Here is a 56,377-nt window from a genome sequence, read left to right as displayed (position 1 = left end):
TAGAAGGCCTTGGCTCGGTCGACGTCGGCCACCGGCACGACCACGACCTCCAACGTCCAGTTCATGTGCACTCCTCGATCCGCTCCTCCGGAGTCATGCCGGCACAGACCTGTCGCCGTACGACAACTCATCGGTGCGCTCGTCATGCACCTCGGTGCTGTCCGCACGACGAACCCGCTACGGCGACGTTCGGACGAGCCGGGCGTTGGTCACCGGGTCCCGTAGGGGATCCTCCGAGCGACATCGACGGCTGGCTGCTCCGGCCCCTTGAACGTCGCCGAAGCGGCTTCGTTCTTCGGGTCGACCCGCTGCGCAGCGGCTCGTCGACGGCCGTCTGCGACGGGAAGGCGGTCAATCGCTGCAGTCGTGGCGCAGCCCCGTCCTTGTCGGCAGGCCGTGGCATTGGTGATCAGATTGCAGCCCGGCTGTCGGCTGTGGCGTGTCGCCGAATACGGCGGAGCGTCACGGTTGACGGCTTCACCCTCGTCGTGGTGCAGGCTGCCGGGGCAGCCACCCGCGTCGGGAGAACGGAGATCGTCGTGACGGGACCTGTGCACCAGCGGTCGAAGGCGGCGCTGGACGCCGACATCCGCGCCCGGCGCCGCACAGCGCTGGTCGTCAACGTCCGGTCCCGCCGGGGACGCCGTTCCTTCGCGGCGGTGCACCAACGGCTGCAGGCCACCATGGAGCTGGTCGACGTGCGCCCGGTCGCCGACCCGCGGGGCCTGCCCGAGGCGCTCGCCGCCGCGGCCGACAGCGGCGCTGACCTCGTGGTGGTGGGCGGTGGCGACGGCACGCTGAGCGAGGCCGCGCACCAGCTCGCCCACCGCGACGTCTGCCTCGGCGTCCTTCCGCTCGGCACGACCAACAACTTCGCCCGCGGCCTGGGCCTGCCGCTGCGCCTGCCGGCCGCCCTGCGTGTGCTCACCGACGGCAAGGTCGCCGACGTCGACCTCGGCCACGTGGCCGGGCGACACTTCGCCAACCTGACCAGCCTGGGGCTCTCGGTGCAGGTCGCCGAGCACGTTCCGCACCGGCTGAAGCGGGTGCTGGGCCGCGCTGCCTATCCGCTGACCGCGCTCGCGCTGTTGCCCGGCCACCAGCCTTTCACCGCGCGGCTGCGCATCGACGGCGAGGTGCACGAACTGGCGACCCACCAGCTCAACATCGCCAACGGCAGTCACCACGCCGGCCGGGCGATCGCCTCCGACACCGGCCTGGATGACCGCGAGCTGGTGGTGTACCGGCTCGGCGACGCCAACCGGCTCCGGCTGAGCCTGGCGACCGTTCGCCAGACGGTCATCGGGCCGCGCCGGCCGCTGGACCGCACCCGGTTCCTCACGACCGGCGAGGTGTGGTTGGAGACCGACCCGCCCCTCGCGCTCGACGTCGACGGCGAGATCCGCGGACGCACGCCCGTGCGGATCGCGCTCGAGGCCAACGCGCTGCGGGTGATGGTCGGCACGGACTTCCCGGACCGCTGATCTCCACTCTCCTCGCGGTCATGGGCCTCTCCTGAGACGAGGAGCGCCAGCTCCCTCCGCGACGGGGCAGGGTGACTCGTGCCTCCAGCCTCCTGAGTTCGCCGCCGTGGGCAGCTTCGAGCGCCACGGCCTGACGCGGGGCGTCGCACAACGGCGCCAGGACGCGTCTTCCGCGTCACTCCCGCCGTCCGCGACCGCGCCGCTGAGATTGCCGCACGCGAGGGCACGACCATCCCCCCTCGCCCGTGAAGCACTCGAGGCGCGGCTCGCAACGGAGCTACAGCCGCCTGACGCAGATCGCCAAGCGGTCCACTGCCCGGGCTGTAGACCGGAGACGCTCGTGGCGTTCCGCAGCATCCAGGACCGGTGGTTGGTCACCGAGTTGGCGACCAGTCAGGGAGTGCCGAGCGCCCGGCACGGGGAGGGGATGGGCTACCGCGCGCGCTGCAGGGACGCCGCCGGCAAGGAGATCACCCGCGCGTTCGCCGATGAGGGTAAGGGCCAAGGCGCAACGGTGGCTGGACGAGGTCACGACCAGTCAGGTGACCGGGACCTACGTCGATCCGGACACCGCCGGACGACGGTCACCGAGGGGTGCGGGACCTGGTTGGCGGGCTGTGCCACCCGGCGCCCGAGCACCGTGCGACGGGCGCAGGTCCACCTCGCCCAGGTCGAGGCCGCGTTCGGCCCGATGCCGCTCTCGGCCGTGCGGCCGTGCGGCCGTCGACGATCCGCTCGTGGACGGTGGAGCTCGAGGCCGACGGCCTCGCCGACAGCTACGTCCACGCCCTGCACTCCCGGCCCTCGCAGGTCATGAGCGACGCCGTGCACGACGGGTCGTTGGCCCGCAACCCGTGCTCGCGCCGCACCTCACCAGGAGCCGGTGGCCAGCGCCCGTACGTCGCCACGACCGAGCAGGTCTGGGCGCTGCACGACACGGTCGCCGAGCACCTGCGCCCGGCGATCCTGCTCGGTGCGTTCGTCGGGCTGCGGACCGCCGAGGTGGTGGCGCTGCAGGTCGGGGACGTCGACTTCGTGCGCGGCGTCGTCCGGCCGGTGCAGCAGGGCAACGGGAAGCCGCTGAAGAGCGAGACGTCCTGTACGGCGCTGCCCATCCTTCAGGAGCTGGCCGCGGTGTCGTCGGCTGCGGTGGCCCGGTGGGGCGGCGACCACGTCGTCACTGACGGCACGGGCCGGCAGACCTCGACGTGGGCCGTCGAGCGGTCGATCCGCTCGGCTCGGCCGGAGGTCGCCGGGTTGCCCGCTGCGTTCCGCTCCCACGACCTGAGGCACTACCCGGCCGGCCCGCTCATCGGCAGCGGCCTCGACGTCGAGGTCGTGCAGCGCCGCCTCCGGCACGGCTCGGCCACGACGATGCTCGACACCTACGGGCACCTGTGGCCCGACAGCAACGGGTCCCCACGAGCTGCCGCGGGTGCAGTGCGAGCAGCTCGTGGGGACCCGTCGTGGACCGAGCGGGCTGACCTGCAGTCACAACCGCAGGTCAGCCCGCAAGCTGACATCAGATGTCGTAGTACATGGCGAACTCGTGCGGGTGCGGGCGAAGGCGGATCGGGTCGATCTCGAACTCCCGCTTGTACTCGATCCACGTCTCGATCAGGTCGGGGGTGAACACCCCGCCGTCGATCAGGTACTCGTGGTCGACCTCGAGCCGGTCGAGGACGGCGTCCAGCGAGGCCGGGACCTTCTCGATGCCCAGGGCCTCCTCCGGCGGCAGCTCGTAGAGGTCCTTGTCCACCGGCGCCGGCGGCTCGATCTTGTTCTTGATGCCGTCGAGGCCGGCCATGAGCATCGCCGAGAAGGCGAGGTAGGGGTTGGCCGACGGGTCGGGCACGCGGAACTCGATGCGCTTGGCCTTGGGGCTGTCACCGGAGATCGGGATGCGGCAGCAGGCCGAGCGGTTGCGGGCCGAGTAGACGAGGTTGATCGGGGCCTCGTAGCCGGGCACCAGGCGGTGGAAGCTGTTGACCGTCGGGTTGGTGAAGGCCAGCAGCGACGGGGCGTGGGCCAGCAGGCCGCCGATGTAGTGGCGGGCGGTGTCGGACAGGCCCGCGTAGCCGGTCTCGGCGTGGAACAGCGGCTCGCCGTCGCGCCAGAGGCTCTGGTGGCAGTGCATGCCCGAGCCGTTGTCGCCGAACAGCGGCTTGGGCATGAAGGTCGCCGTCTTGCCGTGCGCCCAGGCGGTGTTCTTGATGACGTACTTGAACAGCATCAGGCTGTCGGCCGACCGCAGCAGCGTGTCGAACTTGTAGTTGATCTCGGCCTGGCCGCCGGTGCCCACCTCGTGGTGGCCGCGCTCCAGCTGGAGCCCGACCCCGATGAGGTTCTTCATCATGTCGGCGCGCAGGTCGCTCTGCTGGTCGTAGGGCTCGACCGGGAAGTAGCCGCCCTTCATCCGGGCCTTGTAGCCGCGGTTGGGGCCGAGCCCGTTCTCGCCGGTGGGGGAGCCGGAGTTCCAGGAGCCCTCGACCGAGTCGATGTGGTAGTAGCCCTCGTTGATGCTGGTGTCGTACCGGATGGAGTCGAAGACGTAGAACTCCGCCTCGGGGCCGAAGTAGGCGGTGTCGGCGATGCCGCTGCTGGCCAGGTAGGCCTCGGCCTTCTTCGCCACGTTCCGCGGGTCGCGGCTGTAGGCCTCCCGCGTGATCGGGTCGTGGATGAAGAAGTTCACGTTGAGCGTCTTGTGCTTGCGGAACGGGTCCACGAAGGCGCTGTTCGCGTCGGGCAGCAGCAGCATGTCCGACTCGTTGATGGCCTGGAAGCCGCGGATCGACGAGCCGTCGAAGCCCAGGCCGTCGGAGAACGTGTCCTCGCCGAACGTCGACGCGGGGATCGTGAAGTGCTGCATGACGCCGGGCAGGTCGCAGAAGCGCACGTCGACGAACTCGACGTCGTTGTCGCGGATGTAGGCGGCGACCTCGTCGGGACTGGTGAACATCGATCCTCCGGGAGTGGGCGGACAGCCACCGGCCAAGCTACGAGCGAGGAGTTGCCCTGCCGTGTCCCGTCTGTTTCGGGGCGGTAACAACGCCGTCCGGCGTGTCGGCGCCGGTCGGCGTCTCCTCGGCCCGGCGGTTCGGCTGCCGGTGGGTCCTACGCTGGTGCACGTGGTCGGGGACGCGCAGCAACCCTCTCAGGAGCGCCGACGGGGCGCCTCCCTGGGTCTGCCGTCCGACGGGCCCGGCTCGCTGGCGCCCTTCGGCACCCGGGTCCTGGCCTTCGTCGTCGACGCGTTCCTCTCGGCGGTCGTCGCCGGGCTGTTCACCGCACCGAGCCTGCCGGGCAACTGGAGCCTGCTGTCCTTCGCCGCGGTGTACGTCCTCTTCCTGGTCGCCGCCGGGCAGACGCCGGGCATGCGCCTGCTCGGCCTGCGGCTGGCCCACCCGCGCCCGGCCCAGCGGCTGGCGCTGTGGCGTGCCGTCGTCCGCACCGGGCTGCTCATGCTGCTGGTGCCGGCGCTGGTGGTCGACGCCGACGGCCGCGGCCTGCACGACCGGGTCACCGACACCGCCGTCGTCCGCGACAGGTGATCGTCCGCCGCGAGCACCCGGGCGACCACGCGGCCGTGCGGGAGCTGCACGAGGCGGCGTTCCCCACGGACGTCGAGGCCCGGCTGCTCGACGAGCTGCGCGAGGACGCCGGCTTCCTGCCGCACCTGTCCCTCGTGGCCGCGGACGAGGAGGTCGTCGTCGGGCACGTGATCGCGACCCGCGGGTGGATCGAGCCACTGGGCGCCGCGGCGTTGGGGCTCGGCCCGCTCGGCGTCCGGCCGGGGTCCCAGGGCCGGGGTGTGGGCACCGTGCTCGTGCACGCGCTGCTCGCGGTGGCCGAGGCGGCCGGCGAGTGCCTCGTCGCACTGCTCGGAGCGCCCGGCTACTACGGGCGGTTCGGCTTCGTGCGGTCCACCGACCTCGGCGTCGCCCCGCCCGACCCGGCGTGGGGCGCGCACTTCCAGGCCCGCCGGCTGGCCGGCCGCGAGCAGCGCGGCACCTTCCGCTACGCCGAACCCTTCACCCGCCTCTGACGGCCGCGCTGCAGGGGCCCGCCGCGAGCGTGCGAGCGGTGGGGGGCAAGGTGGTCCTTCCTCAGGGGCCGATCTGCAGGCCGGACCGGATCGCGAACACCACCAGCTGCGCGCGGTCCCGGGCGTGCAGCTTGAGCATCGCCCGGCTGACGTGGGTGCGCACCGTCGCCGGGCTCACCACCAGCTCCTCGGCGATCTCGTCGTTGGACCGGCCGGTGGCCACCCAGGCGACGATCTCCCGCTCCCGCTCGGTCAGCTCGGCGATCCCCGGGTGCGGCGCCGAGCGGGCCGCCGGCGCCGCGGCGAACTGCTCGATCACCCGGCGGGTGACCGCGGGCGACAGCAGCGAGCCGCCGTCGGCAACCACCCGCACCGCGCGCAGCAGCTCGTCGGGGTCGCCGTCCTTGAGGACGAAGCCGCTCGCGCCGGCGGCCAGCGCCTCGAACACGTACTCGTCCAGGCCGAACGTGGTGAGGACGACGACGCGGACGGCGGCCAGCGCCGGGTCGGCGGTGATCCGGCGCAGCGCGGTCAGCCCGTCGACACCGGGCATCCGGACGTCCATCAGGACCACGTCGGGCACCGTGGCCCGCGCCAGGTCGAGCCCGGCCGCGCCGTCGGCGGCCTCACCGACGACCTCGGTGTCCGGCTCGCTGTCGAGCAGCACCCGCAGGCCCATGCGCACCAGCGCCTGGTCGTCGACCACGGCCACCCGGATCACGGCCGGACCTCCGGGACGGCGACCGCCGTCCGGGGAGCCGCGGCGGCCAGCGGCAGCTCGGCCCGGACGGCGAACCCGCCCCCGGGCACCGGGCCCGCCGTCAGCGAGCCGCCCACCGACGCCGCGCGCCGGCGCATCCCCTCGATCCCGCTGCCCGTCGCCGGCACCGGGACGGCGACGCCGGTGCCGCGATCGCCCACCTCGACGGTCAGCGCCGCCCCACTGCAGGCGACCCGGACGTGCGCCGGCGCGCCGCCCGCGTGCCGCAGCACGTTGGTCAGCGACTCCTGCACGACCCGGTAGGTGACCGCGCCGACCTCCTCCGGGACCCCCTCGCAGGGCCCGACGTCGGCGGTGAGCACCAGGCCGCCGGCGCGCATCCGGTCGAGCAGGTGCGGCAGGTCGGCCAGCCCCGGCACCGGCCGGCGGCTGCCGGCATCCTCCGAGCGCCACCGGTCGAGGTCGGCCCGCAGCCCGTCGAGCGCCTCGCGGCTGGTCGCCTGGATGCTGGTGAGCAGCTCCCGGGCCCGCTCCGGGTCGCGGTCGAGGACGTGCTTGGCCACCCCGGCGTGCAGGGCGACGACCGCCAGCGCGTGGCCGACGCCGTCGTGTACGTCCTGCGCCATGTGCAGGCGCTCCTCGGAGACGGCGCGCCGGGCCTGCTCGGCGCGCACCCCCTCCTCCGAGCGACGGCGCACCTGCAGCGCGGCGCCGACGGCGGCCACCCCGCCGACCACGGCGGCCCACCCGGTGCTCCAGGCGAGGTGGGCCAGCCAGCCGCCCCGGCCCCCGTAGAACGCCGGGGCCGCCGCCACGGCGGGGACGAGGGCCAGCCCGCTGACCCAGGCCAGCGCCTCCCGCCAGGACAGCCGGGTCGCCACCGCCCAGGCCGCCACGGGCCCGGTCAGCAGGACCGGCCCGAACGCGAAGCCCCGGGCGAGGTAGGCCGAGACGGCCAGCCCGCAGACCACGAGACCCAGCCGCGGCGCGCGCCGGCGCAGCAGCAGCGCCAGCGCCGCCACGGCCACGTAGACGTGGGCCTCCGCGTCCGGCACCCGCAGCCACGGCTGGTCCTCCGCGGCCTCCCCGGACGCGGCCAGCCCGAGCACCAGCAGCGGCAGGGCGGGCACGAGGTCGTGCCACCCCGGGCGGAGTGCGGGCGCGGTGGGCACGCGGCGACGATAGGTCGGCGTCGGCCGGCGCGTCGTCCCCCGCGGCACGGCGCCCGCGTACGCAGATCTGCGTACGCGGGAGAGCCGCTCCCTGGCCGACGCGCGCGAGCCGGCCGGTCGCCACGCTGGCGGGCATGGACGACACCGTGGTGGTCACCGACCGCCTGACCAAGCGCTACGGGGCGCGGACCGCCGTCGACTCCGTGAGCCTGACCGTGCGGCGGGGCGAGGTGTACGGCTTCCTCGGCCCCAACGGCGCGGGCAAGACGACGACGCTGCGCATGCTGCTCGGCCTGGTGCGGCCCAGCGGTGGACGGGCCACCGTCCTGGGCGCGGCGCCGGGCAGCCGCGCCGCCGCGTCCGGGACCGGCGCCCTCGTCGAGGGCCCGGGCTTCTACCCCTACCTCTCCGGCCGGGACAACCTGCGCGTGGTGGCCCGCTACCGGCGGCTCGGCGAGAGTGCCGTCGACGCGGCGCTGGAGCGGGTCGACCTCGCCCGCCGCGGCCGGGACCGCTTCCGCTCCTACTCGCTGGGCATGAAGCAGCGCCTCGGTGTCGCCGCGGCCCTGCTGGGCGAGCCGGAGCTGCTCGTCCTCGACGAGCCCACCAACGGTCTGGACCCGGCGGGCATGGCCGACATGCGCGCCCTGGTCGTCGACGTCGCCCGCGGCGGGCAGACCGTGGTGCTCTCCAGCCACCTGCTGACCGAGGTGCAGGAGATCTGCGACCGGGTCGGGGTCCTCGCCGACGGCCGGCTGCTGGCCGAGAGCACCGTGACCGAGCTGCGCGGGGGTGCCGCCGTCGTCCTGCGGGCCGACCCGCTGGACCGGGCCCTGGCCGTCGCGCTGCGCATGGCCGGCGACGACGCGGTCACCGTGGTCGACGACGGCCGCGCGCTGCGGCTGGACGGCGCGACGCCGGTGCCGGCACTGGTGCGGGCGCTGGTCGCCGAGGACGTCGACGTGCGGGAGGTCCGCAGCGTCGAGCGGTCCCTGGAGGAGGTCTTCCTGGAGCTGACCGGCAGCTCCGGCGTCCCCGCGACGGACCTGGAGGGAGTGCGATGAGCGGGCTGGGAGCGAGCACGCGCGCCGAGCTGCTGCGGCTGCGGCGGTGGCCGGCGATGTGGGTGCTGCTGGGGGTGTGGGTGGCCCTCAACGTGACGTTCGGCTACGTCTTCGACTGGATCGCCTACCGCAACGGCTCGGCCCCCGGGCCGGGTGCGCCCCCCGGCGCACCGGTGGGCGGTGCGCTGCTGCCCGGGCTGCTGCCGCCGGCCGCGCCGGTGACGCTGGTGCAGGGGATGCCGGTGTTCGGCGGCGCGCTGGTCCTGGTGCTGGGTGCGCTCGCGGTCGGCAGCGGCTACGGCTGGGGCACCTGGAAGACGGTGCTCACCCAGGGACCGGGCCGCGGTGCGGTGATCGGCGGCACCCTGACCGCGCTCGCCGTCGTCGTCACCGGGCTGGTGCTCGTGACCGCGGCGGTCGACCTGGGCGCGTCCGTCCTCGTCGCGACCGTGGAGGGGCAGCCGGTGGACCTGCCCTCGGTGGGGGACTGGGCGCAGGCCGTGGGCACCGGTCTGCTCGTGCTGGGCACGTGGGCCATGGCCGGGGTGCTCGTCGGCGCCCTCACCCGCAGCCCGGCGCTGGGCGTGGGGCTGGGCCTGGTCTGGGCGCTGGTGGTCGAGACCCTGCTGCGCGGCGTCGGCGGGGTGCTCGACGGGCTCACCGTGGTCACCGACCACCTGCCGGGCACGGCCGCGGGCTCGCTGGTGGGCGCGCTGAGCCGCGCCCAGGGCGGGGCCGCGCAGGGGACGCCGGGAGTGCTCGACGTGCTCAGCGGGCCGGCGTCCGTGGGCTGGCTGGCCGCCTACCTGGTCGGGTTCGCCGTCGTGACGCTGGCGGTGGTGACCCGCCGCGACGTCGCCTGACCCGGGCCCCTGGGATGCCGGCCGCCCCGCCCCTACCGCGAGCGTGCGGTGGGGGGCGGGGTGGTCCTCCCTCAGCGGCGGCGGACCTGCCGGGCGCTGACCGTCATCTGCCGGCCCCCGGGCATCGGGCCGCCGGGAACGGGCATCCGGGGCCCGCCGAGCGCGGACATGCGGCGGCCGAGGGTGTTGACCTCGGCGGCGGACAGGTTGCGCGGCAGCTTCATCACGTGGGTGCTGAGCTTGCGCAGGGGCACCTGCCCCTCCTCGTCGCCGACGACGAGGTCGTAGATCGGGGTGTCGCCGACGACGCGGGCGATCTTCCTCTTCTCCTGCGCGATCAGGTTCCGGACGCGGGTGGGGGAGCCCTCGCCGACGAGGACGACCCCGGGCCGGCCGAGCACCCGGTGGACGGCGTCGAGCTGGGTGGTGCCGGCGACGCCCGCGCTCACCCGCCAGTCGCCGCGCATGCCCTCGAGGACCCAGGCCGCCGCTCCGGGCTGGCCCTCGACCTGCCGGTAGGCCGAGCCCTGCGCCCGGCGGCCGAAGACGATCATGGCGGCCAGCACGCCCAGGACGATCGCGATCGGCAGGAACAGGAACGGGGAGCCGAGGAGGACGGCCACGAGCTCGACGACGCCGGCCACCGCCACGAAGGCGATGAGCATCAGCCAGGGGAGCTTCGGGTCGTTCTTCTGCGTCAGCGAGTAGGCCTGCTTGATCATGCGGACCTGGTTGCCGACCTTCGTGAGCCGGCCGACCTTCGGCTCGCCGTCCTTGCCGGCCCTGCCCTTGTCCCTGCCCTTGTCGGCCCGGCCCTTCCCGGAGGCGGCCGTGGCCCCGGCGGCAGCGCCCGAGGACCGGCCGCGCCCCGCAGCGGGACCGCGCCCTGCCTTGCCAGCGGGCGCGGGGGAGTCTGTGGGCTTGCTGCGTGCCATGCCCCCAGGATAGGGGCGCGTGCGGCCGGTCCCGGTGGACCGGCCGCGACGTCCTCAGTTCGAGCGGGTCAGCCCGCGGGCCTCCACGGCCTGCTGGTAGAGCCGGCCGGCCCGGTAGGAGCTGCGGACCAGCGGCCCGGCGAGCACCCCGGGGAAGCCGATCTCCTCGGCCCGGGCCTGGAAGCCGACGAACTCCTCGGGCTTGACCCAGCGGACGACGGGGTGGTGCCGCGGCGAGGGCCGCAGGTACTGGGTGATGGTCAGCAGGTCGCAGCCGGCCTCGTGCAGGGCCTGCATCGTCTCGACGACCTCGTGCGGCTCCTCGCCCATGCCCAGGATCAGGTTGGACTTGGTCACCAGCCCGGCCTCGCGGGCGGCGGTGATGACCGCCAGCGACCGCTCGAACCGGAAGCCGGGGCGGATCCGCTTGAAGATCCGCGGAACGGTCTCGACGTTGTGCGCGAGCACCTCGGGCCGGGAGGAGAAGACCTCGGCCAGCTGGGCGGGATCGGCGTTGAAGTCGGGGATGAGCAGCTCGACACCGCAGCCGGGCAGCGCGGCGTGGATCTGGCGCACCGTCTCGGCGTAGAGCCACGCGCCGCCGTCGGGCAGGTCGTCGCGGGCGACGCCGGTGACGGTGGCGTACTTGAGGCCCATGGTCGCGACGCTCTCGGCGACCCGGCGGGGCTCGTCGGCGTCGAAGTCGGCGGGCTTGCCGGTGTCGATCTGGCAGAAGTCGCAGCGCCGGGTGCACTGGTCACCGCCGATGAGGAAGGTGGCCTCCCGGTCCTCCCAGCACTCGTAGATGTTGGGGCAGCCGGCCTCCTCGCAGACGGTGTGCAGGCCCTCGCGGCGCACCAGCGACTTCAGCTCGGTGTACTCCGGGCCGGTCTTGAGCCGGGTCTTGATCCACTCCGGCTTGCGCTCGATCGGGACCTGGCTGTTGCGGACCTCCAGGCGCAGCAGCTTGCGGCCGGCCGGCGCGATCGTGGGGTCCGAGGAGGGGGTCGGGGCCACCGTCTCGCTCATGATCGACCACGGTACTCCCGGACGAGCACCGCCCCCGCTGCCCGGAGGGGCGGCGGGGGCGGTGCGAGGCAGTTCTCGGACGACCTCAGGCCTGGCCGGCCGCGGGCCCGGCGGTCGGGCCCTCCTGCGCGTTGCCGCCACTGGTGAACGGCTCGGGCGCGGTCTGCGTGGGGTCGGTCTCGCCGGCGCCGGCGTCACCGGCGACGTTCTGGGCGTCGCGGATGCCCATGTCGGACTCGGCGGGCGCCGAGTCGCCGGCGACGAACTGCGCGTCGGAGACGGTCTTGCCGGACTGGTCGTTGCTCGGGGAGCTGGGCACGGGGTCCTCTCGGTAGCTGGGCACGGGCCCGTCACCGGCCGGGGCCGGTGTCCACGGGTCCTCCCTCTTCCGGCGCATGAGCACCGTCGCCGCGGCGAGGGCGGCGACGATCGCCACCAGCCACGGCCAGCGGCGCGGCTCGGGCTGGACGTGGGCCCGGCGCCGGACGGTCCTGGTGGTCCGTGCCGCCTCCCTACCCAGCCGGGCCTGCTGCCGCACCACCATCTCGCGGACGTCGGCGGTGGCCTTCGCCGTGCCCGCCGCGAGCTCGGCGCGGCGCCGGCCCAGCTGGATCAGCGCCGTCCCGACGCCGGCGGCCAGGGAGCCGCGGGCGTCGTCCAGCGCGGGCCCGACCGCCTCGCGGGCGGCGAGCACGCGGGGGGCGACCTCGTCGGCCAGTGCCCGGCGGGTGGCGACCTGGACGGCCGTCACGTGCGGCGCCAGGTCGGCGGCGGTCCTGGCGGCCGCGGCACCGGCGGTGGCCAGCGCCGCGGTGAGGGCCGGGCCGGCCGCCTCGCGGGCGGCCTCCAGGCGCGGGGTCAGCACCTCGACGGCGGCGTCGACGCGGTCGCGCGCCAGGTCCAGCACCGGGCCGGCCGCGTCCCACGCGGCCTCGACCCGCGGGGTCAGCGCCTCGCGGGCGGCCTCGACGGCCGGGGCGGCGACGGCGACGGCGGCGGCCACCTTCGGGGCGACCACCTCGCGGGCGGACTCCAGCACCGGACCGGCCGCGTCACGGGCGGCCTCGACGCGTGGTGCGAGCTGCTCCGCGGCGGCCCGCCCGGCCTCGGTGACGGCGATGCCGAGGTGGCTGAGGCTCTCCTGGAGCTCGGCCTCGATGACCTCGCTTCGGGACTGTGTGCGGAACACGGGATGCACCTCCGGGTTGATCGACTCGGGCCATCCTGCCCGGTCCCACCGACCGGCACACCCCCGGGGACGGCGTCCGGCGCCGCCTCATGAGCGGTCGCCCCGCGCCCCGGTCTCGCGTCAGACGGCGGGCTGCACCTGCTCGCTGCGCTCGCCGGCCAACCAGCGCAGGAAGGCCGCCAGCGGCATGGGCCGGGCGATGGCGTACCCCTGGGCGACGTCGCAGCCGAGGTCGGCCAGCCGGCGGCCGGTGGCGAGGTCCTCCACCCCCTCGGCGACCAGGCTCAGACCCAGGTCGTGGGCCAGGGCCGCCGTGTGCCGGACGATCGCCGCGGCGCGCTCGTCGGTGTCGACGTCGGCGGTGAGGCTGCGGTCGAGCTTGAGCTCGTCGGCGGGCAGGTGCCGCAGGTAGGCCAGCGAGCTGTAGCCGGTGCCGTAGTCGTCGATCGACGTCCGCACGCCCAGCCGGCGCAGCTGGCCGAGCACGGTCCGGCCGCGCTCGGGGTCGGACATGAGGGTGTCCTCGACCAGCTCCAGGGTCAGCGCCGCCGGCGGCAGGCCCCGCCGGTCCAGCGCCGCGGCCACCTTCGCCGGCAGGTCGAGGTCGGCGACGTTGGCCGCGGCGAGGTTCACCGAGATCGGCACCCGGTGCTCCTCCCACCACTGCGCCACCGCGTCGAGGGAGCGCTCGAGCACGGCGTCGGTCAACGGGCGCAGCAGCCCGGCCTGCTCGGCGGCCGGCAGCACGACGGCGGGGCTCAGCAGCCCGCGGGTGGGGTGGTTCCAGCGCACCAGCGCCTCGCAGCCGACCACCCGGCCGTCGTCCATCGCCACCTGTGGCTGCAGGTGGACGTCGAGCTCGCCCTCGGTCAGGGCGGTGCGCAGCTCCTCCATCGTCCGGAGCCGGTCCACGGAGCCGCTGCCCGGGTCGGGGACGTACACCTGCACGCCGCTGCGCTCGGTCTTGGCCGCGTACATGGCCACGTCGGCGCAGCGCAGCAGCTCCTGCACGTCGTCGGCGGGGATCGGGGCGGTCGAGACGCCGATGCTGACGCCGACGTGCAGCCGGATGCCCCCGACGGGGAAGGGTCTGCGCAGCAGGTCCTCCACCACGCCGGCGCGGTCCGCGGCGGTCTCCAGGTCGGTCGCGGGCAGCAGGACGGCGAACTCGTCACCGCCGAGGCGGGCGAGGAGGTCACCGGGCCGCAGCGCCGGGGCCAGCCGCGGGCCGACCTGGCAGAGCAGCTCGTCGCCGGCGCCGTGGCCGAGGCTGTCGTTGACCTCCTTGAAGCCGTCGAGGTCGAGCAGCAGGAGGGCCGCCGGGCGCGCCGTGGTGGCCTCGGCGACGACGACGCGGGCGGCCTCGAGCAGGGCGCGGCGGTTGGGCAGGCCGGTGAGCTCGTCGGTGCGCGCCTCCAGCCGGACCTCGTTGAGGGCCCGCACCTCGCGGAAGGTGAAGGTGGTCCGCGCGACGCCGACCAGGACGCAGCCGATCGCGCACCAGGCCGCCCACGGCGACATGGAGTCACCCCAGCCCAGCCCCAGGACGGCGAGGCTGGCCAGGTTGCACACCATGGGGACGGCGAGCACCCGCCAGCCGACCTGGCTCTCGGCGTCGCGCTCGGCCGGGGTGGCGCGGTCGCTGCGGTGGGCCGCCACGCCCATGAGCAGCACGCCGACCAGCCAGCTGAGGTCCAGCGGCCCGCCCTCGACGTAGTTGCCGGTGGTCGCCAGGTCGAGGTAGACGACGTCGCCGGCCAGGTTGGCGACGATGCCGCCGCCCAGCAGCAGCAGCGCCGGGTCGCGGCGCACTCCGAGGATGGCCGACACGGCCACGAGCAGGGCGAGCAGCACCACGTCGGCGACCGGGTAGGCCAGGTTGGTGACGACCGCGGCGGGGCTGCCCTCGGTCAGCCGCAACGCCGGCTCCAGCAGGAGGGCGATGGCCACGGCGGTGGCGCCCAGGGCGCCTATCCCGCCGTCGAGCCACATGCTGGCGTGGAAGCGGCCGACCCGGCTCCGGATGAGCCCGACCAGCGCGACGTAGAGCGGCAGGAAGTACGCGATCCAGCAGGCGTCGGCCACGGAGGGGTAGGGCGGCTCGGCCAGGTCCCCGAGGAGGAGCGTCCAGGCGAGGTTGCCGGCGACGGACAGTGCCAGGGCGAGCGCCAGGCACGCCCACGCGAGGCGCTCGGCGCGGTTCCTGCGCGCGGCGAGGACGCACGTCACACCGGCACCGAGGTAGACGGCGTTGTACAGGACCAGGTCGTAGGCCAGCGCCCAGGCCTCACCGTCGGGGCGGGGCCCGATCCCCGTGGTGAACAGTGCCAGGACCACCCCGGTCAGGACGAGCGTCCACCGCGAGGCCCGGCGGCTGTCCGCGTTGGGCTGGATCGATCGCACACGCTCTTCCTCGGCGGCCGGGGACCGCGGGTGGAGCGGAGCGGCCGGGGACATCACCCCCGGGGGGCAGACGCCGCCGGAGCGGGAACCGGCACGACCCCGTATCCGCGCGCGTCCGCCGGCCGGCCGGGAGTAGGCTCGCGCGCGTGATCGGGCAGCTGCTCCTTCGCCGGCCGTGCTGATCTGACCCATCGGACCAGCACGGCGACCCCTCCTGCGCGAGGGGTTTTTTTCTGCCCGCCGCACGACCCGCGAGGAGATCCCCACCATGAGCCAGACGGTGAGCCGGCCCACCACCGACCCGGCCGACGAGGGCGTCCCGCCGCACCGCTACACGCCGGCGCTCGCCCAGCGGATCGAGCTGGAGTGGCAGGACCGCTGGGAGCGGGAGGGCACGTTCCACACGCCCAACCCGACCGGCCGGCTGTCGGCGGGCTTCGAGCGGGTCGCCGACCGGCCGAAGTCCTTCATCATGGACATGTTCCCGTACCCCTCGGGTGCGGGCCTGCACGTCGGCCACCCGCTGGGCTACCTGGGCACCGACGTCACCAGCCGGTTCCGCCGCATGGACGGCGACAACGTGCTGCACCCCATGGGCTACGACGCCTTCGGCCTGCCCGCCGAGCAGTACGCCGTCCAGACCGGGCAGCACCCGCGGACCACCACCGAGGCCAACATCGCCGCCATCCGCGCGCAGCTGCGGCGGCTGGGCGTCGACCACGACGAGCGCCGGACCTTCGCCACGATCGACCCCGGCTACTACCGGTGGACCCAGTGGATCTTCCTGAAGATCTTCGGCGCCTGGTTCGACGAGCAGGCCGGTCGCGCCCGCCCCGTCGAGGAGCTGGTCGCCGAGCTGGACGCCGGCACCCGGCAGCCGGCGCCGGGCACCAACCCGTCGGGCCGCCCGTGGGCGGAGCTGTCGGCGGTCGAGAAGCGCCAGGTCGTGGACGCCCACCGGCTGGCCTACCGGCACGAGGCGCCGGTCAACTGGTGCCCGGGCCTGGGCACCGTGCTGTCCAACGAGGAGGTCACGCCCGACGGCCGGTCCGAGCGGGGCAACTTCCCGGTGTTCCGGCGCCCGCTCAACCAGTGGATGATGCGGATCACCGCCTACGCCGAGCGGCTGCTGGCCGACCTGGACCGGCTGGACTGGTCGGACTCGGTCAAGCAGATGCAGCGCAACTGGATCGGCCGCTCCACCGGTGCGCGCATCCGCTTCCCGGCCGGCTCCGGGACGATCGAGGTCTTCACCACGCGCCCCGACACGCTGTTCGGCACCACCTACGTGGTGCTGGCACCCGAGCACCCGTTGGTCGAGGCGCTGACCGCACCCTCCTGGCCGTCCGGCGCCGACCCGCGGTGGACCGGCGGTGCGGCCACCCCGGGCGAGGCGGTGCGTGAGTACCAGCGGCAGGCGTCCCGCCGCTCGGAGCTCGACCGCCAGGACGCCGGCCGCGACAAGACCGGCGTCTGGCTGGGCGTCACCGCCGTCAACCCGGTCAACGGCCGCGAGCTGCCGGTCTTCACCGCCGACTACGTGCTGACCGGCTACGGCACCGGCGCGATCATGGCGGTACCCGGTGAGGACACCCGCGACTGGGAGTTCGCCGAGGTCTTCGGGCTGCCCGTCGTCCGCACGGTGCAGCCGCCCGAGGACTGGGACGGCGGCGCGTACACCGGCGCCGGCGAGATGATCAACTCGGCGAACGACGAGGTCTCGCTGAACGGCCTGGACAAGACGGCCGCCATCACGACCATCACCGACTGGCTGGTGGCGCACGGCCACGGCGAGGCGACGACCACCTACAAGCTGCGCGACTGGCTGTTCAGCAGGCAGCGGTACTGGGGCGAGCCGTTCCCGATCGTCTACGCCGTCGACGGGGACGACGCCGGCCTGCCGCGGGCGGTGCCGGAGTCGCTGCTGCCGGTGCTGCTGCCCGAGGTCGACGACTACTCGCCGAAGACCTTCGCCGACGACGACGCCGAGTCCGCGCCCGAGCCGCCGCTGTCCCGGGTCACCGAGTGGACGACGGTCGAGCTGGACCTGGGCGACGGCGTGCGGACCTACCGCCGGGAGACCAACACGATGCCCAACTGGGCGGGCTCGTGCTGGTACTACCTGCGCTACCTGGACCCCGGCGACGACGCGCAGATGGTCGACCCGGAGCTGGAGCGCTACTGGCTGGGCCCGCGCTCGCCGGGCGACGTCGGCGGCGTCGACCTCTACGTCGGCGGCATGGAGCACGCGGTGCTGCACCTGCTCTACGCCCGGTTCTGGCACAAGGTGCTGCACGACCTGGGCCACGTCTCCAGCGAGGAGCCCTTCCGCCGGCTGGTCAACCAGGGCTACATCTCCGCCTACGCCTACACCGACGAGCGCGGCTTCTACGTGCCCGCCGCCGACGTGGTCGAGGAGGACGGGCGGTTCCTGTACGAGGGCAGGCCGGTCACCCGCGAGTACGGGAAGATCGGCAAGAGCCTGAAGAACATGGTCACGCCCGACGAGATGATCGGGGCCTACGGCGCCGACACGTTCCGGGTGTACGAGATGTCGACCGGCCCGCTGGAGCAGTCACGGCCGTGGGACACCAAGGCCGTCGTCGGCTCGCAGCGGCTGCTGCAGCGGATCTGGCGGGTCGTCGTCGACGAGGAGACCGGCGCGGTCCGGGCCGACGACTCCCAGCCGAGCGAGGACACGCTGCGGGCCCTGCACCGGGCCATCGCCGGGGTGCGCGACGGCATGGCGACGCTGCGGTTCAACATCGCCATCGCCCGGGTCACCGAGCTGACCAACGCGCTGACCGCCGCCTACGGCGCCGACTCACCGGTGCCGCGGTCGGTGGTCGAGCCCCTGGTGCTGATGGTGGCCCCGCTGGCCCCGCACGTCGGCGAGGAGCTGTGGGCGCGGCTGGGGCACGACTCCTCGGTGGCGTGGGCGCCGTTCCCGGTGGCCGACGAGCGGTGGCTGGTCGAGGACACCGTGCAGGTCGCCGTCCAGGTCAACGGCAAGGTGCGCGCCCAGGTGACCGTGCCGGCCGACGCCGACGCCGCGGCCCTGGAGGCGGCGGCCCGCGCTGACGAGAAGGTGGCCGCGCAGCTGGACGGGAGGACGGTGCGGCGCGTGGTCGCCGTCCCGGGGCGGCTGGTCAACTTCGTCGTCGGCTGAGGCCTCGCCGCGCGTGACCCGGTCCCCGGTCACGCGCGGCGGGTGCGGATGATCTCGTGTCGCTCGGTGCCGGGCCCGGTCAGCCGGTGCTGTGCGGCAACTCGGCCACGCTCAGATCGCAGGGGTGAGGCTGAGCACCCGCCGCACCGCCGCCTCCACCGCGTCGACGACCTCGGCGACGGGCACGTCGCGCCCCAGCTCGGCCGACAGCGAGGTGACCCCGGCGTCGACGATCCCGCAGGGCACGATCGCGCCGAAGGCCCCCAGGTCGGGGTCGCAGTTGAGCGCGAAGCCGTGCATGGTGACCCCGCGCGCCACCCGGACGCCGATCGCGGCGATCTTGCGCTCGGGACGGAACCGGCTGCCCGGCCCGGGCGCGTCAGCGGCCACCCAGACCCCGCTGCGGCCCTCGACCTGCTGGGTCGCCACGCCGAGGTCGGCACAGACCGCCATGAGCGCGTCCTCCAGCCGGCGGACGTGCGCGACCACGTCGACCGGGTCCGGCAGCGCCACGATGGGGTAGCCGACCAGCTGTCCGGGCCCGTGCCAGGTGATCTTGCCGCCGCGGTCGACGTCGATGACCGGTGTGCCGTCGGCCGGCCGCTCGTGCGGCTCGGTGCGTCGGCCGGCGGTGTAGACGGAGGGGTGCTCGAGCAGCAGGAGCGTGTCGGGACCCTCGCCGGCGACCCGGGCGGCGTGGATCTCGCGCTGCCGCGCCCACGCCTCCTCGTAGGGGACGGTGCCGGCCCGGACGACGCGCAGCTCGCTCACGTCCCCCAGCGTAGAGAACGGACCCCGTCCTCCCCACTCCTCGCAGGTGCGGTCGACGGACCCCTGGTCCACCGCCCGCTCGCCGCCGGCGGGACGCCGCAGGAGCCGGGGACGAGGCGGGTCACCGCAGCCGGCGGGGCTCGATCCGGGTCTCGACCGCCGCGCCGTCGGGTCCGCGCTCCACCCGGTAGGCGGCCTTGCCGGGCCGGTCGGCGACGGCCTCGACCACGGCGGTGCCCCGGTAGACCAGCCCCACGCCGTCGTCGGTGGCGTGCCCGGCCGGCAGCGTCCCGTCGGCGACCAGCCGGTGGTAGAGCGGGCGGCGCTGCTCCTCGGAGTCGTAGTGCACGCCGTTGGACGTCGGGATCAGCCCCAGGCCGTTGGTCACCGGCCGCAGGTCGGGACCGTAGGAGTCGGTGGTGCCCCCGACGTGCCAGCACAGCGACCCCGCCGACACCCCGCCGAGCACCACGCCGGCCCGCCAGCACTCCGCCAGCACCTCGTCGAGCCCGTGCACCCGCCAGACCGCCAGCAGGTTGGCCACGCTGCCGCCGCCGACCCAGACGACGTCCTGGGTGAGCAGGTGCGCGCGCACGTCGGCGACGGTCGGCATCGGGAACAGGCTCAGGTGGCTCACCCGCACCGCGCTGCCGGCGAACGCGCCGTAGACGCCGGCCAGCCGGACCGGGTCGTCGCCGGTGGCGGTGCCGAGGTAGCACAGCCGCGGCTGCTCGGGGGCGCCGGCGAGCTCGGCGGCGAGGGCGAACACCGGGCCGGGCGCCCAGTCGTAGGGGCCGCGACCGCGGGAGTCGAAGCCGATGCTGGTGGCCAGGATCGTCGGTGCGGTGGCGGGCATCAGGCGGCTCCTCGGTCCGCGCCGCGGCCGGGGACGTCGCGCCGCAGCGTGCGCAGGACCGCCGCGGCGGTGCGCCGGCCGCTGGCCATGGCGCCCTGGATGGATGGGGTGTCGCGGTGGTCACCGCAGACGAACAGGCCGCCACCGAGGTCGACCGGACGGCGCAGCCGCACGGGCGGCAGGGCGGCCGGCTGCGCCCCGGTGACCGTGACGGTGGTCAGGTGCTGCAGGTCGGCGGCGGCGACGTCGTGCAGCCGGGCCACCTCGTCGCGCACGTCGGCCTCGCGCGTCGGAGCCAGCGAGCTGCTGGCGACCAGCGCCCGCCCGTCGGGGCCGTAGGCGGGCTGGGCGTCGGTGAGCACCACGCTGTTGACCAGCTGGCCGCCGGGCGTGCCCAGGACGATCAGCGGATCGCTCCACGGGCTGGCCGGCAGCACGTGGTAGTGGGTGGTCACCTGCCGCAGGGCGCTCGCCTCGACGGCGGGCACGAGGGCGGCCGCCGTGTCGGGGTCGGTGGCCACGACGACGGCGTCCGCGCGCACCACGCCGGCGTCACTGGTGACCGCCGTCCCGGAGACCTCGGCGACCCGCACGCGGTGGTGCAGGCGCTCGGTGCCCACGCGGGCGGCCAGCTGCTCCCCGATGGCCTGGATGCCGCGGGCCGGCAGGCCGGTCGCGCCGCGGGCGAAGCTGCGCCACAGCAGGTCGAGGTAGCGGCTCGAGGTCTCCAGCCGGTCCTCCAGCAGGACCCCGGCGAGGAAGGGGCCGAAGAACCGCTCGAGTGCCGTCGCGCCCACGCCGGCCCGGGTCAGGTGCTCGGCGGCGCTGGTCTCGGGTGCCGAGAGCAGCCGGGGCACCGGGGCGAGACCCGCCCGGGCCGAGTACGCGGCGATGGCCAGCTTGCGGGGCAGCGGGCCCAGCGGGGCGCGCAGCGTGTCGAGGGCGGCGGACGGCCGGCGGCGGGGGTCGACCACCCGGTGCGCGCGGCCCTCCGCCCGGACGACCGCACCCGGGGTGAAGTACCCGAGGTCGAGGGCCGCGAGGTCGAGGTCGGCCGCGCGGGGGTAGCCGGTGTTGAAGACCTGGAACCCCCGGTCGACGACGAAGCCGTCGACCCGCTCGGTGGCCAGCCGGCCGCCGGTGTGCGCCCCGGCCTCCAGGACGTGGACGTCGCGCCCGGCGGCGACCAGACGGGTGGCCACGGACAGGCCCGCGAGCCCCGCGCCCACGACGACGACCTCGGCACGGGCGGGCAGCGGCATGGCCCGAACCTAGGCCGGATCCGGCCGGACCACCCGTCCGGGGCGGCCCTGTGGACGCCGGGTCGCCTGTGGACAGCCGGAGCGGCCGGGCCGCCGCGCGCCCTACCGTGCCCGCCGTGCCTGCCTTCCGGGACCCCGACGCATCCGACCGCGCCGACGACCGCGCCGACGACCGCGCCGTCGACCGGGCGGACAACCGGGCCGCCGGCCCGGTGCCGCCGCTCGTCCCCGGCTACCGGCTCGACCGCCTGCTCGGCCGTGGCGGATCGGGGGAGGTGTGGCGGGCGACGCCGCGGGCGGGTGGGGCGGCCGTGGCGGTCAAGGTCCTCGTCGCCGGCGACGCCGAGCGGCAGGCCCGTGAGGCGGCGCTGCTCGGCGCACTCGACCACCCGCACCTGGTCCGGCTGCACGAGGTGGTGCACCAACCGCGCCGCGGGGGTCCGGCCCGCGTCGCGCTGGTCCTCGACCTGCTCGAGGGCGGGAGCCTGGCGGCGCTGCTGGCGCGTCGGGGCCGGCTGCGCCCGGGGGAGGTGGTGACGGCGTTGGCGCCGGTGGCGGCCGCGCTGGCCTGCGCCCACGAGCAGGGCGTCGTCCACGGCGACCTCTCCCCGGGGAACGTCGTCTTCACCGCCGAGGGCCGCCCGGTGCTCACCGACCTCGGGGTGGCCCGGGTGCTGGGGGAGGACGCGGCCGGGGAGGTGACCCCCGCCTACGTCGATCCGGCCGTGGCGCGGGGAGCGGCACCCGGTCCGGCGTCGGACGTCTTCGGGGTCGCTGCCGCGGCCTTCCACGCGCTCGCCGGGGTACCGCCCTGGAACGCGGCCACGCCGGCCGACACGGTCGCCGTCGCGGCGGAGAGCGAGCTGCCCGACCTGGCCGAGCTGGCTCCCGACGCGCCGCCGGCGCTGCTCGAGGTGGTCACCCGCGGCCTGTCGAGGGACCCGCACGACCGCGGCTCGGCGGCGGCCTTCGCCCTCGACCTGCGGCACGCCTGTCGTCCCGAGCCGGTGCGGCTGCCCGTGGCCGGCGTGTCCGACGCCGACCTGGCCCGCACCGGCCGGGGTCCGCGCACCGAGCTGACCCACCAGGTGCCCGGCCGGCACCGGCGCCCGGAGCCACGGGAGGTCCGGCCGGCCCGGCGGACGCCGTGGCCGCGCACCCGCCCGACCGGGTCGTCCGCGCGGCGGGTCGTGGCGGTGGTCGGCCTGGCGGCCCTCGTCGTCGGTGCGATCTGGCTCGGGCTGGTGTGGAGCCGGTCGGAGCCTGCGGTGGGGGCGTCGACCGCGGCGGCGGAGGCACCGCTGACCGCGCCGACGTCCCCACCCGTGCCCGCACCGGCCCCCTCCCCGAGCGGATCCGCACCGTCACCGGACGCCTCACCGCGGTCGATCCCGATCTCGCCGGGGAGCTCGGGTGCCGTGCTGACGGCGCCGCCGTCACCGCTGGCGACCACCGCGCCCGAGCCTGCGCCCGAGCCCGCGCCCGGCACCGACTGGGAGGCGGTCCTCACCGGCCTGTACGACCGTCGGGCCGAGGCGTTCACCGCCGGTTCGGCTCCGGTGCTGGAGGAGGTCTACACCGCCGACAGTCCCCTCCTCGCGGCCGACCGGACGTACCTGGAGGGCCTCACGGCGGCCGGGGAGGTGCTGCGCGGGTTCCGTCCCGCGGTGGTGGAGGTCGGCGTCACCGCCGGTCCCACCGGGGACGGCCGGGTCACGGTGCGGCTGGTCGACGACTGGCCGGACTACGCGGTGGTCGCCGCGGCGGATCCCGACGGGCCGGCGCGCCGCACCGAGGCCGGCCGCGGGGAGGCTCGCCGTCGCGGTGACGCTGGTGCGGACGTCGGCGGGCTGGCGGATCGAGTCGGCCGGGCGGCTGGCGTGAGGTCCGGCGTCAGCGCCGGGCGAGGGCCGCGTCCAGTGCCGCAGGCAGGTCGGCGTGCGTGAACCGGTAGCCGGCGGCCTGCAACCTGGCCGGTACGGCGCGCTGACCGGCGAGGACGCTGGACCGCCCGAACTCGCCGAGCGCGAGCCTGATGGCGACGCCGGGCACCGGGAACACCGCCGGGCGGTGCACGGCCGCAGCGAGGTCGCGGACGAACTCGGCATTGGGCACCGGCTCCGGTCCGGTGAGGTTCACCGGGCCGGAGACCCGCTCAGCGGTGAGCAGGAAGCGGATGGCCCCGATCTCGTCGGCCAGGCTGATCCACGGCCAGAACTGCCGGCCCGAGCCCATCCGGCCACCCAGCCCGGCGCGGAACACCGTGCCGAGCACCCGGACGAGCATCGCGCCGCGGTCGATGACCAGCCCGGTGCGCAGGGTGGCCACGCGCACGCCGGCGTCCGCGGCGAGCCCGGTGGCCTCCTCCCACTGCACGCCCACGCGGGCGAGGAAGTCCTCCCCTGGTGGCGCCTGCTCGTCCACGACCCGGTCCCCGGTGTCGCCGTAGTAGCCGACCGCCGAGGCCGACAGGAGCACGCGTGGGCGCCCGGGCTCCTCGGCCACCGCGGTCGCCAGCGCCTCGCTCACGGTCCTGGTGCTGTCGGTGCGACTGGTGAGCACGGCCTGCCGGTAGGCCGCGGTGAACGGACGCGGCCGGATGGGGGTGCCGGCGAGGTTGACCACGGCGTCGACGTCGCGCAGCAGCGCCGGGTCGATCCGCCGGTGCTGGGGATCCCAGCGGTGCTCGTCGGCGGTGCGGGGTGTGCGGCGGACGAGCCGGAGCACCTCGTGCCCGTCGGCCCGCAGCGCCGGGACCAGCGCCGACCCGATCAGGCCGGAGGCTCCCGTGACCGCGATCTTCATGACCCTCCTCGTCCCCCGTCGACACCGCGCGGTCGGGCCCCGGCGCGCACGCCGGGGCCCGACCGGGTGGGATCAGGCGAGGCCGAGGTCACCCTCGAACTGACCGGCCTCCAGCCGCTCCCGGACCGTGGTGAGGAAGCGGGCGGCATCGGCGCCGTCGACGATCCGGTGGTCGTAGCTGAGGGCCAGGTAGACCATCGACCGGACCGCGATGACCTCACCGAGGTCGGGGTCCTGCACGACGACCGGGCGCTTGACCACCGAACCGGTGCCGAGGATCGCCACCTGCGGCTGGTTGATGATCGGGGTGTCGAACAGCGCGCCCCGGCTGCCGGTGTTGGTCAGCGTGAAGGTGCCGCCACCGAGCTCGTCCGGGGTGACCTTGTTGATGCGGGTCCGCTCGGCGAGGTCGGCGATCTTCCGGGCGAGGCCGGGGATGTTCAGGTCACCGGCGCCGTGGATGACCGGGACCAGCAGGCCCCGCTCGGTGTCGACGGCGACGCCGAGGTTCTCGGCGTCGTGGTAGGTGACCGTGCCGGCCTCCATGTCGACGGAGGAGTTCACGGCCGGGTGGGCCTTGAGCGCCTCGACCGCCGCCTTGGCGAAGAACGGCAGGAACGACAGCTTGACGCCCTCGCGGGCCTGGAAGTCGCGCTTGGCGCGGTCGCGGAGCTTGGCGATCCGGGTGATGTCGACCTCGACCACCGTGGTCAGCTGCGCACTGACCGCCAGCGACTCGACCATGCGCTGGGCGATGACCTTGCGCAGGCGGGACATCTTCTCCGTGCGGCCGCGCAGCGACGTGTCCTGCTGCGCCGCGGGGGACAGCGTGGCCGGACGGCCGGCGGCCTGAGCGGGTGCCGGGGCCGGCGCGGCAGCCGGGGCCTCGGCGGGAGTGGCGGCCTGCTCGGCGGCGGTCAGCACGTCCTGCTTGCGGATCCGCCCGCCGACCCCGGTGCCGGTGACCGAGGCCAGGTCCACGCCGTGCTCGGCGGCCAGGCGGCGCACCAGCGGGGTGACGTAGGTGCCGGCGCCGTCGGCCGGAGCGGGCGCCGAGGCAGCCGGGGCCGAGGCGGCCGGGGCCGGGGCGGACGCGGCCGGCGCGGGGGACGGTTGGGTCGGCGGGCTCTGCTGCTGCTCGGCGACGGTCTCGGCGGCACCGGAGCCGTAGTCGGCACCGGCGGGGACCGACGGCGGGGGACCGGGCGGCGCGGGAGCCGGCGGCTCCTGCCGGGGTGCGGGCGGCTGCTGGACGGGCGTCTCCTGCTGAGCGGGGGCCGGGGCAGGAGCGGACGGGGCCGGCGCAGCCGCGGCGGCTCCACTGCCGATCACGGCCAGCTGCGCGCCGACGTCGACGGTCTCGTCCTCGTTGACGGTGATCTCCAGCAGCGTGCCGGAGGTCGGGGCGGGGATCTCGGTGTCGACCTTGTCGGTGGAGACCTCGAGCAGCGGCTCGTCGGCCGTCACCTCGTCACCGACGGCCTTCAGCCAGCGGGTGACCGTGCCCTCGGTGACGCTCTCGCCGAGTGCCGGCATGGTGACCGGCGTGCCCTCACCGCCACCGCCGCCCCCGGAACCGCCGCCTCCAGAACCGCTGTCGGCCGCGGCCGGTGCCGACGGTGCGGGCTGCTGCTCCTGCTGTGGTGCCGGACCGGCGTCGTCGACCTGCTGGGCCGGGGTCTGCGGTGTGGTGTCCGCGTCCTCGGCGGACGCGGGGCCGCCACCGCCGTCCCCATCCCCGTCCCCACCGATGACGGCGAGCTCGGCGCCGACCTCGACCGTCTCGTCCTCCGCCACGAGGATCCTGCTGAGGACGCCGGCGGCGGGCGAGGGGATCTCGGTGTCGACCTTGTCGGTCGAGACCTCGAGGAGCGGCTCGTCCACCTCGACCTGCTCACCCTCCTGCTTGAGCCATCGGGTGACCGTGCCCTCGGTGACGCTCTCGCCCAGGGCGGGCATGGTGACGGAGGTCGGCATCGGGGCAGGGCTCCTTCGTGGTGGCGCGGGTGGGGGAGGCGGGGTGCGTCGTCAGCTGTGCGCGTGCAGCGGCTTGCCGGCGAGGGCCAGGTGCGCCTCGCCGATGGCCTCGCTCTGCGTGGGGTGCGGGTGGATCAGGGCGGCGACCTCGTCGGGCAGGGCCTCCCAGTTGAAGATCAGCTGGGCCTCGGCGACGAGCTCGCCGACCCGGCTGCCGACCATGTGCACGCCGACGACCGGGCCGTCCTTCTGGCGGATCAGCTTGACCGCACCCTGGGTCTTGAGGATCTGGCTGCGGCCGTTGCCGCCCAGGTCGTAGACGAGCGTCTCGACGTCGCCGTACTTCTCCCGGGCCTGGGTCTCGGTCAGGCCGACCGAGGCGACCTCGGGGTCGGAGTAGGTGACCCGCGGGACGCCGGCGTAGTCGATCGGCACGACCGGGAGGCCGGCCAGCCGCTCCGCGACGAGGATGCCCTCGCCGAACCCGACGTGCGCCAGCTGGAGGGTGGGGATGAGGTCACCGACGGCGGAGATGGTCGGCACGTTGGTCCGGCAGTACTCGTCGACCAGCACGTAGCCGCGGTCCATCGCGACCCCGGCCTCCTCGTAGCCCAGGCCCTGGCTGACCGGGCCGCGGCCGATGGCCACCAGCACGATCTCGGCCTCGAAGTCCTTACCGTTCTGCAGGCTGACCTTGACGCCGTTCTCGGTGGACTGCACCGAGGACACCATGTTGCCGAGCTCGAAGTTGATCTTCCGGCGGCGGAAGGCGCGCTCCAGGAGCTTGGAGGAGCTCTCGTCCTCCAGCGGGACCAGGTGCTGCAGACCCTCGATGATGGTGACGTCCACCCCGAAGGACTTCCACGCGCTGGCGAACTCGCAGCCGATGACGCCGCCGCCCAGGATGATCGCCGAGGTCGGGACGCGGTCGAGCCCGAGGGCCTGCTCGCTGTCGATGACGCGGACCCCGTCGAGCTCGACGCCGGGGATGCTGCGGGAGTAGGAGCCGGTGGCCAGCAGGACGTGGCGACCCTCGTAGGTCTCCCCGTTCACCGACACGGCGGTGGGGGAGACCAGCCGGCCCTCGCCCTCGACGTAGGTGATCTTGCGGCTCTTGATCAAGCCCTGGAGGCCCTTGTACAGCCGCGATACGACGCCGTCCTTGTAGGAGTTGACGCCGTCCATGTCGATGCCGGCCAGCGACGTCTTCACCCCGAACTGCTCGCCCTCGCGCGCCAGGTCGGCGACCTCGCCGGCGTGCAGCAGGGCCTTGGTGGGGATGCAGCCGCGGTGCAGGCAGGTGCCGCCGACCTTGTCCTTCTCGATCAGGACGACCGACAGGCCCAGCTCGGCTGCCCGCAGGGCGGCGGCGTAGCCACCCGAGCCACCACCGAGGATGACCAGGTCGGCGGGGGAGGTGGGTGCGCTCACGACGTGCTCCTCGATGCTCTCGGCCTGCCCCGCCCGTGCGGGCGGGGGGTGGTCCGCGACCATCCTGCCACTGTCCGGAACCGCAGGCCGAGGGCGCCGACCCGCCGGCCGGGCGCGCACCGCCGACGGCGGCCGGTGCGCCCGTCCGGACCGCGTCAGCGGGCGAGCAGGTCCTCGATCGTGGCGAGCAGGGTGCGCACCGGCACACCGGTGCCGCCCTTGGGCGTGTAGCCCCACGGGGCGCCGGTGTTGTAGCTCGGGCCGGCGATGTCGACGTGCGCCCAGGGCAGCCCGTCCGGCACGAACTCGGCCAGGAAGTGCGCCCCGACGAGCATGCCGCCCATCCGGTCGGCGTTGGCGTTGACGAAGTCGGCGATCGGGGAGTCGATGCCCCGGCGCAGCTCCTCGGGCATCGGCATGGCCCACATCGGCTCGCCGCTGCGCCGGCTGGCGGCCACCACGGCGTCGCGCAGGTCGTCACTGCCCATGACGCCCGCGGTCCGCGAGCCGAGCGCGACCAGCTGCGCGCCGGTCAGCGTGGAGGTCTCGAGCAGCACGTCGGGGGAGTCCTCGGCGGCGCGGGCGATGGCGTCGGCCAGGACCACGCGGCCCTCGGCGTCGGTGTTGGTGATCTCGGCCTTCTTGCCGTTGCGGAAGGTCACCACGTCGGCCGGGCGGTAGGCGGTGCCGCTGGGCAGGTTCTCGGCGATCGGGACCGTCGCGGTCACCTCGACCGGCAGTCCCAGCTGCGCGACGAGGCACACGGTGGCGATGACCGCCGCCGCGCCGGCCATGTCGCTGGTCATGTGGTGCATGTTCTGCGCCGGCTTGATCGACAGGCCGCCGCTGTCGAAGGTGATGCCCTTGCCGACGAGCGCGACCTTCTTGCGCGCCCGCTTCCCGCTGTAGGTGAGGCGCAGCAGCCGCGGACCGCGGGCCGAGCCGCTCCCCACCGCCAGGACGCCGCCGTAGCCGCCGGCGGCCAGGGCCTCCTCGTCGAGGATCTCCACCGACAGGCCCGCCGACCTGCCGGCGGCCGCTCCGCGGGCGGCCAGCTCGGCGGGGTACAGGTCGTTGGGCGGGGTGTTGACCAGGTCGCGGACGAGCGTGACGGCGTCGGCCACCGCGCGCACGCGGGCCAGCGGCGCCTTGGCGGTGCCGGCGTCGGGGACGACGACGGTGAACTCCCGCGGCGGGGTGGGCCGGTCGCCGGGCAGGTCGGACTTGTAGGCGGTGAACTCGTAGGCACCCAGCAGCGCGCCCTCGCCGACGGCGTGCAGCCGCTCGGCGTCCGGGGTGCCGCCCACGGCGGCGAGCAGCGTGACGACCGAGCTCCGTCCCGACAGCGCACGGCTCGCGGCACCGGCTGCGCGGCGCACGGCCTCGGCCGAGTACCCGCCGGTGGGCTCCGGCGCACCGAGCCCCACGGCCGCGACGACGGGGAAGGGGCCCTGGCCGAGGGTGGACACCCGGGTGACCTCGTCCTGCCCGCCGCGGGCGCCGAGGTCGGCGAGGGCGGGCAGCAGGCGACCGCCCAGCAGCCGGTCGACGGCCTCCGCGCCCGGCGTGGGCAGCAGGGCGGAGGTGCCCTTGCCGATGCCGACGACCACGGCATCGGCGGGGGTCTTCTCCAGCGGGCGGTCGGTGGCGGTGATCGTCGGCGGCACCGCTCGATCCTAGGAGTCGGAGGACCGGGACCTGCTCACCCCTCGCGAGCCCACGGCGGGGCTCGCGAGGGGTCGGCGCAGGTCCCTGCACGGCGGCCGTGCCAGCACGCCGCCGGATAGCGTGCGGGAGTGAGCCCGCGGACCTCCCCCCTGCACGAACGGCACGTCGCGGCCGGCGCCAAGCTGGCCGACTTCGGCGGCTGGTCGATGCCCATCGAGTACGCCGGGGGAGGGGTGCTGGCCGAGCACGCCGCGGTGCGCGAGGCCGTGGGCCTGTTCGACGTCTCGCACCTGGGCACCGGCACCGTCCGCGGTCCGGGCGCCGCCGCGCTGGTCGACGCCTGTCTGACCAACGACCTCGCGCGTATCCGGCCGGGGCAGGCGCAGTACACGCTGTGCTGCGTCCCCGACGGGGAGGCCGACGCCGGGGGCGTGGTCGACGACCTGATCGTCTACCTGCACGGTCCCGACGACGTCCTGCTCGTCCCCAACGCCGCCAACGCCCAGGAGGTGCTCGCCCGGCTGGCCGCCGCGGCCCCGGCCGGGGTCGAGGTGACCGACCGGCACGAGGAGGTGGCCGTCCTGGCGCTGCAGGGCCCGCGCTCGGCCGCCGTCCTCTCCGCCGCCGGGCTGGTCGCCGACCTGCCCTACATGGCCTTCGCCGGCGGGGAGGGCCAGGAGGTGACCGTCTGCCGGACCGGCTACACCGGCGAGCACGGCTACGAGCTGCTGGTCGCCGCCGACCGGGCGGGCGAGCTGTGGGACCGGCTGCTGGAGGCCGGCGCGGCCGAGGGCATCCGCCCGTGCGGCCTCGGGGCGCGGGACACCCTGCGCACGGAGATGGGCTACCCGCTGCACGGGCACGAGCTGTCGCGGTCGATCACGCCGAACCAGGCGCGCAGTGGCTGGGCCGTCGGCTGGGACAAGCCGGCGTTCTGGGGCCGGGAGGCCCTGCTCACCGAACGGGGAGCCGGCCCGGCCCGGCTGCTGTGGGGTCTGCGGGCGCCCGGCCGGGGCATCCCGCGCCCGGGGATGGCGGTGGTGGACGGCGACGGCGCGCGGGTCGGCGAGGTCACCAGCGGCACGTTCTCCCCGACCCTGCGCACCGGCATCGCGCTGGCGCTGCTCGACACCGTGGCGGGGGTGGCCGACGGGGCAGAGCTCGCCGTCGACGTCCGCGGCCGTCCGCAGCCGGTCGAGGTCGTGCGCCCGCCGTTCGTCCCCTCGCACGTGCGCTGAACCCGTCCAGGTCCCCGGGTCGGCGGTGGGCGCTCAGGCCTTCTGCTTCGACTCCTTCGTCGGCTCCGGCGGGTCGGGCAGCTCGTCGGCCATGGTGGCGTTGCGTTGGCCCATCGGCACCGGCTCCCCCTCGGTGGTGTCCTGCGCGGTCTGGTGCTCGGCCTCGGAGTTGATCTCCGCACCCAGAAGGATCAGGTAGCAGGTGAGGTAGAGCCACAGCATGAGGACGATCACGCCGGCGATCGCGCCGTAGGTCTTGTCGTAGGACCCGAAGTTGTTGACGTAGAAGCTGAAGCCCAGGCTGACCAGTGCCCAGATGACCGTGACGACGACCGCGCCGAGGCTGACCCACTTCAGCTGTGGGGCGTCGCGGTCCGGGGCCACCCGGTACACCACGGCGAGCGAGCCGGCGAAGACCCCGAGCAGCAGCACCCAGCGGATGACCTGCGCCAGGATCGTCCCCACGACGCCGAGGGGCAGCTGGTCGAGCACGGCCGGCACGACGGCGACCAGCGCGAACGTGATCAGCACGAACACGATCGCCCCGAGGGTGAGGCCCAGGGCCAGCGCCTTGCGCTTGACGAAGCCGCGGGTCTCCACCTCGTCGTAGGCGATGTTCACCGCGCTGATCAGGTTGCCGGTGCCGCCGGACGCCGACCACAGCGCGGCCAGGACCGAGACGAACAGGGAGAACGACAGCGCCCCGCCGCTGTTCTGCGTGATCGCGGTCAGCTGGTCGCCGATGAGGCTGGCCGCCTCGTCCGGCAGCTGGGCCGACAACTCCTCGACCTGCCGGGCCACGGTCTCCGGGCTGGCGACCAGGCCGTAGATGGAGATCGTCGCGATGAGGGCGGGGAAGATCGCCAGGAAGGCGAAGAACGCCACGCCGCCGCCGATGATCGGCATGTTGTCGGCGTTGTTCTCGGCCCAGGCCCGCTTGACGATCTGCTTCCAGCCGCGCGCCGGGATCTGCGTCGGCTTCTCCGCATGCACCCCCGGGAGCTGCTCCGGGGACGGTCCGCCGGGCGGGACGCGTCCCGGGTCCGGCGCGCCGTCCCCCCGGGCGGCCCGTTCGGCCGCCTCGCGGGCGGCCGCCCGCCGGGCCGCCTTCTCCTCGACGCGCTCCCGGATGCGGTCCACCGCGCTGTCACGACTGCTGGGCCCGGGCCGCGTCCCGGGTCGTGTGCCCGTCATGTCCGTCCCCCTCGTCGCGTCAGTCGCCCGGCCAGCTGCCGGTCAGCTTCGTGAAGCCGCGAGCGCCGGCCCGGTCGATCACGGCCTTGGTCGCGGCGAAGATCGCGCCCTGGATCGCCGCGGCGAGCACGACCTCGCGCATGCTGTACTCGCTCTGCAGCGCGTCGGGCGCGTCCTCCTCCCCGGAGACCCGCTTCCAGATCTGCTTGAACACCGCGCCGGAGACGACGCCGGCGAGGATGCCGCCGGCCAGGCCGACCGGCCGGTAGACCAGCTTGGCGCCCGTGCTGCTCACCTGCGTGCCCTCCTCGCGGTCCGCCGGGTCCTCGTCGCGGTGCGGGTGGCGGTCCGCTTCGCGTTCCTCGCCACGGCCCGGCGTGCCTTGCGTGCCTCGCGTGCGGCCTCCTGCCGGGCGCGCCGCGCCTCGGCCCGTGCCTCGGCGACGGCCCGTCCCGTCGCGGCCTCGGCGGCCAGGCGGCGGCGCCTGCGCCGGCGGCGCCAGACCACGAGGCCGACGAGGCCGGCCAGGGCGGCACCGGCGCCGGCGACGACCGGCGGGCTCTCGCGGTAGGTCTCGACCGCGGTGTCCTTGGCGCGGGCGGCGCCCTCCTTGGCCCGCGCCGGGACGTCGAGGCGGTGGCTGAGCTCGTCGACCGTGCGACCGAGCTGCTCGCGGGTGGCCTCGATCTCGGCCTTGATGGCGTCGGGGTCGGTCGGACCCGCGGTCGCGTCGTCGGGCTCCGAGGCGCCGGACGGCGTGCTGCCGGACGGTGTGCTCATCGGCGCGCACTCTCCTTCACCGTGGCGATGTCGGCCTTGGTGCTCGCGATCGCCTCGCTCGGCACCGGCGGCGTCCCCTGCTGCACGTCCTTCCTGCCGACCAGGGCGAGCACGCCGGCGACGGCGAACAGCACGACGGCGACGACGAGCGCCGCCAGCCAGGCCGGCAGCACCAGGTCGAGCAGCAGCACGAAGGTGGTGATCAGGACGCACAGCCCGAGGAAGCCGACGAGTCCGGCGCCGCCGAACAGCCCGGCACCGACCCCGAGGCGCTTGGCCTTCTGGGTCATCTCGGCCTGGGCCAGGCGCGCCTCGTCGCGGACGAGACGGGAGACCTGCTCGGTCAGCTGGCTGATGAGCTGACCGGTGGAGGCATCCTCTGTCGAGGGGGGCGGCGGGGTCGCACGCGAGGCGCCGCTCGCTGCGGGCGTGGTCATCGGACCTCCGGGAGGGGCGGGACGGTCGGTGCCCTCATGCCCGCGCCGATCACGGCGCTAACCCCCGCGGAGGTCACACCCCGGCCACGACCGCAGCCGCTCCCGCCCGCTCACCTACCCTCGCGGCATGAGCTGGACCTGGCGACTGCAGGACCCCGACGGCGCGACCCTGGACCCGGCCGCGCTCGGCGTCGAGGTGCCGCGGTCGGACAACCAGGGCGACGCCGAGTCCTGGCTGGGCGAGCACTGGCGCGACCTGCTGGGCCGGGGGGTGGCCTCGGTGACGCTGTTCGACGGCGACCAGCAGGTCTACGGCCCGATGGCGCTCGCCCCGGCCTGAACCCCGGGTCGAGGTCCAGGCCGGGCGCGGGCGGTCCTCCTTCAGCCGCGCGCGGTCTTGGCGGGATCGCGCTCGACGACCTCGCCGAGGACCTCGTCGATGCGGGCGAGCACGTCGGCCTCCAGCCGGACGCCGGCCGCCTTCACGTTGTCGTGCACCTGCTCCGGCCGGGTCGCGCCGATGATCGCGGCCGCGACGTTCTCGTTCTGCAGCACCCAGGCGACGGCGAGCTGCGCCATGGACAGGCCCAGGTCGTCGGCGACCGGCCGCAGGTCCTGCACGCGGGTGAGGACGTCGTCGGTCATGAACCGCCGGATGAACCGGCCGGCCTCGGGGTCGGTGGCCCGGCTGCCCTCCGGCGGCTGCTCGCCCGGGCGGTACTTGCCGGTGAGCACGCCCTGCGCCAGCGGGGACCACACGATCTGCGACACGCCCTCGCGCTGCGACGTCGGGACGACCTCGTCCTCGATGACCCGCCACAGCATCGAGTACTGCGGCTGGTTGCTGATGAGCTGGACACCGAGGTCGCGGGCGAGCGCCGCGCCGGCGGCGATCTCCTCGGCGCGCCACTCCGAGACGCCGATGTAGAGCACCTTGCCCGCCCGCACCAGGTCGGCGAAGGCGGTCATCGTCTCCTCCAGCGGCACCGTCTCGTCGTAGCGGTGCGCCTGGTAGAGGTCGATGTGGTCGGTCTGCAGCCGCCGCAGCGAGGCCTCGCAGCTCTCCTGAAGGTGCTTGCGGCCCAGGCCGCGGTCGTTGGGGCCGGGGCCGGTCGGCCAGTAGACCTTGGTGAAGACCTCCAGGCCCTCGCGGCGCTGTCCGGCGAGGGCGCGGCCGAGCACGGACTCGGCGCGGGTGCCGGCGTAGACGTCGGCGGTGTCGAAGGTCGTGATGCCGGCGTCGAGGGCGGCGCGCACGCAGGCCTGCGCGGCGTCCTCCTCGACCTGGCCCCCGTGGGTGAGCCAGTTGCCGTAGGCGATCTCGGAGATGGTCAGGCCGGAACGGCCGAGGCGTCGGTACTCCACGTGCCCCGACGCTACTGCCGCCGAGCCGCACCGGCCTGCCCGCTGGGTCCCGCCCCGGGCGTGCGAGCGGGGGACCTCCCTCAGACGTCGGCGCCGAGCGCGACCTCGGGCTTGGGGAACCGCCACCGGCGGATCATGGTGGCGCGGCTGACGCCGTACCAGACCAGACCCCTCATCCGGTGCGGCTGGTCGGGGAAGCGCTCGAGGACCTTCTTCTTGATCCGGCGGCCGAGGAACACCGAGTCGACGGCGATGAGCAGGAAGAAGGCGAACCAGACGAAGACGGTGTAGCTCTGCACCGCCGGGTTCGGGATGAAGTAGCCGACCAGGACCAGTGCGGCCACCAGCAGGAAGAAGCTCCCGGCGTTGCGGCGGGCGTCGACGACGTCGCGCACCAGCCGGCGCACCGGGCCGCGGTCGCGGGCGGGGACGGACGCGTCGTCGCCGCGGGCGGTGCCGGCCCGGGCATCGGCCCCCCGGACCGCGCGCTGCTCGCGCATCCGCTGGTAGGCCTCCTTGCGGGTGGTCGGAGGCGGCGGCGGGGGACCGGGACGCCGGCCCTGGGCCTCGCTGCGCTTGGGCGTGGGCCGGCCCTTGCCGCCGGACTTCACCAGCTGCTCGGTCAGGTCCGTGGCGGCGTCCGGGGCGGTCGCGGCGCGGTCCCGGCGCCCGGGCAGGCGGAGCTTCACGACCGGGGAGTCTACGTGCGCCCGCGCAGGGGACCGACGGTCCCAGCCGCGGGCCGTACAGTGGTGCACGGCCATGGAACAGCGTCGGTCACGACGGTGTTGGCCCGCTGCAGGGAGCACCGCAGCGGGCGCCCTCGGATGTGGGAGGACAGAACATGACGGTGCAGGACACCGAGACCGCCGGCAGCACCGGCGTGCTGCTCAGCGAGCCGGCGGCCGCCAAGGTCAAGGCGCTGCTGGACCAGGAGGGCCGCGACGACCTGCGTCTGCGCATCGCCGTCCAGCCCGGTGGCTGCTCCGGCCTGCGCTACCAGCTCTTCTTCGACGAGCGCTTCCTCGACGGTGACCAGACCTTCGAGTTCGGCGGCGTCGAGGTCATCGTCGACCGGATGAGCGGCCCCTACCTGGGCGGCGCGGTGATCGACTTCGTCGACACCATCGAGAAGCAGGGCTTCACGATCGACAACCCGAACGCGCAGGGCTCCTGCGCGTGCGGCGACTCGTTCCACTAGGCCACCAGCGCCTGGACGGAAACGGCGCCCGTCCCCTCCGGGGGCGGGCGCCGTTCTCGTCGGTCAGAGCTTGACGGGGTAGACCGTCTCCGGGACGTCGACGGTGATCCGCTCCTCGACGAAGATCCCGTGCCACACCATGAAGACCAGCACCGACCACAGCTGACGGGCGATCCGCTTGCTCGGCACCTCCTCGGCGCGCAGCCGGTCGAGCAGGCCGAGGACGACGTCGCGGTCGAGCCACTCCTGGGTCTGGCTGTCGGTGACGATCCCGCGGGCCCAGTCGTGCAGCGGGCCGGCGAGGAAGTCCGCCGTCGGCACCGGGAAGCCCAGCTTGCGGCGGTTCATGATCCGCGGCGGGACGATCTGCCGCATCGCCTGGCGCAGCGCGTACTTCGTCGCGTCCCCGCGGCGCGGCACCCGCTGCTCGACCGGCAGGGAGCTCGCGATCGCGAACACCTCGGGGTCGAGGAAGGGCACCCGCAGCTCGAGGGAGTTGGCCATGGTCATCTTGTCGGCCTTGACCAGGATGTCGCCGCGCAGCCAGGTGAACAGGTCGACGTACTGCATCGCCGTCACGTCGTCGTAGCCGGCCTCGCGGGTGCGCCGGTAGAGGTCCTCGGTGACCGCGACGTGGGACAGGTCGGGATCGCGGCCCGGCAGCAGCGCGGCCAGCTCGTCGTCGCGCATGTTGCGGGCGTTGCCGTAGTAGCGCTGCTCGAGCGGGGTCGACGCCCGGCGCAGCAGGTCCTGGCCGCGCACGCCCTCGGGGAGCAGGCCGGCGATCCGGGCCATCGCGCGGCGTCCGGCGGGCGGGAGCGAGGACGCCCACGCCAGGCTGATCGGCTCGCGGTAGATCGTGTAGCCGCCGAAGAGCTCGTCGGCACCCTCGCCGGAGAGCACCACCTTCACGTGCTTGCGGGCCTCCCGGGCCACGAAGTACAGCGGCACGAGCGCGGGGTCGGCGACCGGGTCGTCGAGGTACCAGACCACCTCGGGGATGGCCGCGGCGAACTGCTCGGCGCTGACCTCGACCGGCACGTGCCGCACGCCGAGGATCGACGCCGACTCCGCGGCGATCTCGATCTCGGACTGTGCCTGCCGCTGGAAGCCGACCGTGAACGTCATCAGGTCGGGGTTGTAGCGGTGCGCCAGCGCGGCGATCGCGGTGGAGTCGATGCCGCTGGAGAGGAAGGAGCCCACGGTCACGTCGGCGCGCATGTGCTTGGCGACGGACTCGTCGAGCACCGCCGCGATGCGGCCGTAGAGCTCCTGCTCGCCGGCGGCGGGCACCGGCTGCGGCCGGAACGTCGGGTGGAAGTAGCGCGCGGTCGACAGCTCGCCGTCGACGACGGTGAAGCTGGTCCCGCTCTCGATCCGGCGGATGCCGCGGTGCAGGGTCGCGGGCTCGGGCACGTACTGCAGCGTCAGGTAGTGCTGCAGCGACGCGGGGTCCACGCCGCCGGCGGCCGCGCTGCCGCCGAGCAGCTGCAGCAGCGCCTTCTTCTCCGAGCTGAAGACCAGGCCGCCGTCGGCCAGGCGCGCGGTGAACAGCGGCTTGATACCGAACGGGTCGCGGGCGCCGAAGGCGGTGCGGGTGTGGGTGTCCCAGATGACGAAGGAGAACATCCCGCGCAGCCGCCGGACGACGTCCTGACCCCACAGGTGGTAGCCGGCGACGATCGTCTCGGTGTCGCCGTGCGTGGCCAGCTGTGCCCCGGCGGCGGCGAGCTCCTCGCGCAGCTCGACGTAGTTGTAGATCTCGCCGTTGAACAGGATCCGGTAGCGGTCCCCGGCGTAGGGCAGCGGCTGCGGACTGCCCTCGACGTCGATGATCGACAGCCGGTTGAAGCCGAGGACGACGTTCGGGTCGGCCCAGACGGCGGTGTCGTCGGGGCCGCGGTGGTGCAGGCAGTGCAGCGCCTCGCGGACGCCGTCGACACGGTCGTCGTCGACCCGGGGGGCGTCGGTGGACAGGTAGGCCAGCAGGCCGCACATGGGCGCAGGTCTCCGGGGGTCGGCTCGAGCCCGGCCGCGGTGGCCGGGACGGGGTCAGACGCGCTCGCCGGCGCGGGTCCTGCGGGTGGCGAACCGCTCGGCGACGAACGACAGGACGGGAACGGTGCCCGCCAGCAGGATGAGGACCGTTCCACGCGCCGTCCAGCGGGCGCGCAGGGCGAGGTCGCAGGCGGTGACGAAGAAGATGGCGTACAGCCAGCCGTGCGCGGTGCCGATGACGGCCACCGGCTCGTCGACGCCGCCCAGGTACTTGATCGGCACCGCGACCAGGACGAGCGCGATGAGCAGCACACCCACGATCCAGGCCATGACGCGGTAGCGGAGGAGAGCGGCGGGGACGCCCTGCCCGGCCCGACGGGCGAGCGCGCGGGGCAGCCGGCTGTGCTCCGCGGTCCGCTCAGCGGCCATGCGTGCTCTTCTGCCCCAGCGCGCGCTCGTTGAGCTCGGCGAGGTAGGCGTTGTAGGCCGCCAGCTCCGGGTCGCCCGTGGTGTCGACCCGCGGCCGTTGGTACAGGACGACCGCGTTGCCCGGCTCGTCCTCGTCGGGGTCGCGGTGCAGCTCCTCGCGCACCATCCGCACGTAGAACCACAGGCCCATGAAGCCGTAGAGCGGCCACTGCAGCGCGTAGCTCCAGTTGACCGCGCCGCCGCCGTTCTCGGCCTTGGTGAGCTGCCAGTAGCCGAGGAAGAACGTCGCGACGAAGAGAGCCGCCACCAGCAGGTGCAGCAGCACCCACCTCGGAGTCAGCAGCCGCGTCCACACGCCTCCGACTCTAACCGCCGCGGCGGCCGGGGCGGCGGTGCGGTGGGGGGCGTCACCGGCCTCCACCGGCGACGTCGGCGGGTCCGGCGGGACGGCGACCGCCGTCCCCGGGACCACCGCGGGGAGGGCGTCCCCTCCCACGGTCCCGCCGCACGTCGGGCGGCCGGTCGGGCCGGGGATCCGGCGGATCGGCGCCGACCCGCCGCCACCCGTCTCCGGTCGTCGGCCGTTCTGCGAGGTCGGCTAGTCTCGGCCCAGACTGGAGTCGGCGCACGGACCTCGGGGTTCCCCGCAGGCGGCCGCGCCGGTGGATCCGCCCGGGTCACCCGGGTGGGGGAACGAGGAGGCAGCGAGCAGTGGCTCGAGGCAGCAGGCTCGCGCGGGTCGCCGCGCTCGGTCTCCTGGGGGTGCTCACCCTCACCGGGTGCGACCCGAACAACGAGTTCTGGCGCTTCGGTTTCCCCTCGGGGATCACCGAGCAGTCCCAGAGCGTCCGCCAGCTCTGGACGTGGTCGGTGATCGCGGCGCTGATCGTCGGCTTCATCGTCTGGGGCCTGATCATCTGGTCAGTGCTCTTCCACAAGAAGAAGGGCGACGAGCTCCCGCGGCAGACCGCGTACAACCTGCCGCTCGAGATCGCCTACTCGATCTTCCCGTTCATCATCATCGCCGGGCTGTTCTTCTTCACCGTCACGGTGCAGAACGAGGTCCAGGCGCGCAGCGACGACCCCGACGTGACCGTCGCGGTCAACGCCTTCAAGTGGAACTGGCAGTTCGTCTACCCGGAGACCACCGGAGCCGACGGCGAGCCGGTGAACACCGTCGGCAGCACCGACGAGATCCCGATCCTGGTCGTGCCGACCGGCGAGACCATCCGCTTCGAGGTGTCCTCCGCCGACGTCATCCACTCCTTCTGGGTGCCGGAGTTCCTCTTCAAGCTCGACGTCATCCCGGGCAACGAGAACGGCCGGGACAACGTCTTCGAGGTGACGGTCAACGAGCAGGGCGCGTACGTCGGGCGGTGCGCGGAGCTGTGCGGCACCTACCACGCGTACATGAACTTCGAGGTCCGCGCGGTCACCCCGCAGCAGTACGACGCCTACCTCGCCGCCCGCGAGTCCGGGCAGAGCACCTTCGAGGCCCTGGAGAGCATCGGCCAGTCCGGCGACGCCACCTCGACCCGGCCGTTCCGCGTGGGCGACGACTACTACCAGCGGGCCGAGAACTGAGCCGGCTGACGACGTCGTGACCGCCCCCACCGGCACCACCGCCATCAACGCCGCCCCCGGCGAGCAGGGAGGACGACCGTGAAGGTCGAGGCGCTCATCTTCAACCTCATCGCGGTGTTCTGCGTCATCGCCGCGGCCGTCTACGGCATCTGGTCCCGTGAGCCGATCGGCACCACCGCGCTGGTCCTCTCCGCGGCGCTGACCGGCCTCATCGGCGGCTTCTTCTGGTTCGTGTCGCGCCGTATCGACGCTCGTCCCGAGGACCGCAAGGACGCCGAGATCGCCGAGGGCGCCGGCGAGCTCGGCTTCTTCAGCCCGAGCAGCTACTGGCCCTTCACGCTGGCCCTGTCGGCGGCCATCACCGGTCTGGGCATGGCCTACTGGTACATCTGGCTGGTGATCATCGGCGTCGTGGCGCTGCTGGTGACGATCGGCGGCCTGCTCTTCGAGTACTACGTCGGGCAGAACGCGCAGTCCAGCTGACCTCCCCGCTCCCACGAGGGCCCTCTCCCGCACCGCGGGGGAGGGCCCTCCGTCGTCCGGGGGCCGCGGGCCGGCAGGTGCCCGGCCCCGGACGGCCGGATGCCCGGACGGCCTCGCCCGGCCCCCGGTCCACGCCGTGACCTGGCGGCCGGACTCGCGCCGGCCCACGTCCGGGCCGGCGTCTCGGCGATGCCGGAGGACGACGGCTCGCCGGTCACCGCGGCCGACCTGGCCGTGGAGCGACTGCTCGAGGAGACCTTGTCGCGGGCGCGGTCCGGGGATGTGCTCCTCGGCGAGCAGGTCGGCCGGCTCGCCGAGTCCGAGCGGGTCCGGGTCCTCGACCCGATCGACGGCACCGGCTCCCAGCAGGCGTAATCCGAACTGGCGGATCCACGTCGCGCTGGAGGTCCCGGGGCACCGGGGTCGCGGTCGTCACCTCCCCGGCGCTGGGGCGGTGCGGGTGGGCGACGCGGGGTGGGGTTCTTCGAGTCGTCCTGGCCCTGCCGCGGCGCCCGGCGGTCAGCACGACCGCGACACTCGCCGGTGCGGTGCTGAAGGCCCTGGACGACGAGTCGAGGGCGCATCTCCCACCGGGCGCGCAGCGCCCCCCGCCGAGCCCCCTCCCGCTGGTCGAGCTGGTGCGCGGCGAGATCGACGCCTTACTGGCCGAGCGCCACCACGCGTGGACCACGCTCCGTGGATCCTGATCGTCGAGGAGGGGGCCGTTTCACCGACCGCACCGGTGGACGAGCGAGCGACCGTGGCGGGGGCTTGTACTGCAACGCCGCCCTGCGCGACCCGCTGCTCGCCGCGCTGGACCACCCGGCACGCCGCGACCGCCCGACCGCCTGACCGCGCCTGACCGGCGCAGGCGCCGGCCTGCCGCCCAGGGCCCCGCAGGGCGCCCCGTGAGCCGTCCCTCCGGCCCCGTGGTACCCGACGACGCAGCAGGGCCCCGGGTGGGGAGTCCACCGGGGCCCTGCTGGCTGCCCCCTGGCGGGGGCGTCGATCACTCGCGGGTCAGTCGCGCGGCTCCTGCGGCCGGCCACCCTCGGAGGGACGCCCGCCCTCGCTGGGGCGTCCGCCCTCGGAGGGGCGGCCACCCTCGGCCGGGCGCCCGCTGGTGGTGAGCTCCCGGTGCGAGTCGGCCGGGGCCAGCCCGCGCTCCTCGCCGCGCTGCTCGAGCTCGACCGCCGCGGGCTCCTCGATGGGCGAGAAGAAACCGCGGATGGCCCGGCGAGCGCCACCGACCTGGTTCATCTTCTTGGGCACCGGAGCGCCGCCGTAGGCGAGCTCGCCGTGACCGTGGTGGTCGACCGGGCCAAGCGGCTGGTGGACCTCGATGAACTCACCGTGCGGCAGACGCCGGATGACGCCGGTCTCGATGCCGTGCTCGAGGATCTCGCGGTCGTGCTGCTGCAGACCCAGGCAGATCCGGTAGGTGAGCACGTAGACGACCGGCGGCACGATGATCAGGCCGATGCGACCGATCCAGGTCATCGCGTTGAGGCTGATGTCGAACTTGTCGGCGATGACATCGTTGGCGCCCGACAGCAGCAGCACCACGTAGAACGAGATCGCCATCATGCCGAGCGAGGTCCGCACGGGGACGTCGCGCGGGCGCTGCAGCAGGTGGTGCGAGGCGGTGTCGCCGGTCAGCTTCCGCTCCAGCATCGGGTAGGCCAGCAGGAGCGTGAAGATGATGCCCGGCAGGACGACCGTCGGCCAGAACAGCGCCGGGATGTTGTAGTTGCCCGGCAGGTAGATGTCCCAGGCCGGGAACAGCCGCGTCGACCCGTCGAGGAACATGACGTACCAGTCGGGCTGGGACGCTGCGGACACCTGCGACGGGTTGTACGGACCCCACAGCCACACCGGGTTGATCTGCACCAGACCGCCGAGCGCGGCGACGACACCGAAGACCACCATCATCAGGCCGGTCGCCTTCCCGGCGAAGGTCGGGAAGAGCCGGTTGCCGACGACGTTGTGCTCGGTGCGGCCGGGACCGGGGAACTGGGTGTGCTTCTGCTTGACCAGGATCAGCATGTGCAGCGCGATGAGCGCCAGGAGGATCGCCGGGATGATCAGCACGTGGGCGATGTAGAGCCGCCCGACGATCAGCTCGCCGACGTAGTCACCGCCGAAGACCGCCCAGTGGACCCAGGTGCCGACGACCGGGATCGACAGGATGATCGCCGACATGATGCGCAGGCCGGTGCCCGAGAGCAGGTCGTCGGGCATCGAGTAGCCGGCGAAGCCCTCGAAGATGCCGAGGATCAGCAGCGCGACGCCGATCAGCCAGTTGGTCTCCCGCGGCCGGCGGAAGGCGCCGGTGAAGAAGATCCGCAGCATGTGGCAGACGATCGAGGCCATGAACAGCAGCGCGGCCCAGTGGTGCATCTGCCGAATCAGCAGACCGCCGCGGACGTCGAAGGAGAGGTCCAGCGTCGAGGCGTAGGCGATCGACATGTCGATGCCGCGCAGCGGTGCGTACGTGCCGTTGTAGGTGACCTCGACCATCGAGGCCTGGAAGAAGAACGTCAGGTACGTGCCGGTGAGCAGCAGGATGATGAAGGAGTAGAGCGCGATCTCGCCGAGCAGGAACGACCAGTGGTCGGGGAAGACCTTGTTGAGCGTCCTGCGGAGGGGACCGGCGACGATGAGCCGGTCGTCCACCTCGAGAGCGGCCTTGCCGAGGAGCGTGGTGGGTGCTCCTGGCTTGGTGGCGGTACGGGCCATCAGATGCGCTCCCGGTTCCAGTAGGTGGGACCCACGGCCTCAATGTAGTCGCTGCGCGCGACGAAGAACCCCTCGTCGTCGACTGTGATGGGCAGCTGGGGGAGCGAGCGGGTGGCCGGGCCGAAGACCGGCTTGGCGCCCTGCGTCACGTCGAACTGCGACTGGTGGCACGGGCAGAGGATGCGGCTGGTCTCCTGCTCGTACAGCGACACCGGGCAGCCGGCGTGCGTGCAGATCTTGGAGTAGGCGACGTAGTCGCCGTAGCCGAAGTCTTCCTGGCCCTGGCGCGGCGTGGCCTCCTGCGCCTGCGCGGGACGCAGCCGGATGAGCATCGTGGCCACGTCCGAGAGCCGGTTGCCCTCGGGGACGGCCGGGAAGACCGTCTCCAGCGAGCCCGGCACCTGGTCACCCGGGCGGATCGGGGTGCCGTCGTCACGGACCAGCCGCACGCCCTCGGCCCAGGCGGTGGTGCCCAGCGGGTCGCCCTTGTTCGGGTTCTTGATCAGACCGCCGAGCGGGGCGAGCAGCATGATGCCGAGGCCGCCGCCCATGAACACCAGCGTGCGGGTGATGAGCTTGCGGCGGGCCAGCCCGCTGTTGTGCAGGCCGCCGACGAGGGTGGCGCCCGTGGTCACCCGGTCGAAGTGCGAGCCGTCGTGCTTGTCCTGCACGGCGGTCTCGTGCGGCAGCAGCTTCTTGGTGTAGAGCACCAGCCCGACGCCGAAGAAGGTGAACGCCAGGGCCATGAGCGCGCCGAGCAGCGGGGTGTACAGCACGCTGAAGGTGCTGCTGCCCAGCTCCCACTCCCAGTCGGGCAGGAACCAGCCGGCACCGGCGTAGACCACGGCGAACCCGAAGGCGCACAGCCCGGCGAGGCCGAAGAAGAGACCGACCTGGCGGACGGCGCGCTTCTCCAGGTTCGAGCCGGGCTCCGGGCCCGGGTCGACGTGCAGGATCTCGACACCGTCGTAGCGGGCGCCGAGCCGGTCGAGGTCCTCGCGGGGGATGGTCGCGAGCTGCTCGGGGGTGTAGTCGTCGTCCGGGCCGCCGTGGAGCGGGCCGGGGGTGTCCGCGCCGCCGGTCGAGCCGGGGCGGGTGTCGTGCGTGGTCACGCCTTGCTCCCCATCCAGAAGATCCCGAACAGCAGGGCGGCGATGCCGACGACCCAGATGACCAGGCCCTCGCTCACCGGGCCGATGCGGCCGATGCCGGCGCCCCCCGGGTCGGGCATGTCGGTGATCGTCTGGACGTAGTTGATGATCGACCGCTTCTCCTCCGGGGTGATCTGGTTGTCCCCGAAGACCGGCATGTTCTCCGGCCCGGTCAGCATGGCGGCGTAGATCTCGAGGTCGTTGGCGTCCTCGAGGCTGGGCGCGTACTTGCCCGAGGAGAGGGCGCCGCCCTCGCCGACGAAGTTGTGGCAGGACGAGCAGTTGAGCCGGAACAGCTCACCACCGGCGGCGAGGTCGCCGTCGCGCAGGTCGCCCGAGGGCAGCGTGGGGCCACCGCCGTTGGCCTGCACGTAGGCCATCAGCTGGTCGATCTCCTCGTCGGAGAAGATGGCCGGCTTGTCGGGGGCCTGGGCGTCCTGGCGCACCAGCGGCATGCGGCCGGTGTGCACCTGGAAGTAGACGGCCGCCTCGCCGACGCCGATCAGCGAGGGCCCGCGGTTGGGCACGCCCTCGAGGTTCTCGCCGTGGCAGCTGATGCAGCTGCGCTCGTAGAGCTCGCGGCCGGCGGCCTCCGCGCTGGACTCGCTGCCCTCGTCGGCGGCCTGGGCCCCGGGTGCGATGGTCCAGTAGACGGCGCCGGTCAGGAGGAGGCCGGCCATGAGCGCGGCGACGTTGGCCACGCGGCGGCGCTGCTTGGAGCGACGGCGGGCGCGGGCGGCGGCCGCCGGGGTGCCCGCTCCCGGACGCCGCGACCAGCTGAGCCGGCGGCCCGGCGCCTCGTCGGGCCGGCTGTCGGACTGGGGGTTCGTGGTGGACACCGGTTCCCTAGCGGATCAGGTAGATCGTGGCGAAGAGCCCGACCCACACGACGTCGACGAAGTGCCAGTAGTAGGAGACCACGATGGCCGAGGTCGCCTGTGCCGGCGTGAAGCGGCCCATGGTGGACCGGATGAGCACGAAGACGAAGGCCACGAGGCCGCCGATGACGTGCAGCGCGTGGAAGCCGGTCGTCAGGTAGAAGACCGAGCCGTAGGTGGAGCTCGAGATCGTGGTCGCGTGCTCGGTGACCAGCACCCGGTACTCGTTGGCCTGGCCGAGGACGAACACCAGGCCCATGACGAAGGTGATGGTGAACCACCGGCGCAGGCCGTAGACGTTGCCACTCTCCGCCGCGAAGACGCCGATCTGGCAGGTGACCGAGGAGGCCACCAGGATCAGCGTGAAGACCAGCGCGTACGGCAGGTTCAGTTCGGTCGGTTCGGGGGGCCAGCCCTCGGTCGAGCGCGCCCGTGCGGTGAAGTACATGGCGAACAGCCCGGCGAAGAACATCAGCTCGCTGGAGAGCCAGATGATCGTGCCGACGCTGACCATGTTCGGTCGGGTCAGGGAGTGCACCCGCGAGGTGTCGAAGGTGCTGCTCGCCACGGGGGCCGTTGTCACGCCGACCATCATGGCACCGGGTCTCGAAACCCGACGACCGCGGGTGTGGTGGCGCGGCGGCGCCGTGACCGCCCCGAGACGTCCCCCGATCGGGTGCCGGGCGCCCCGGGCCGGGGTCGCGGCTGCCACTAGGCTGCCGCAGGTGAGCGACGCGCCGGCCACCGTCCTGGTCTACAGCTCCCGGCCCGAGGTCCGCGAGGCCGTCCGCACCGCCGTCGGCCGCCGTCCGGCACCCGACGTCGGGCCGCTCACCTGGGTGGAGTGCGCGACCGGCGAGGATGTCGTCGACACCGTGGACGGCGGCGGCGTGGACCTCTGCGTCCTCGACGGCGAGGCCCAGCCCACCGGCGGCCTGGCGCTCTCGCGGCAGCTCGTCGTCGAGGTGGCCGACCGCCCGGCGATCTGCGTCCTCATCGCCCGCCAGCCCGACCGGTGGCTGGCGCACTGGTCGCGCGCCGACGGCACGCTGGCCCTGCCCATCGACCCCCTGACCGCACCGCAGGTCGTCGCCGGGCTGCTGCGCGACCGGGCGGCCCGGCGACCCGTCTCGCGGTGAGCGGCCGCTCTCCCGGGCCCACGTGGCCCGGGCTGCTGACGCGCCTGCTGGCCGGTGAGGACCTCGACGCCGGCGACACCGCCTGGGCCATGCGCGAGGTGATGACCGGGGAGGCCACCCCGGCGCAGGTGGCCGCCTTCGCCGTCGCGCTGCGGGCCAAGGGCGAGGCGCCGGCGGAGGTCGCCGGCCTGGCCGCCACCATGCTGGAGCGGGCGACGCCGGTGGACCTGCCGGTCGCCACGGTCGACATCGTGGGTACCGGAGGGGACGGCGCGCACACGGTCAACATCTCCACGATGGCCGCCGTCGTGACCGCGGCCGCGGGCGCCCCCGTCGCCAAGCACGGCAACCGTGCGGCGTCGTCGTCCTCGGGGGCCGCCGACGTCCTGGAGGCCCTCGGCGTCGTCATCGACCTCCCGGCGCCGGCCGTGGCCCGCTGCGTGCAGGAGGCCGGGATCGGCTTCTTCTTCGCGCCGGTCTTCCACCCGGGCTTCCGGCACACCGCCGCGCCGCGGCGGGAGATGGGCATCGGCACGGTGTTCAACTTCCTCGGGCCGTTGACCAACCCGGCCCGCCCGGTGGCCGCCGCGATCGGCTGCGCCGACGTCCGCATGGCCCCCGTCCTCGCCGAGGTCGTCGCCGCCCGCGGCGCCCGGGCCCTGGTCTTCCGCGGCGACGACGGCCTCGACGAGCTCACCACCGCGACGACGTCGCGGGTGTGGGTGGCCCGCGACGGCGCGGTGACCCCGGGCGTGGTCGACCCCGCCGACCTCGGCATCGCCCCGGCCGGCCCGGACGCGCTGCGGGGCGGGGACCCGGCGCACAACGCCGACGTCTTCCGGCGGGTGGTGGGCGGTGAGCGGGGAGCGGTGCGCGACGCGGTGCTGCTCAACGCCGGCGCGGCGCTGACCGCCTTCGACGAACGGGGCGGTGAGCTCACGGCGTCCCTGGCGGCGGGGGTGCAGCGGGCGGCCGCGGCCGTCGACGACGGCCGGGCGGCCGCGCTGCTCGAGCGCTGGGTGACGGTCAGCCGGGCGGCGGCCGGCCGCTAGATGACTGATTCCAAGGGGTCAGTGGTCGTAGGCGAGTAGCGATCTGCGGACGGATTGGCCGGTGTGGTCGTTGTGCCAGATGACCGCGGTCAGGGCCAGCAGGCGCTGCAGCACCCGGATCAGGACGCCGGCTGGGGTGTGGCCGCCGTGCAGTTCGAGGTCGAGCTGGCCTTTGAGGGTGTCGAAGACCGACTCGATGGTCTGGCGCAGCGGTTTGAACACCGATGCGCCGGGCCGGTCGGGTTCTCCGCGGCGGGGGCGGCGCAGCAGCCTCAGCCCGGCGTCGGCCAGCTCGGCTTCGAAGCGGCGGCCGTAGTAGTGCTTGTCGGTGATGAGGATCTGTCCGGCATGGCCGGCGAGGAGGGCGGGGTCGGCGCCGAGCAGGTCGAGCAGCACCTGGCGTTCGTCGGCTGTGGCGCCGGAGAGGGCGAAGGCGACCGGCAGTCCGTGCAGGGTGGCGATCAGGTGCAGCCGCAGCCCCCAGAAGTAGCGGGTGTGGCTGGCGCAGTAGCCGTACTCGGCCCAGCCGGCCAGCTCCGAGCGGCGGACCGCTTCCCGGGAGCGGGCGCATTCGATCGGCGTGGAGTCGATGACCCACACGTCATCGGCCCACAGGCTGGTGTCGGTCGCCAGGGCCCGGATCAGCCAGATCACGGTGCCGGCGAGGCGGCGCAGCCGCTTGTTGTAGCCGGGCTGGTGCGGCAGGTAGGGAAACAGCGGGCGCAGCTGCTGGCCGGCGAACCGCAGCCAGCGGGCCTCGCTGGTGAACCCCAGCAGCGCCTGCAACACCGCCAGGGTCACCAGCTCGGCATCGCTGAGCCGGGGAGCGATGCCCACCGCCGGGCGCCACGGGAGCCGCTGCGGCGCGGCCTTCAGCAGGTCATCGGTGCGGGCATACAGTGCCGTGGCGAGGGTGTCCAGGTCGGCGTCCACGAGGGCCTCCCGGCTCGACGTTGGGTTAGCAACGCCAAGCCTGAACACCCTCGCCCGTGATCACACCGGTTTCAGCCCGAACCCCTTGGAATCAGTCATCTAGTCGGCGTTCTCCAGGCCCAGGGAGAAGGCCGCCTCGAGGTCGTGCCGCGAGTAGGCGCGGAAGGCGATGTGGGTGTCGGTGTCGAGGACGCCGGACACCTTGTTGATCCGGCCGGCGATCACCTCGGCGATCTGCTCGAACTCGCGGACCCGCACGACGGCGACGAGGTCGGCGTCACCGGCGACGGAGTACACCTCGCTCACCCCTTCGAGGTCGGCGATCGCCTGCGCCACCTCGCCGATCGCGTCGGTGGCCGCGTCGATCATCACGATGGCGGTGATCACGCCCGGGATGCTAGCGGCGCCGGGTCGGGGCCGCCCACGGTCGGCGCCCCGGCCGCCACCCGCTCGGGCCGCGCCCGGGTGCCCAGCTGCCGGCCGTCGGCGAACGGGTCGCGCAGCGCCCGGCCGGCCTCCACGCGGGCGAGGAACCCGCTGAGGCCCCCGGTGCCGGGCGCGGCGCAGGCCAGCGTGCCGTGGACCTCGACCAGCCGGCTGCCCGGCTTCTCCATCCACCGCAGCACCAGCTCCGTCTCGTCGACCGAGGCGGCCAGCTCGCCGTCGGGACCGGTCGGCGTCTCGGCGGTGGCGCGCAGGCCGGCCAGCGCGTCGCGGACCGAGGCCCCGCGGGCGGCGCCGCCCGCGGCCACCAGCCGGCCGCGCCGCACGATCGACAGGTGCCACCCGCCGTCGCCGTCGGGCCGGGCCAGCACCAGCTCGGGGACGGCGGCCAGGGACTCCAGGCGCTGCCGCCGGCGCACGGCGCGCACCAGGACGGCGACCCGGTCGCGCAGCACCGCGGCGTCCTCGAAGCGCTCCTCGCCGGCCAGCCGGTCGACGCGGTCGAGCAGCGGGGAGACCAGCGCCTGCGGGTCGCCGGCCACCGCCGCGCGCAGCACCGCGGCGATCGCGGCGTACTCCTCGACCGACTGTGCCCCGGTGCAGGGAGCGCCGCAGCGGCCCATGCCCGCGAGCGCGCACGCGGCCGTGAGCACGCGCGGCGAGAGCCGGGAGGTGCACTGCCGCAGCGGCAGCGACTCGTGGATGGCGGCGGCGGCCGCGTCGGCGGCCCGCCGGTCGGCGAACGGGCCGAGGAACACGCCGGCGCCGGGGCGCACGCGCCGCACGGCCGACAGTCGCGGGAAGGGCTCGTCGGTCAGCCGCAGCCACAGCGCGCGCTCGGGGAACCGCGAGCGCCGGTTGTAGCGCGGCTTGTGCTCGGCGATGAGCCGCAGCTCCCGGACGGCGGCCTCGAGGTCGTGCGCGCAGGGGAGGGCGTCGACCCGCTCGGCGAGCGCGACCATCTCGGTCATCCGGCTGCGCTGCTCGCTGGAGGAGAAGTAGCTGCGCACCCGGGTGCGCAGGTCGTTGGACGTCCCGACGTAGAGCGGCTCGTCGCGCGGGCCGCGGAAGACGTAGACGCCGGGGCCGGGGGGGACGTGCTCGGCGAGGTGCCGTTTGCGCCGGCGCTCAGGGTCGACCTGGCGGGTCAGGCCGGTGAGCTCCTCGAGCGAGGTGACCCCGAGGGGGCCGAGCCGCTCGAACAGGCCGTGCAGGACGTCGACGGTCGCGCGGGCGTCGTCCAGCGCCCGGTGGCAGGGCGCGGTGGCGGCGGAGAAGAACGGCGCCAGGGTGGCCAGCTTGCAGTTGGGCACCTCGTCGCGGGAGAGCAGCCGACGGGCGAGGACGGCGGTGTCGACGGAGGCGGCCGCGGGCCAGGCGGTGCCGGTCTGGGCGCAGGCGGCCCGGAGGAAGCCGAGGTCGAACGGCGCGTTGTGCGCCACCAGCACCGCGCCGCGGGCGAACTCCAGGAAGGCCGGCAGCACCGCGCCGATCCGCGGGGCGGCGGCGACCATCGCGGTGGTGATGCCGGTGAGCACGCTGATGTAGGGCGGCACCTCGCAGCCGGGGTCGACCAGCGTCTGGAACTCCCCGAGCACCTCACCGCCGCGCACCTTCACCGCACCGATCTCGGTGATCGCGCAGTCCTTGGGCGAGCCGCCGGTCGTCTCGAGGTCGACGACGACGAACGTGACCGCGGCCAGCGGCGTCCCCAGCTCGTCGATGGTGGCCTGGTGGGGGCGGGTGGGCTCCTGGCCGGGGTGCGCGGAGGCCTGCTCGTGACGGGGGAGCCGGGACCCGGTGCCGCCGGGACGGGCGCTGGGAAGGGGCACGGCGGGACGGTAGGCCGGGGGTCGGACAGTCGTGGGACGCAACGCCCGGGACCGCTCCTCGTCCGGGAGGGGGAGAGGGCTCCGGATCGCTGGCGGGAGCCGGTGGTGGTGGTGGACGATCCCGCGACGGGCCGCGGTGGTCCGGGCAGGACGAGGAGGTCCGATGCGCGCCCGCTCCCGGCGACGCGTCCTCCGGCGGGCGGCGCTCGCGGTGGCCGCCCCGGTGCCCGCGGTGCCGTTCGTCGTGCTGCTCGTCGTGGCGCCGGCGGGGCCGGCCGCGGCTGCGCCCAGCGACCAGCCCGGGAGCACCAGCGGGGTGCTCGACAGCGAGGCGCTCGACCGGCTGCAGCAGCGCGCCGCCGAGGTGCAGGCCGACCTGCAGCGGCGGCAGGCCGAGGTGGCCGGGGCGCGGCAGGCGCTCACCGGGGCGCAGGCCGCGGTCGCGGCCGCGCAGGCCGCCGTGGACGCCGCCGAGGACGAGCTGGCCCGCCTCCGGACGGTGGTCGCGGAGTACGCCTCCGCGGTCTACCGCGACGGCGGTGCGCTCACCCCCCTCACCGTCCTGCTCGCCGGTGGCGACCCCGGCGACGTCCCCACGGCGCTCGGCTACCTCGAGGCGGTCGACGCGCACACCGCCGAGGTCGTCGGTGCGGCCGAAGCGCAGCGGCAGGCCGCGCTGGCCCGGCGGGCGGCCGCCGACGTCACGCTGGCCGACGCGCAGGACCGGGCCGACCGGCTGTCCGCGGAGGTGGGGGAGCTCGAGGCGGCCGCGGCCGCGGTCACCGGCGAGCTCGACGCCGCCCTGGCCGAGGTCGACCGGCAGCTGGCGCAGCTCCAGCAGCAGCAGGTCGACGTCAACGCGCGGACGGCGCTCAACTGGCGGGCCCACCTCGGGGAGCTCGACGCGGCGGGGCTGCGGTCGCCGCCGGCCGCGGCCCTGCTCGACCCGGCGGCCGGCCTGCCGGCCGGGCTGGCGCCGGTGGGCGCGGCCGGCGGCGGGGTGCAGCGCGGCGCCGCGCTGCTGCCCCGCCAGCCGACGTCGCTGCTGGTGCTCCCCGCGGAGACCGTCACGGCGGTCAGCACGGCGATGGCGGCGCTCGGCAGGCCCTACGCCCCCGGGACGGCCGGCCCGGACTCCTGGGACTGCGGCTCCCTGGTGTCCGCGGCCTACGGCGCCGCGGGCGTCGACCTGCCCGCCGACCAGGCCGGGCTCTACGCCGTCACCACGCCGGTCGACCCCGCCGACGTCCTGCCCGGGGACCTGGTGTTCCTCGGCACCCCCGAGGCCGGCCTCGGCCACGTCGGCATCGCCCTGGACCGGCAGACGATGCTGGCCGCCGACGGCCGGGCCGGTGCCGTCGTCGTCCGGCGGCTGCCCGCCGACCAGGTGCTGCGCGTCGGTCGCCCGAGCCTGGGGCCGCAGCCGGGGGACCCGGCGCCCGGGCCGACCGGGGGCGCGCTGCGCGTCGAGTGCGGCAACCCCGTGCACCCGCCGACGGTCGACGGCGCACGCGCCTGGGGCGGCTACCCCAACGGGCTGATCCCGCCGAGCGCCCTGTGCCCGCTGGGCGTGGCCGGCCACGCGCTGCGCTGCGACGCGGCCGCGGCCTGGCGGGCGATGAGCGCGGCGTTCACCGAGGCCTTCGGCGACCCGCTGTGCACCACCGACTCCTACCGCACCTACGCCGCGCAGGTCCGCCTGTACGGGGAGAAGCCCGCACTCGCGGCCGTGCCGGGCACGAGCAACCACGGCTGGGGGCTGGCGGTCGACCTGTGCGGGGGTGTGGAGGCCTTCGGCACCCCGCAGTACGCCTGGATGGTCGCCAACGCCGGCCGGTTCGGCTGGCTGCACCCGACGTGGGCCGACCCCGGCAACGGCCGCGAGGAGCCCTGGCACTGGGAGTACGCGGGCAGCTGAGCCGGGACTGTCGGTGGCCGTCCCTAGCGTCCGCGGCAACCGACAGGGAGACCGTCCCGACCGCGGCCCGGCACCGGGCGGCGCGGCCGGGACACCGGAGGGACACGGCCATGCTCATCGACTGCGACTCGTGCACCGCCCGCGGCGCCGGCTGCGCCGACTGCGTCGTCACCGCCCTGCTGGGCGCGCCACCGGGGGAGCGGGGCACCGAGCCCGTGCTGCTGCCGGTGCCTCCCGTCCCGGCCGCGCGGGCGTCGGGCGCCGACGAGGTCGTGCTGCCGCGGCCGGGCGTGGTGGTGGAGCTCGACGACGTCGAGCGGCGCGCCGTCCGGGCGCTCGCCGAGGGCGGACTCGTGCCTCCGCTGCGTCACCGGCCGGCCCCGCGGCGGCGCACCGGCTGACACCCCGCCGACAGCCGGCTGACACCCGGCCGACCAGGGCGGACGGGGTGGGACGCCGCCGAGGACGACGCACCGGGAGTGGCGTCCTTCCTCACAGTGCGAGTTCTCACAGGCAACAGGACCCGCGTTTGTCACAACTGCATCACGTCCGTACGGTGGCCCCGTCCGGCCGGGTGGTCGTCACCCGATGCGAGGTGGCCTCGGCCGGGCACCGCCGAATCGCCGGACGCCGTCCCTCGGGGTGTGCGTCGGGTGAACCGGGGACCCACCGCAGCACTGGGGTGAGTTCTCGCGCGCGCCGGACACCGGCGCGCGGGGGATAGGGCACGTCTTCCCGGCCCGAACCCGTCAGCTAACTCGGTAGGCGGTTGCTGAGGAAGAACGGAGAGCCGCCGCCCGTGGCGACCCCCCGCCCTGCCCTGGGGCATGCGCGTCCACAGTCCACCGCCCGCCGCGCCACCGCCGGTCACACCGCCGGTCCGCACCGCCCCCCGCTGGTCCGCCGCCTCGGCCGGACCGCGCTCGTGGGCACCACCGCCAGCCTGACGCTGGCCCTCCTCCCCGGCACCGCGACGGCCGATCCCGAGCAGGCGACCACGTCGGCGCAGGCCGCCCAGCTGGCCGCCGACGCCGGCCACCGGCTCGAGGTCGTCTCCGAGCAGGTCAACGAGGCCCGCGAGGTGCTCGCCCAGCAGCGGTCCGCCGCCGAGGAGGCCGACCGGGCCGTCGCCGATGCGCAGGCCCGGCTCGACTCCCTCGACGGGCAGATCCGCCAGGTGGCCCGCAGCGCCTACACCGGCGGCGACACGATGCCCGAGCTCGACCTGCTGATGACCAGCCGGTCGGCCGAGGACTTCGTCAGCCGGCTGGCCGTGCTCGACCGGATCGCCGGTCACACCACCGACGTGCTGAGCGAGGTGGGCGACGCCGCCGCCGCGGCCGACCGGGCCCAGGGCGACGCCGAGGCCGCCGAGGCCGCCGCGCAGCAGACCCTGGACGGCCTGACCGCCCAGGAGACGCAGCTCCGGGACGACGTCGCCGACTACCAGGCCCAGGTGGCCGCGCTCACCGCCGCGGAGCGGGAGGCGGCCGCCGCCGCCCAGGCGGCCCTCGCCGCCCAGCAGGCCGCCGCGCAGCCGGCCCCCGCGGCACAGCAGGCTCCCACGGCGGGCGGCACGGTGGGCGACGGCGCCCCGGTGGCCCCGGCCGCGGCGGCACCCGCCCCGGCCCCGGCCGGTGGCGGCAGCGGCGCGGCCCAGGCGGCGGTGCGGACGGCGCTGGCCCAGGTGGGCGACGCCTACGTCTGGGGCGCCGGCGGTCCGGACGCCTTCGACTGCTCGGGTCTGACCCAGTACGCGTACGCCGCGGCGGGGATCAGCCTGCCGCACTCGAGCAGCATGCAGTCGCGGATGGGCACCGCCGTCTCGCGGTCGCAGCTGCAGCCCGGTGACCTGATCTTCTACTTCAGCCCGGTCAGCCACGTGTCGATGTACATCGGCAACGGCCAGATGGTGCACGCCTCGACCTCCAGCGAGCCGGTGAAGGTCGTGCCGGTCGACTCCATGGGCGGCATCACCACCATGCGGCGCATCGCCTGAGCGAGGACCTCGCTACCCCGCGGACGGCGCCGACGGCGGTGTCCTCGAGGGGACCGCTGGGCAGGCGGCGAGGGCCGGGGACCTGCGGGTCCCCGGCCCTCGCCGTGTCCCGGACCGTCCGTGGCGCTCGCGGCCCAGCCGTCGGCCGGGGCGTCCCCGGCCGGACGCGCGCGGCCACCTAGGATCGGCCGGGTGAGCGCGGCGGGCCGGGGAGGCGCTCGCGCCGCCCTGCTGGTCGCGGCCGTGCTCGGGGCCGCCCTCGTGGTCGTCATCGTCGTCCGCACGCCGTGGACGCTCCTGCCGCAGCCGCCCGGCGGCGCGACGCCGGTCAGCGCCGACGCGGGGCTGCCCGCCGACGTCGTCCGCCGGGCCCAGGCCCTGGCCGCCGAGATCCGCCCCGCCTCGCTGGCGGGCCTGCTGCTCGGGCTGGGCGTCTCGGTCCTGCTGGGCCTCACCCGACTGGGCAGCCGGCTGGTGACGGCGGTCACGCGGCCCCTCGGCGGACGCTGGCCGTGGCAGACGCTGCTCGGCACGGTGGTCCTCGTCGTGGTCGGACGGCTGGCCACGCTGCCCGTGTCGGCCTACGGCGAGGTGGTGCGGCACCGCTACGGGCTCTCCACCCGCTCGTGGCCGCTGTGGCTGCGCGACGTCGCCGTCTCCACCGCCATCGACGCCGGCCTCACCGCGCTGGCCCTGCTGGTGCTGGTCGCGCTGGCCCGGCGGGCACCGCGCACCTGGTGGGCGTGGACGGCGGCCGGGGCGGCCGGTCTCGTGGTGGCCGGCTCCTTCCTCTACCCCGTGGTGATCGAGCCGGCGTTCAACAGCTTCCACCCGCTGCCGGCCGGCCAGCTGCGCACCGACCTGCTGGAGCTGGCCGAGGAGAGCGGGACGCCGGTCGAGGACGTGCTGGTCGCCGACGCCTCCCGGCGGACGACGTCCCTCAACGCCTACGTCTCCGGCTTCGGCTCGACCCGCCGCGTCGTCCTCTACGACACGCTGCTGGCCGACGTCCCCGACGACGAGATCGAGTCGATCGTCGCCCACGAGCTCGGGCACGTCGCCACCGACGACGTCCTCACCGGCACGCTGACGGGCGCACTCGGCGCGGCCGCGGCCGTCGCCCTGCTCGGCTGGCTGCTCGCCTGGCCGCCGCTGCTGCGGCGGGCCGGGGCCGACTCCGCGGGCGACCCGCGCGTCGTGCCGCTGGTCCTGCTGCTCGCGGCCCTCGGCTCGTTCGTGGCCACCCCGGTGCAGAACCTCGTCTCCCGGCACGTGGAGGCGCGCGCCGACCTGCACGCCCTCGACCTGACCGGCGACGCCGCGGCGTTCATCGAGATGCAGCGCCGGCTGGCCGAGACCAACGTGTCCGACCCGAGCCCGCCGGCGCCGTGGCAGTGGTTCTTCGGCTCGCACCCGACGGCGGCGCAGCGGATCGCCCTGGCCGAGGACTGGCTGCGGCTGGGCGAGCGGTGAGCGGCCCCCGGCGCACCCTCGTCGTCACCAACGACCTCCCGCCGCGGCAGGGCGGCATCCAGACCTTCGTCGCCGCGCTGCTGGAGCGCCGGCCGCCCGACTCGCTGGTCGTGCTCGCCTCCCGCTCGCCGGGCTGGGAGGCCCACGACGCGCGGCTGCCCTACCGCGTCGTCCGCCGGCCCACCGCAGTGCTGCTGCCCACCCGCGCCACCGCGCGCGCGGCCGCCGCGCTGGCCGCCGAGCACGGCTGCGACACCGCCTTCTTCGGCGCGGCCGCCCCCCTGGGACTGCTCGCGCCGGCGCTGCGCGCCGCGGGGGTGCGGCACCTGGTGGGCGCCACGCACGGCCACGAGACCGGCTGGGTGGCGCTGCCCGGGGCGCGGCAGCTGCTGCGCCGCATCGCCGGCGGTCTCGACGTGCTGACCTACATCAGCGAGTACACCCGCAGCCGCCTGGAGCCGGCGCTGGGCGGGCGGACGCGGCTCGCGCAGCTCTCGCCGGGGGTCGACGTCGACCGGTTCACCCCGGCCGCCGACGGGACCGCGGTGCGCCGGCGGTACGGGCTGGGGGACGGGCCGGTGGTGGTGTGCGTGTCGCGGCTGGTGCCCCGCAAGGGCCAGGACGTGCTGGTCGCGGCCTGGCCGGCGGTCCTGGCCCGGCACCCGGGTGCGCGGCTGCTGCTGGTGGGCGGCGGCCCGGACGAGGCGCGGCTGCGCCGGACGGTGACCGGGCGCGGCCTGCACGGCTCCGTGGTGCTCACCGGACCGGTCGCGCCCCCGCAGCTGCCCGAGCACTACGCCGCCGGCGACGTGTTCGCGATGCCCTGCCGCACCCGCCGCGGCGGCCTGGACGTCGAGGGGCTGGGGATGGTCTACCTGGAGGCGGCGGCGTGCGGGCTGCCGGTCGTCGGCGGCACCTCCGGCGGCGCCCCGGAGGCGGTGCGCGACGGCGTGACCGGGACGGTCGTGGCCGAGCCGCGCTCCCCGGTGACGGTGGCCGCCGCGGTCACCGCTCTCCTCGACGACCCGGCGCGGGCGCGGGCGATGGGCGCCGCCGGGCGGGCGTGGGTGGAGCAGCGCTGGTCCTGGACGACGATCGCCGCCACCTTCGCCGACCTGCTCGACGGTGAGGGGCCCTACCGGTAGAGCGCCTCGATCTCGGCGTCGAACTCCTTCACGACCACCGAGCGCTTGAGCTTCAGGCTCGGGGTGAGCATCCCGTTGTCCTCGGTGAAGTCCTGGGTCAGCACCCGGTACTTCTTGATCG

General features: G+C 74.8%; 53 protein-coding genes and 1 riboswitch (2 of these 54 running past the window's edge). Of the genes, 21 read left to right on the top strand and 32 right to left on the bottom strand.

All coding sequences use genetic code 11. The features are described 5' to 3' along the window. On the bottom strand, positions 1 to 65 hold the start of the coding sequence (locus ACU616_RS26305) for a VOC family protein (RefSeq protein ID WP_446761532.1). Its footprint begins 394 nt before the window's first position; 65 of the gene's 459 nt are visible here — the first part of the coding sequence; it begins with the start codon at positions 63 to 65; its stop codon lies off the left edge, out of view. Positions 66 to 539: 474 nt separating this feature from the next. Between ACU616_RS26305 and ACU616_RS26300 the strand changes: the two genes are divergently transcribed. Both ACU616_RS26300 and ACU616_RS26295 read left to right on the top strand, forming a co-directional pair. Beyond that, the gene (locus tag ACU616_RS26300) at positions 540 to 1,484 is read left to right on the top strand and encodes a diacylglycerol/lipid kinase family protein (RefSeq protein ID WP_446761342.1); all 945 of its coding nucleotides are present in this window, start codon (positions 540 to 542) and stop codon (positions 1,482 to 1,484) included. A gap of 714 nt (positions 1,485 to 2,198) precedes the next feature. After that, complete coding sequence (locus ACU616_RS26295; RefSeq protein WP_446761341.1) at positions 2,199 to 3,116, top strand: tyrosine-type recombinase/integrase; 918 nt, start codon at positions 2,199 to 2,201, stop codon at positions 3,114 to 3,116. Here ACU616_RS26295 and glnA read toward each other — a convergent pair. Further along, entirely contained in the window at positions 3,007 to 4,443 is a 1,437-nt protein-coding gene (gene glnA, locus ACU616_RS26290; protein ID WP_446761340.1) for a type I glutamate--ammonia ligase, read from the bottom strand. The genes ACU616_RS26295 and glnA overlap by 110 nt on opposite strands. A gap of 169 nt (positions 4,444 to 4,612) precedes the next feature. Here glnA and ACU616_RS26285 point away from each other — a divergent pair, with 169 nt between their 5' ends. Further along, positions 4,613 to 5,035 (top strand): RDD family protein, encoded by a 423-nt coding sequence (locus tag ACU616_RS26285; protein ID WP_446761339.1) that lies wholly within the window; start codon positions 4,613 to 4,615, stop codon positions 5,033 to 5,035. After that, entirely contained in the window at positions 5,032 to 5,529 is a 498-nt protein-coding gene (locus ACU616_RS26280; protein ID WP_446761338.1) for a GNAT family N-acetyltransferase, read from the top strand. The genes ACU616_RS26285 and ACU616_RS26280 overlap by 4 nt, the downstream gene beginning before the upstream one ends. Before the next feature lie 61 nt (positions 5,530 to 5,590). On the opposite strand, the gene ACU616_RS26275 is transcribed toward ACU616_RS26280, so the two are convergent. Continuing rightward, complete coding sequence (locus ACU616_RS26275) at positions 5,591 to 6,250, bottom strand: response regulator transcription factor (RefSeq protein ID WP_446761337.1); 660 nt, start codon at positions 6,248 to 6,250, stop codon at positions 5,591 to 5,593. Beyond that, positions 6,247 to 7,422 (bottom strand): sensor histidine kinase, encoded by a 1,176-nt coding sequence (locus ACU616_RS26270; protein ID WP_446761336.1) that lies wholly within the window; start codon positions 7,420 to 7,422, stop codon positions 6,247 to 6,249. Before ACU616_RS26270 ends, ACU616_RS26275 begins: the two co-directional genes overlap by 4 nt. Positions 7,423 to 7,556: 134 nt before the next feature. Between ACU616_RS26270 and ACU616_RS26265 the strand changes: the two genes are divergently transcribed. Together ACU616_RS26265 and ACU616_RS26260 are read left to right on the top strand one after the other, a co-directional pair. After that, positions 7,557 to 8,486 carry an ABC transporter ATP-binding protein gene (locus ACU616_RS26265; protein ID WP_446761335.1) on the top strand — a complete coding sequence of 310 codons (930 nt, stop codon included), beginning with the start codon at positions 7,557 to 7,559 and terminating at the stop codon, positions 8,484 to 8,486. Beyond that, complete coding sequence (locus ACU616_RS26260) at positions 8,483 to 9,349, top strand: ABC transporter permease (RefSeq protein ID WP_446761334.1); 867 nt, start codon at positions 8,483 to 8,485, stop codon at positions 9,347 to 9,349. Before ACU616_RS26265 ends, ACU616_RS26260 begins: the two co-directional genes overlap by 4 nt. Positions 9,350 to 9,420: 71 nt before the next feature. Here ACU616_RS26260 and ACU616_RS26255 read toward each other — a convergent pair whose 3' ends face one another. From ACU616_RS26255 to ACU616_RS26240, 4 genes are all read right to left on the bottom strand, one after another. Continuing rightward, positions 9,421 to 10,284 (bottom strand): DUF4191 domain-containing protein, encoded by an 864-nt coding sequence (locus ACU616_RS26255; RefSeq protein ID WP_446761333.1) that lies wholly within the window; start codon positions 10,282 to 10,284, stop codon positions 9,421 to 9,423. 54 nt (positions 10,285 to 10,338) lie between these two features. Then, positions 10,339 to 11,313: a lipoyl synthase gene (gene lipA / locus ACU616_RS26250; RefSeq protein ID WP_446761332.1), complete on the bottom strand. Its 975-nt coding sequence runs from the start codon at positions 11,311 to 11,313 to the stop codon at positions 10,339 to 10,341. Positions 11,314 to 11,398: 85 nt separating this feature from the next. Next, a complete protein-coding gene (locus tag ACU616_RS26245; protein ID WP_446761331.1) occupies positions 11,399 to 12,502 on the bottom strand; it encodes a hypothetical protein in 1,104 nt (367 codons plus the stop codon). A 120-nt stretch (positions 12,503 to 12,622) separates the two neighbouring features. Continuing rightward, positions 12,623 to 14,905 (bottom strand): putative bifunctional diguanylate cyclase/phosphodiesterase, encoded by a 2,283-nt coding sequence (locus ACU616_RS26240; RefSeq protein ID WP_446761330.1) that lies wholly within the window; start codon positions 14,903 to 14,905, stop codon positions 12,623 to 12,625. 268 nt (positions 14,906 to 15,173) lie between these two features. Between ACU616_RS26240 and leuS the strand changes: the two genes are divergently transcribed. Further along, positions 15,174 to 18,074, top strand: a complete 2,901-nt coding sequence (leuS, locus tag ACU616_RS26235) for a leucine--tRNA ligase (RefSeq protein ID WP_446761329.1) — start codon at positions 15,174 to 15,176, stop codon at positions 18,072 to 18,074. 111 nt (positions 18,075 to 18,185) lie between these two features. Here leuS and lipB read toward each other — a convergent pair whose 3' ends face one another. The 3 genes from lipB to ACU616_RS26220 all read right to left on the bottom strand — a co-directional run bounded on the left by lipB (position 18,186) and on the right by ACU616_RS26220 (position 20,963). Beyond that, positions 18,186 to 18,845, bottom strand: coding sequence for a lipoyl(octanoyl) transferase LipB (gene lipB / locus ACU616_RS26230; protein ID WP_446761328.1), 660 nt, complete (start codon positions 18,843 to 18,845; stop codon positions 18,186 to 18,188). A gap of 121 nt (positions 18,846 to 18,966) precedes the next feature. Next, complete coding sequence (locus ACU616_RS26225; RefSeq protein WP_446761327.1) at positions 18,967 to 19,701, bottom strand: Type 1 glutamine amidotransferase-like domain-containing protein; 735 nt, start codon at positions 19,699 to 19,701, stop codon at positions 18,967 to 18,969. After that, positions 19,701 to 20,963 (bottom strand): FAD-dependent oxidoreductase, encoded by a 1,263-nt coding sequence (locus ACU616_RS26220; RefSeq protein WP_446761326.1) that lies wholly within the window; start codon positions 20,961 to 20,963, stop codon positions 19,701 to 19,703. Before ACU616_RS26220 ends, ACU616_RS26225 begins: the two co-directional genes overlap by 1 nt. 116 nt (positions 20,964 to 21,079) lie before the next feature. Here ACU616_RS26220 and ACU616_RS26215 point away from each other — a divergent pair, with 116 nt between their 5' ends. Next, positions 21,080 to 22,909, top strand: coding sequence for a serine/threonine-protein kinase (locus ACU616_RS26215; RefSeq protein ID WP_446761325.1), 1,830 nt, complete (start codon positions 21,080 to 21,082; stop codon positions 22,907 to 22,909). Here the strand turns inward: ACU616_RS26215 and ACU616_RS26210 are convergent. From ACU616_RS26210 to ACU616_RS26195, 4 genes are all read right to left on the bottom strand, one after another. Then, positions 22,857 to 23,768 (bottom strand): TIGR01777 family oxidoreductase, encoded by a 912-nt coding sequence (locus ACU616_RS26210; RefSeq protein ID WP_446761324.1) that lies wholly within the window; start codon positions 23,766 to 23,768, stop codon positions 22,857 to 22,859. The genes ACU616_RS26215 and ACU616_RS26210 overlap by 53 nt on opposite strands. A gap of 72 nt (positions 23,769 to 23,840) precedes the next feature. After that, positions 23,841 to 25,745: a 2-oxoglutarate dehydrogenase, E2 component, dihydrolipoamide succinyltransferase gene (gene sucB, locus ACU616_RS26205; RefSeq protein WP_446761323.1), complete on the bottom strand. Its 1,905-nt coding sequence runs from the start codon at positions 25,743 to 25,745 to the stop codon at positions 23,841 to 23,843. Between the two features lie 51 nt (positions 25,746 to 25,796). Then, positions 25,797 to 27,176 carry a dihydrolipoyl dehydrogenase gene (gene lpdA, locus ACU616_RS26200; protein WP_446761322.1) on the bottom strand — a complete coding sequence of 460 codons (1,380 nt, stop codon included), beginning with the start codon at positions 27,174 to 27,176 and terminating at the stop codon, positions 25,797 to 25,799. A gap of 155 nt (positions 27,177 to 27,331) precedes the next feature. Then, positions 27,332 to 28,843 (bottom strand): leucyl aminopeptidase, encoded by a 1,512-nt coding sequence (locus ACU616_RS26195; RefSeq protein WP_446761321.1) that lies wholly within the window; start codon positions 28,841 to 28,843, stop codon positions 27,332 to 27,334. Positions 28,844 to 28,972: 129 nt separating this feature from the next. Here ACU616_RS26195 and gcvT point away from each other — a divergent pair, with 129 nt between their 5' ends. Further along, the gene (gene gcvT, locus ACU616_RS26190) at positions 28,973 to 30,082 is read left to right on the top strand and encodes a glycine cleavage system aminomethyltransferase GcvT (protein WP_446761320.1); all 1,110 of its coding nucleotides are present in this window, start codon (positions 28,973 to 28,975) and stop codon (positions 30,080 to 30,082) included. Between the two features lie 33 nt (positions 30,083 to 30,115). Here the strand turns inward: gcvT and ACU616_RS26185 are convergent, their stop codons facing one another. From ACU616_RS26185 to ACU616_RS26170, 4 genes are all read right to left on the bottom strand, one after another. Then, the gene (locus ACU616_RS26185; protein WP_446761319.1) at positions 30,116 to 31,222 is read right to left on the bottom strand and encodes a YihY/virulence factor BrkB family protein; all 1,107 of its coding nucleotides are present in this window, start codon (positions 31,220 to 31,222) and stop codon (positions 30,116 to 30,118) included. A 73-nt stretch (positions 31,223 to 31,295) separates the two neighbouring features. Then, entirely contained in the window at positions 31,296 to 31,571 is a 276-nt protein-coding gene (locus ACU616_RS26180) for a DUF4235 domain-containing protein (RefSeq protein ID WP_446761318.1), read from the bottom strand. After that, positions 31,568 to 32,056, bottom strand: coding sequence for a DUF3618 domain-containing protein (locus tag ACU616_RS26175; protein ID WP_446761317.1), 489 nt, complete (start codon positions 32,054 to 32,056; stop codon positions 31,568 to 31,570). Before ACU616_RS26175 ends, ACU616_RS26180 begins: the two co-directional genes overlap by 4 nt. Next, the gene (locus ACU616_RS26170) at positions 32,053 to 32,493 is read right to left on the bottom strand and encodes a phage holin family protein (RefSeq protein WP_446761316.1); all 441 of its coding nucleotides are present in this window, start codon (positions 32,491 to 32,493) and stop codon (positions 32,053 to 32,055) included. Before ACU616_RS26170 ends, ACU616_RS26175 begins: the two co-directional genes overlap by 4 nt. Positions 32,494 to 32,620: 127 nt before the next feature. Here ACU616_RS26170 and ACU616_RS26165 point away from each other — a divergent pair, with 127 nt between their 5' ends. Beyond that, a complete protein-coding gene (locus ACU616_RS26165) occupies positions 32,621 to 32,833 on the top strand; it encodes a hypothetical protein (RefSeq protein ID WP_446761315.1) in 213 nt (70 codons plus the stop codon). 41 nt (positions 32,834 to 32,874) lie between these two features. On the opposite strand, the gene ACU616_RS26160 is transcribed toward ACU616_RS26165, so the two are convergent. Together ACU616_RS26160 and ACU616_RS26155 are read right to left on the bottom strand one after the other, a co-directional pair. Then, on the bottom strand, positions 32,875 to 33,858 hold the full coding sequence (locus tag ACU616_RS26160) for an aldo/keto reductase family protein (RefSeq protein WP_446761314.1): 984 nt from the start codon (positions 33,856 to 33,858) through the stop codon (positions 32,875 to 32,877). 80 nt (positions 33,859 to 33,938) lie between these two features. Beyond that, on the bottom strand, positions 33,939 to 34,547 hold the full coding sequence (locus ACU616_RS26155; protein ID WP_446761313.1) for a DUF3043 domain-containing protein: 609 nt from the start codon (positions 34,545 to 34,547) through the stop codon (positions 33,939 to 33,941). A 155-nt stretch (positions 34,548 to 34,702) separates the two neighbouring features. Between ACU616_RS26155 and ACU616_RS26150 the strand changes: the two genes are divergently transcribed. Next, on the top strand, positions 34,703 to 35,059 hold the full coding sequence (locus ACU616_RS26150) for a HesB/IscA family protein (RefSeq protein WP_446761312.1): 357 nt from the start codon (positions 34,703 to 34,705) through the stop codon (positions 35,057 to 35,059). Between the two features lie 63 nt (positions 35,060 to 35,122). On the opposite strand, the gene asnB is transcribed toward ACU616_RS26150, so the two are convergent. The 3 genes from asnB to ACU616_RS26135 are packed head-to-tail and all read right to left on the bottom strand — an operon-like array spanning position 35,123 to position 37,841. Then, positions 35,123 to 37,057 carry an asparagine synthase (glutamine-hydrolyzing) gene (gene asnB, locus ACU616_RS26145; protein ID WP_446761311.1) on the bottom strand — a complete coding sequence of 645 codons (1,935 nt, stop codon included), beginning with the start codon at positions 37,055 to 37,057 and terminating at the stop codon, positions 35,123 to 35,125. A 54-nt stretch (positions 37,058 to 37,111) separates the two neighbouring features. After that, positions 37,112 to 37,486: a DUF3817 domain-containing protein gene (locus tag ACU616_RS26140; protein WP_446761310.1), complete on the bottom strand. Its 375-nt coding sequence runs from the start codon at positions 37,484 to 37,486 to the stop codon at positions 37,112 to 37,114. After that, a complete protein-coding gene (locus tag ACU616_RS26135) occupies positions 37,476 to 37,841 on the bottom strand; it encodes a metalloprotease (RefSeq protein WP_446761309.1) in 366 nt (121 codons plus the stop codon). Before ACU616_RS26135 ends, ACU616_RS26140 begins: the two co-directional genes overlap by 11 nt. A gap of 356 nt (positions 37,842 to 38,197) precedes the next feature. On the opposite strand from ACU616_RS26135, the gene ctaC reads away from it, so the two are divergent. The 3 genes from ctaC (at position 38,198) to ACU616_RS26120 (ending at position 39,928) form a co-directional block, all read left to right on the top strand. Next, positions 38,198 to 39,070: an aa3-type cytochrome oxidase subunit II gene (gene ctaC / locus ACU616_RS26130; RefSeq protein ID WP_446761308.1), complete on the top strand. Its 873-nt coding sequence runs from the start codon at positions 38,198 to 38,200 to the stop codon at positions 39,068 to 39,070. Between the two features lie 78 nt (positions 39,071 to 39,148). Then, a complete protein-coding gene (locus ACU616_RS26125) occupies positions 39,149 to 39,553 on the top strand; it encodes a cytochrome c oxidase subunit 4 (RefSeq protein WP_446761307.1) in 405 nt (134 codons plus the stop codon). A gap of 189 nt (positions 39,554 to 39,742) precedes the next feature. Next, a complete protein-coding gene (locus ACU616_RS26120; protein ID WP_446761306.1) occupies positions 39,743 to 39,928 on the top strand; it encodes an inositol monophosphatase family protein in 186 nt (61 codons plus the stop codon). Between the two features lie 645 nt (positions 39,929 to 40,573). Here ACU616_RS26120 and qcrB read toward each other — a convergent pair. Genes qcrB through ctaE form a run of 4 tightly spaced genes read right to left on the bottom strand, consistent with a single transcriptional unit; the run spans position 40,574 to position 44,913 of the window. Further along, positions 40,574 to 42,292 carry a cytochrome bc1 complex cytochrome b subunit gene (gene qcrB, locus ACU616_RS26115; protein WP_446761305.1) on the bottom strand — a complete coding sequence of 573 codons (1,719 nt, stop codon included), beginning with the start codon at positions 42,290 to 42,292 and terminating at the stop codon, positions 40,574 to 40,576. Further along, positions 42,292 to 43,404, bottom strand: coding sequence for a cytochrome bc1 complex Rieske iron-sulfur subunit (qcrA, locus tag ACU616_RS26110; RefSeq protein ID WP_446761304.1), 1,113 nt, complete (start codon positions 43,402 to 43,404; stop codon positions 42,292 to 42,294). Before qcrA ends, qcrB begins: the two co-directional genes overlap by 1 nt. After that, positions 43,401 to 44,282 (bottom strand): cytochrome bc1 complex diheme cytochrome c subunit, encoded by an 882-nt coding sequence (gene qcrC / locus ACU616_RS26105; protein ID WP_446761303.1) that lies wholly within the window; start codon positions 44,280 to 44,282, stop codon positions 43,401 to 43,403. Before qcrC ends, qcrA begins: the two co-directional genes overlap by 4 nt. Positions 44,283 to 44,289: 7 nt before the next feature. Beyond that, a complete protein-coding gene (ctaE, locus tag ACU616_RS26100; RefSeq protein WP_446761302.1) occupies positions 44,290 to 44,913 on the bottom strand; it encodes an aa3-type cytochrome oxidase subunit III in 624 nt (207 codons plus the stop codon). 133 nt (positions 44,914 to 45,046) lie between these two features. On the opposite strand from ctaE, the gene ACU616_RS26095 reads away from it, so the two are divergent. Next, positions 45,047 to 45,460, top strand: coding sequence for a hypothetical protein (locus ACU616_RS26095; protein WP_446761301.1), 414 nt, complete (start codon positions 45,047 to 45,049; stop codon positions 45,458 to 45,460). Next, positions 45,457 to 46,512, top strand: a complete 1,056-nt coding sequence (gene trpD / locus ACU616_RS26090) for an anthranilate phosphoribosyltransferase (RefSeq protein WP_446761300.1) — start codon at positions 45,457 to 45,459, stop codon at positions 46,510 to 46,512. The genes ACU616_RS26095 and trpD overlap by 4 nt, the downstream gene beginning before the upstream one ends. 18 nt (positions 46,513 to 46,530) lie before the next feature. Here trpD and ACU616_RS26085 read toward each other — a convergent pair whose 3' ends face one another. The 3 genes from ACU616_RS26085 to ACU616_RS26075 all read right to left on the bottom strand — a co-directional run bounded on the left by ACU616_RS26085 (position 46,531) and on the right by ACU616_RS26075 (position 49,721). Further along, positions 46,531 to 47,445: an IS982 family transposase gene (locus ACU616_RS26085; RefSeq protein ID WP_446761299.1), complete on the bottom strand. Its 915-nt coding sequence runs from the start codon at positions 47,443 to 47,445 to the stop codon at positions 46,531 to 46,533. A gap of 99 nt (positions 47,446 to 47,544) precedes the next feature. Beyond that, entirely contained in the window at positions 47,545 to 47,832 is a 288-nt protein-coding gene (locus tag ACU616_RS26080) for an Lrp/AsnC family transcriptional regulator (protein ID WP_446761298.1), read from the bottom strand. Next, positions 47,829 to 49,721: a DEDD exonuclease domain-containing protein gene (locus tag ACU616_RS26075; RefSeq protein ID WP_446761297.1), complete on the bottom strand. Its 1,893-nt coding sequence runs from the start codon at positions 49,719 to 49,721 to the stop codon at positions 47,829 to 47,831. Before ACU616_RS26075 ends, ACU616_RS26080 begins: the two co-directional genes overlap by 4 nt. A gap of 163 nt (positions 49,722 to 49,884) precedes the next feature. Between ACU616_RS26075 and ACU616_RS26070 the strand changes: the two genes are divergently transcribed. The 5 genes from ACU616_RS26070 to ACU616_RS26050 all read left to right on the top strand — a co-directional run bounded on the left by ACU616_RS26070 (position 49,885) and on the right by ACU616_RS26050 (position 56,256). Then, entirely contained in the window at positions 49,885 to 51,639 is a 1,755-nt protein-coding gene (locus tag ACU616_RS26070; RefSeq protein WP_446761296.1) for an NlpC/P60 family protein, read from the top strand. A gap of 110 nt (positions 51,640 to 51,749) precedes the next feature. Beyond that, positions 51,750 to 52,040 carry a hypothetical protein gene (locus ACU616_RS26065; RefSeq protein ID WP_446761295.1) on the top strand — a complete coding sequence of 97 codons (291 nt, stop codon included), beginning with the start codon at positions 51,750 to 51,752 and terminating at the stop codon, positions 52,038 to 52,040. Between the two features lie 217 nt (positions 52,041 to 52,257). Further along, a riboswitch (cyclic di-AMP (ydaO/yuaA leader) is annotated at positions 52,258 to 52,422 on the top strand. Positions 52,423 to 52,564: 142 nt separating this feature from the next. Further along, positions 52,565 to 53,638: an NlpC/P60 family protein gene (locus tag ACU616_RS26060; RefSeq protein WP_446761294.1), complete on the top strand. Its 1,074-nt coding sequence runs from the start codon at positions 52,565 to 52,567 to the stop codon at positions 53,636 to 53,638. A gap of 192 nt (positions 53,639 to 53,830) precedes the next feature. After that, the gene (locus tag ACU616_RS26055) at positions 53,831 to 55,111 is read left to right on the top strand and encodes a M48 family metalloprotease (RefSeq protein ID WP_446761293.1); all 1,281 of its coding nucleotides are present in this window, start codon (positions 53,831 to 53,833) and stop codon (positions 55,109 to 55,111) included. Next, positions 55,108 to 56,256 (top strand): glycosyltransferase family 4 protein, encoded by a 1,149-nt coding sequence (locus ACU616_RS26050; RefSeq protein WP_446761292.1) that lies wholly within the window; start codon positions 55,108 to 55,110, stop codon positions 56,254 to 56,256. Before ACU616_RS26055 ends, ACU616_RS26050 begins: the two co-directional genes overlap by 4 nt. Here the strand turns inward: ACU616_RS26050 and ACU616_RS26045 are convergent. Continuing rightward, a protein-coding gene (locus tag ACU616_RS26045) for an AMP-dependent synthetase/ligase (RefSeq protein WP_446761291.1) crosses the window boundary here: on the bottom strand, positions 56,247 to 56,377 show its 3' end. The gene runs 1,660 nt beyond the window's last position; the window shows 131 of its 1,791 coding nt (coding positions 1,661-1,791); its start codon lies off the right edge, out of view; its stop codon occupies positions 56,247 to 56,249. The two genes, ACU616_RS26050 and ACU616_RS26045, sit on opposite strands and share 10 nt — an antisense overlap.

This window comes from Geodermatophilus sp. URMC 62 (genome assembly GCF_052931475.1).
This window is presented reverse-complemented; position numbering and strand designations above follow the sequence as displayed.

Excerpts from the sequence above, each read along its gene's own strand:
- glnA (WP_446761340.1), bottom strand. The coding sequence starts at position 4,443 with ATGTTCACCAGTCCCGACGAGGTCGCCGCCTACATCCGCGACAACGAC.
- ACU616_RS26265 (WP_446761335.1), top strand. The coding sequence starts at position 7,557 with ATGGACGACACCGTGGTGGTCACCGACCGCCTGACCAAGCGCTACGGG.
- ACU616_RS26260 (WP_446761334.1), top strand. The coding sequence starts at position 8,483 with ATGAGCGGGCTGGGAGCGAGCACGCGCGCCGAGCTGCTGCGGCTGCGG.
- ACU616_RS26255 (WP_446761333.1), bottom strand. The coding sequence starts at position 10,284 with ATGGCACGCAGCAAGCCCACAGACTCCCCCGCGCCCGCTGGCAAGGCA.
- lipA (WP_446761332.1), bottom strand. The coding sequence starts at position 11,313 with ATGAGCGAGACGGTGGCCCCGACCCCCTCCTCGGACCCCACGATCGCG.
- leuS (WP_446761329.1), top strand. The coding sequence starts at position 15,174 with ATGAGCCAGACGGTGAGCCGGCCCACCACCGACCCGGCCGACGAGGGC.
- ACU616_RS26225 (WP_446761327.1), bottom strand. The coding sequence starts at position 19,701 with ATGCCCGCCACCGCACCGACGATCCTGGCCACCAGCATCGGCTTCGAC.
- ACU616_RS26220 (WP_446761326.1), bottom strand. The coding sequence starts at position 20,963 with ATGCCGCTGCCCGCCCGTGCCGAGGTCGTCGTCGTGGGCGCGGGGCTC.
- ACU616_RS26210 (WP_446761324.1), bottom strand. The coding sequence starts at position 23,768 with ATGAAGATCGCGGTCACGGGAGCCTCCGGCCTGATCGGGTCGGCGCTG.
- sucB (WP_446761323.1), bottom strand. The coding sequence starts at position 25,745 with ATGCCGACCTCCGTCACCATGCCCGCCCTGGGCGAGAGCGTCACCGAG.
- ACU616_RS26175 (WP_446761317.1), bottom strand. The coding sequence starts at position 32,056 with ATGAGCACACCGTCCGGCAGCACGCCGTCCGGCGCCTCGGAGCCCGAC.
- ACU616_RS26170 (WP_446761316.1), bottom strand. The coding sequence starts at position 32,493 with ATGACCACGCCCGCAGCGAGCGGCGCCTCGCGTGCGACCCCGCCGCCC.
- ACU616_RS26165 (WP_446761315.1), top strand. The coding sequence starts at position 32,621 with ATGAGCTGGACCTGGCGACTGCAGGACCCCGACGGCGCGACCCTGGAC.
- ACU616_RS26150 (WP_446761312.1), top strand. The coding sequence starts at position 34,703 with ATGACGGTGCAGGACACCGAGACCGCCGGCAGCACCGGCGTGCTGCTC.
- asnB (WP_446761311.1), bottom strand. The coding sequence starts at position 37,057 with ATGTGCGGCCTGCTGGCCTACCTGTCCACCGACGCCCCCCGGGTCGAC.
- ACU616_RS26140 (WP_446761310.1), bottom strand. The coding sequence starts at position 37,486 with ATGGCCGCTGAGCGGACCGCGGAGCACAGCCGGCTGCCCCGCGCGCTC.
- ACU616_RS26120 (WP_446761306.1), top strand. The coding sequence starts at position 39,743 with ATGCCGGAGGACGACGGCTCGCCGGTCACCGCGGCCGACCTGGCCGTG.
- qcrB (WP_446761305.1), bottom strand. The coding sequence starts at position 42,292 with ATGGCCCGTACCGCCACCAAGCCAGGAGCACCCACCACGCTCCTCGGC.
- ctaE (WP_446761302.1), bottom strand. The coding sequence starts at position 44,913 with ATGGTCGGCGTGACAACGGCCCCCGTGGCGAGCAGCACCTTCGACACC.
- ACU616_RS26070 (WP_446761296.1), top strand. The coding sequence starts at position 49,885 with ATGCGCGCCCGCTCCCGGCGACGCGTCCTCCGGCGGGCGGCGCTCGCG.
- ACU616_RS26065 (WP_446761295.1), top strand. The coding sequence starts at position 51,750 with ATGCTCATCGACTGCGACTCGTGCACCGCCCGCGGCGCCGGCTGCGCC.